General features: G+C 42.5%; 55 protein-coding genes and 2 pseudogenes (1 of these 57 only partly in view). 37 read left to right on the top strand and 20 right to left on the bottom strand.

The features are described 5' to 3' along the window. Positions 1-533: 533 nt before the first annotated feature. From BCU34_RS21785 to BCU34_RS21775, 3 genes are all read right to left on the bottom strand, one after another. The gene (locus BCU34_RS21785) at positions 534-869 is read right to left on the bottom strand and encodes a hypothetical protein (protein WP_017063134.1); all 336 of its coding nucleotides are present in this window, start codon (positions 867-869) and stop codon (positions 534-536) included. Between the two features lie 339 nt (positions 870-1,208). Then, positions 1,209-1,754: an N-acetylmuramoyl-L-alanine amidase gene (locus tag BCU34_RS21780; RefSeq protein ID WP_102478637.1), complete on the bottom strand. Its 546-nt coding sequence runs from the start codon at positions 1,752-1,754 to the stop codon at positions 1,209-1,211. 11 nt (positions 1,755-1,765) lie between these two features. Further along, positions 1,766-2,239, bottom strand: a complete 474-nt coding sequence (locus BCU34_RS21775; protein ID WP_102478638.1) for a hypothetical protein — start codon at positions 2,237-2,239, stop codon at positions 1,766-1,768. 285 nt (positions 2,240-2,524) lie between these two features. Here BCU34_RS21775 and BCU34_RS21770 point away from each other — a divergent pair, with 285 nt between their 5' ends. The 14 genes from BCU34_RS21770 to BCU34_RS21705 all read left to right on the top strand — a co-directional run bounded on the left by BCU34_RS21770 (position 2,525) and on the right by BCU34_RS21705 (position 18,960). Beyond that, positions 2,525-3,535, top strand: coding sequence for a helix-turn-helix domain-containing protein (locus tag BCU34_RS21770; protein WP_102478639.1), 1,011 nt, complete (start codon positions 2,525-2,527; stop codon positions 3,533-3,535). A gap of 150 nt (positions 3,536-3,685) precedes the next feature. Beyond that, positions 3,686-4,006, top strand: a complete 321-nt coding sequence (locus BCU34_RS21765; protein WP_102478640.1) for a hypothetical protein — start codon at positions 3,686-3,688, stop codon at positions 4,004-4,006. Positions 4,007-4,394: 388 nt separating this feature from the next. Next, entirely contained in the window at positions 4,395-5,516 is a 1,122-nt protein-coding gene (gene wecB / locus BCU34_RS21760; RefSeq protein ID WP_102478641.1) for a non-hydrolyzing UDP-N-acetylglucosamine 2-epimerase, read from the top strand. 20 nt (positions 5,517-5,536) lie between these two features. Then, complete coding sequence (gene wecC / locus BCU34_RS21755; RefSeq protein ID WP_108145156.1) at positions 5,537-6,802, top strand: UDP-N-acetyl-D-mannosamine dehydrogenase; 1,266 nt, start codon at positions 5,537-5,539, stop codon at positions 6,800-6,802. Between the two features lies 1 nt (position 6,803). After that, positions 6,804-8,336: an asparagine synthetase B family protein gene (locus BCU34_RS21750; protein ID WP_108145157.1), complete on the top strand. Its 1,533-nt coding sequence runs from the start codon at positions 6,804-6,806 to the stop codon at positions 8,334-8,336. After that, positions 8,333-8,755, top strand: a complete 423-nt coding sequence (locus tag BCU34_RS21745; RefSeq protein ID WP_108145158.1) for an adenylyltransferase/cytidyltransferase family protein — start codon at positions 8,333-8,335, stop codon at positions 8,753-8,755. Before BCU34_RS21750 ends, BCU34_RS21745 begins: the two co-directional genes overlap by 4 nt. Then, positions 8,748-9,923, top strand: a complete 1,176-nt coding sequence (locus BCU34_RS21740) for a CDP-glycerol glycerophosphotransferase family protein (protein ID WP_181360372.1) — start codon at positions 8,748-8,750, stop codon at positions 9,921-9,923. The genes BCU34_RS21745 and BCU34_RS21740 overlap by 8 nt, the downstream gene beginning before the upstream one ends. Then, positions 9,910-11,187, top strand: coding sequence for an MATE family efflux transporter (locus BCU34_RS21735; protein ID WP_108145160.1), 1,278 nt, complete (start codon positions 9,910-9,912; stop codon positions 11,185-11,187). The genes BCU34_RS21740 and BCU34_RS21735 overlap by 14 nt, the downstream gene beginning before the upstream one ends. Further along, a complete protein-coding gene (locus BCU34_RS21730) occupies positions 11,188-11,769 on the top strand; it encodes an acyltransferase (RefSeq protein ID WP_108145161.1) in 582 nt (193 codons plus the stop codon). 283 nt (positions 11,770-12,052) lie between these two features. Next, positions 12,053-12,910, top strand: coding sequence for a hypothetical protein (locus BCU34_RS21725; protein WP_146163866.1), 858 nt, complete (start codon positions 12,053-12,055; stop codon positions 12,908-12,910). A gap of 304 nt (positions 12,911-13,214) precedes the next feature. After that, complete coding sequence (locus tag BCU34_RS21720) at positions 13,215-13,937, top strand: glycosyltransferase (protein WP_413286282.1); 723 nt, start codon at positions 13,215-13,217, stop codon at positions 13,935-13,937. Next, positions 13,934-16,054, top strand: coding sequence for a bi-domain-containing oxidoreductase (locus tag BCU34_RS21715; protein ID WP_102479598.1), 2,121 nt, complete (start codon positions 13,934-13,936; stop codon positions 16,052-16,054). The genes BCU34_RS21720 and BCU34_RS21715 overlap by 4 nt, the downstream gene beginning before the upstream one ends. A 45-nt stretch (positions 16,055-16,099) precedes the next feature. Further along, complete coding sequence (locus BCU34_RS21710) at positions 16,100-17,728, top strand: heparinase II/III domain-containing protein (protein WP_102479596.1); 1,629 nt, start codon at positions 16,100-16,102, stop codon at positions 17,726-17,728. Positions 17,729-17,730: 2 nt separating this feature from the next. Further along, positions 17,731-18,960, top strand: a complete 1,230-nt coding sequence (locus BCU34_RS21705) for a glycosyltransferase family 4 protein (RefSeq protein ID WP_102479595.1) — start codon at positions 17,731-17,733, stop codon at positions 18,958-18,960. Positions 18,961-19,390: 430 nt separating this feature from the next. Here BCU34_RS21705 and BCU34_RS21700 read toward each other — a convergent pair whose 3' ends face one another. Next, on the bottom strand, positions 19,391-20,752 hold the full coding sequence (locus tag BCU34_RS21700; protein WP_102479594.1) for an ATP-binding protein: 1,362 nt from the start codon (positions 20,750-20,752) through the stop codon (positions 19,391-19,393). A 419-nt stretch (positions 20,753-21,171) separates the two neighbouring features. Further along, a complete protein-coding gene (locus tag BCU34_RS21695) occupies positions 21,172-21,378 on the bottom strand; it encodes a hypothetical protein (RefSeq protein WP_241905483.1) in 207 nt (68 codons plus the stop codon). Positions 21,379-21,841: 463 nt separating this feature from the next. On the opposite strand from BCU34_RS21695, the gene BCU34_RS21690 reads away from it, so the two are divergent. The 3 genes from BCU34_RS21690 (at position 21,842) to BCU34_RS21680 (ending at position 24,315) form a co-directional block, all read left to right on the top strand. Next, entirely contained in the window at positions 21,842-22,354 is a 513-nt protein-coding gene (locus BCU34_RS21690) for a mobile mystery protein A (RefSeq protein WP_102479593.1), read from the top strand. Continuing rightward, a complete protein-coding gene (locus BCU34_RS21685; RefSeq protein WP_198592787.1) occupies positions 22,351-22,956 on the top strand; it encodes a mobile mystery protein B in 606 nt (201 codons plus the stop codon). The genes BCU34_RS21690 and BCU34_RS21685 overlap by 4 nt, the downstream gene beginning before the upstream one ends. 381 nt (positions 22,957-23,337) lie before the next feature. Further along, the gene (locus BCU34_RS21680; protein ID WP_102479592.1) at positions 23,338-24,315 is read left to right on the top strand and encodes an IS481 family transposase; all 978 of its coding nucleotides are present in this window, start codon (positions 23,338-23,340) and stop codon (positions 24,313-24,315) included. A gap of 15 nt (positions 24,316-24,330) precedes the next feature. Here BCU34_RS21680 and BCU34_RS21675 read toward each other — a convergent pair whose 3' ends face one another. Continuing rightward, on the bottom strand, positions 24,331-25,221 hold the full coding sequence (locus tag BCU34_RS21675) for a nucleotidyl transferase AbiEii/AbiGii toxin family protein (RefSeq protein WP_102479591.1): 891 nt from the start codon (positions 25,219-25,221) through the stop codon (positions 24,331-24,333). 14 nt (positions 25,222-25,235) lie between these two features. Then, positions 25,236-25,760 (bottom strand): type IV toxin-antitoxin system AbiEi family antitoxin, encoded by a 525-nt coding sequence (gene abiEi, locus BCU34_RS21670; protein ID WP_102479590.1) that lies wholly within the window; start codon positions 25,758-25,760, stop codon positions 25,236-25,238. 244 nt (positions 25,761-26,004) lie between these two features. Between abiEi and BCU34_RS21665 the strand changes: the two are divergent. The 3 genes and pseudogenes from BCU34_RS21665 to BCU34_RS21655 form a co-directional block, all read left to right on the top strand. Next, positions 26,005-26,199 (top strand): annotated as a pseudogene (locus BCU34_RS21665) (DUF4160 domain-containing protein); the annotation flags it as partial. Between the two features lie 6 nt (positions 26,200-26,205). After that, on the top strand, positions 26,206-26,448 hold the full coding sequence (locus BCU34_RS21660; protein ID WP_198592785.1) for a DUF2442 domain-containing protein: 243 nt from the start codon (positions 26,206-26,208) through the stop codon (positions 26,446-26,448). 205 nt (positions 26,449-26,653) lie between these two features. Next, the gene (locus BCU34_RS21655; protein WP_198592786.1) at positions 26,654-27,538 is read left to right on the top strand and encodes a transposase; all 885 of its coding nucleotides are present in this window, start codon (positions 26,654-26,656) and stop codon (positions 27,536-27,538) included. Between the two features lie 32 nt (positions 27,539-27,570). Here the strand turns inward: BCU34_RS21655 and BCU34_RS21650 are convergent. Both BCU34_RS21650 and BCU34_RS21645 read right to left on the bottom strand, forming a co-directional pair. Continuing rightward, positions 27,571-27,714, bottom strand: a pseudogene (locus BCU34_RS21650) (type II toxin-antitoxin system YafQ family toxin); the annotation flags it as partial. After that, positions 27,707-27,985 (bottom strand): type II toxin-antitoxin system RelB/DinJ family antitoxin, encoded by a 279-nt coding sequence (locus BCU34_RS21645; RefSeq protein WP_102479542.1) that lies wholly within the window; start codon positions 27,983-27,985, stop codon positions 27,707-27,709. The gene BCU34_RS21645 and the pseudogene BCU34_RS21650, both read right to left, overlap by 8 nt. 305 nt (positions 27,986-28,290) lie before the next feature. Here BCU34_RS21645 and wecA (BCU34_RS21640) point away from each other — a divergent pair, with 305 nt between their 5' ends. The 3 genes from wecA (BCU34_RS21640) to BCU34_RS21630 all read left to right on the top strand — a co-directional run bounded on the left by wecA (BCU34_RS21640) (position 28,291) and on the right by BCU34_RS21630 (position 30,127). Continuing rightward, positions 28,291-29,394, top strand: coding sequence for a UDP-N-acetylglucosamine--undecaprenyl-phosphate N-acetylglucosaminephosphotransferase (gene wecA / locus BCU34_RS21640; RefSeq protein WP_102479544.1), 1,104 nt, complete (start codon positions 28,291-28,293; stop codon positions 29,392-29,394). Positions 29,395-29,567: 173 nt separating this feature from the next. Continuing rightward, positions 29,568-29,852 carry a type II toxin-antitoxin system RelB/DinJ family antitoxin gene (locus BCU34_RS21635; protein ID WP_181360373.1) on the top strand — a complete coding sequence of 95 codons (285 nt, stop codon included), beginning with the start codon at positions 29,568-29,570 and terminating at the stop codon, positions 29,850-29,852. Continuing rightward, positions 29,849-30,127 (top strand): type II toxin-antitoxin system RelE/ParE family toxin, encoded by a 279-nt coding sequence (locus tag BCU34_RS21630; protein WP_102479548.1) that lies wholly within the window; start codon positions 29,849-29,851, stop codon positions 30,125-30,127. Before BCU34_RS21635 ends, BCU34_RS21630 begins: the two co-directional genes overlap by 4 nt. A 261-nt stretch (positions 30,128-30,388) precedes the next feature. On the opposite strand, the gene BCU34_RS21625 is transcribed toward BCU34_RS21630, so the two are convergent. Both BCU34_RS21625 and BCU34_RS21620 read right to left on the bottom strand, forming a co-directional pair. Continuing rightward, positions 30,389-30,976: a hypothetical protein gene (locus tag BCU34_RS21625; protein ID WP_102479550.1), complete on the bottom strand. Its 588-nt coding sequence runs from the start codon at positions 30,974-30,976 to the stop codon at positions 30,389-30,391. Next, entirely contained in the window at positions 30,973-32,136 is a 1,164-nt protein-coding gene (locus tag BCU34_RS21620) for a tyrosine-type recombinase/integrase (protein WP_102479552.1), read from the bottom strand. The genes BCU34_RS21625 and BCU34_RS21620 overlap by 4 nt, the downstream gene beginning before the upstream one ends. Before the next feature lie 578 nt (positions 32,137-32,714). On the opposite strand from BCU34_RS21620, the gene BCU34_RS21615 reads away from it, so the two are divergent. After that, complete coding sequence (locus BCU34_RS21615) at positions 32,715-32,981, top strand: DUF1778 domain-containing protein (RefSeq protein ID WP_017067984.1); 267 nt, start codon at positions 32,715-32,717, stop codon at positions 32,979-32,981. Further along, positions 32,972-33,502: a GNAT family N-acetyltransferase gene (locus tag BCU34_RS21610; RefSeq protein ID WP_102479554.1), complete on the top strand. Its 531-nt coding sequence runs from the start codon at positions 32,972-32,974 to the stop codon at positions 33,500-33,502. Before BCU34_RS21615 ends, BCU34_RS21610 begins: the two co-directional genes overlap by 10 nt. 245 nt (positions 33,503-33,747) lie before the next feature. Here BCU34_RS21610 and BCU34_RS21605 read toward each other — a convergent pair whose 3' ends face one another. The 3 genes from BCU34_RS21605 to BCU34_RS21595 are packed head-to-tail and all read right to left on the bottom strand — an operon-like array spanning position 33,748 to position 39,526. Further along, positions 33,748-34,977 (bottom strand): hypothetical protein, encoded by a 1,230-nt coding sequence (locus tag BCU34_RS21605; protein WP_108145166.1) that lies wholly within the window; start codon positions 34,975-34,977, stop codon positions 33,748-33,750. Beyond that, positions 34,974-37,898, bottom strand: coding sequence for a tyrosine-type recombinase/integrase (locus BCU34_RS21600; RefSeq protein ID WP_102478703.1), 2,925 nt, complete (start codon positions 37,896-37,898; stop codon positions 34,974-34,976). Before BCU34_RS21600 ends, BCU34_RS21605 begins: the two co-directional genes overlap by 4 nt. Further along, a complete protein-coding gene (locus BCU34_RS21595; RefSeq protein ID WP_102478704.1) occupies positions 37,895-39,526 on the bottom strand; it encodes a site-specific integrase in 1,632 nt (543 codons plus the stop codon). The genes BCU34_RS21600 and BCU34_RS21595 overlap by 4 nt, the downstream gene beginning before the upstream one ends. Positions 39,527-40,464: 938 nt before the next feature. Between BCU34_RS21595 and BCU34_RS21590 the strand changes: the two genes are divergently transcribed. Beyond that, positions 40,465-40,689, top strand: a complete 225-nt coding sequence (locus BCU34_RS21590; protein WP_102478705.1) for a hypothetical protein — start codon at positions 40,465-40,467, stop codon at positions 40,687-40,689. Positions 40,690-40,755: 66 nt separating this feature from the next. Here BCU34_RS21590 and BCU34_RS21585 read toward each other — a convergent pair whose 3' ends face one another. Both BCU34_RS21585 and wecA (BCU34_RS21580) read right to left on the bottom strand, forming a co-directional pair. After that, the gene (locus tag BCU34_RS21585; protein WP_102478706.1) at positions 40,756-40,953 is read right to left on the bottom strand and encodes a hypothetical protein; all 198 of its coding nucleotides are present in this window, start codon (positions 40,951-40,953) and stop codon (positions 40,756-40,758) included. 411 nt (positions 40,954-41,364) lie between these two features. After that, the gene (wecA, locus tag BCU34_RS21580; protein WP_102478707.1) at positions 41,365-42,429 is read right to left on the bottom strand and encodes a UDP-N-acetylglucosamine--undecaprenyl-phosphate N-acetylglucosaminephosphotransferase; all 1,065 of its coding nucleotides are present in this window, start codon (positions 42,427-42,429) and stop codon (positions 41,365-41,367) included. A 351-nt stretch (positions 42,430-42,780) separates the two neighbouring features. On the opposite strand from wecA (BCU34_RS21580), the gene gpmM reads away from it, so the two are divergent. From gpmM to BCU34_RS21565, 3 genes are all read left to right on the top strand, one after another. Next, the gene (gene gpmM / locus BCU34_RS21575) at positions 42,781-44,313 is read left to right on the top strand and encodes a 2,3-bisphosphoglycerate-independent phosphoglycerate mutase (RefSeq protein ID WP_102478708.1); all 1,533 of its coding nucleotides are present in this window, start codon (positions 42,781-42,783) and stop codon (positions 44,311-44,313) included. A 328-nt stretch (positions 44,314-44,641) separates the two neighbouring features. Next, positions 44,642-45,088: an HI0074 family nucleotidyltransferase substrate-binding subunit gene (locus BCU34_RS21570; RefSeq protein WP_048661393.1), complete on the top strand. Its 447-nt coding sequence runs from the start codon at positions 44,642-44,644 to the stop codon at positions 45,086-45,088. Beyond that, the gene (locus tag BCU34_RS21565) at positions 45,078-45,401 is read left to right on the top strand and encodes a nucleotidyltransferase family protein (RefSeq protein ID WP_102478709.1); all 324 of its coding nucleotides are present in this window, start codon (positions 45,078-45,080) and stop codon (positions 45,399-45,401) included. The genes BCU34_RS21570 and BCU34_RS21565 overlap by 11 nt, the downstream gene beginning before the upstream one ends. 311 nt (positions 45,402-45,712) lie before the next feature. Here the strand turns inward: BCU34_RS21565 and BCU34_RS21560 are convergent, their stop codons facing one another. Next, positions 45,713-46,195, bottom strand: coding sequence for a methylated-DNA--[protein]-cysteine S-methyltransferase (locus BCU34_RS21560; protein ID WP_102478711.1), 483 nt, complete (start codon positions 46,193-46,195; stop codon positions 45,713-45,715). 155 nt (positions 46,196-46,350) lie between these two features. Between BCU34_RS21560 and BCU34_RS21555 the strand changes: the two genes are divergently transcribed. Together BCU34_RS21555 and BCU34_RS21550 are read left to right on the top strand one after the other, a co-directional pair. Continuing rightward, positions 46,351-46,629, top strand: coding sequence for a type II toxin-antitoxin system RelE/ParE family toxin (locus BCU34_RS21555; RefSeq protein WP_017067997.1), 279 nt, complete (start codon positions 46,351-46,353; stop codon positions 46,627-46,629). Further along, the gene (locus BCU34_RS21550; RefSeq protein WP_017067998.1) at positions 46,629-46,925 is read left to right on the top strand and encodes a HigA family addiction module antitoxin; all 297 of its coding nucleotides are present in this window, start codon (positions 46,629-46,631) and stop codon (positions 46,923-46,925) included. Before BCU34_RS21555 ends, BCU34_RS21550 begins: the two co-directional genes overlap by 1 nt. 83 nt (positions 46,926-47,008) lie before the next feature. Here BCU34_RS21550 and BCU34_RS21545 read toward each other — a convergent pair whose 3' ends face one another. After that, positions 47,009-48,352 (bottom strand): MATE family efflux transporter, encoded by a 1,344-nt coding sequence (locus BCU34_RS21545; RefSeq protein ID WP_102478712.1) that lies wholly within the window; start codon positions 48,350-48,352, stop codon positions 47,009-47,011. A gap of 156 nt (positions 48,353-48,508) precedes the next feature. Between BCU34_RS21545 and BCU34_RS21540 the strand changes: the two genes are divergently transcribed. The 6 genes from BCU34_RS21540 to BCU34_RS21515 all read left to right on the top strand — a co-directional run bounded on the left by BCU34_RS21540 (position 48,509) and on the right by BCU34_RS21515 (position 56,301). Further along, positions 48,509-49,627 (top strand): LPS O-antigen chain length determinant protein WzzB, encoded by a 1,119-nt coding sequence (locus BCU34_RS21540; protein ID WP_102478713.1) that lies wholly within the window; start codon positions 48,509-48,511, stop codon positions 49,625-49,627. Between the two features lie 182 nt (positions 49,628-49,809). Beyond that, positions 49,810-50,100, top strand: a complete 291-nt coding sequence (locus BCU34_RS21535) for a co-chaperone GroES (protein WP_004741353.1) — start codon at positions 49,810-49,812, stop codon at positions 50,098-50,100. A 51-nt stretch (positions 50,101-50,151) separates the two neighbouring features. Beyond that, positions 50,152-51,798, top strand: coding sequence for a chaperonin GroEL (groL, locus tag BCU34_RS21530; protein WP_102530484.1), 1,647 nt, complete (start codon positions 50,152-50,154; stop codon positions 51,796-51,798). A gap of 629 nt (positions 51,799-52,427) precedes the next feature. Continuing rightward, positions 52,428-53,492: an acyltransferase family protein gene (locus tag BCU34_RS21525; protein WP_157937345.1), complete on the top strand. Its 1,065-nt coding sequence runs from the start codon at positions 52,428-52,430 to the stop codon at positions 53,490-53,492. A 516-nt stretch (positions 53,493-54,008) separates the two neighbouring features. Next, complete coding sequence (locus tag BCU34_RS21520; RefSeq protein ID WP_017068001.1) at positions 54,009-54,566, top strand: VC2662 family protein; 558 nt, start codon at positions 54,009-54,011, stop codon at positions 54,564-54,566. A 256-nt stretch (positions 54,567-54,822) separates the two neighbouring features. Continuing rightward, the gene (locus BCU34_RS21515; RefSeq protein ID WP_102479622.1) at positions 54,823-56,301 is read left to right on the top strand and encodes a diguanylate cyclase; all 1,479 of its coding nucleotides are present in this window, start codon (positions 54,823-54,825) and stop codon (positions 56,299-56,301) included. 93 nt (positions 56,302-56,394) lie between these two features. Here the strand turns inward: BCU34_RS21515 and BCU34_RS21510 are convergent, their stop codons facing one another. Both BCU34_RS21510 and epmB read right to left on the bottom strand, forming a co-directional pair. Continuing rightward, positions 56,395-56,883, bottom strand: coding sequence for an MgtC/SapB family protein (locus BCU34_RS21510; RefSeq protein ID WP_055320086.1), 489 nt, complete (start codon positions 56,881-56,883; stop codon positions 56,395-56,397). A 195-nt stretch (positions 56,884-57,078) separates the two neighbouring features. Continuing rightward, positions 57,079-57,671 carry the 3' portion of an EF-P beta-lysylation protein EpmB gene (epmB, locus tag BCU34_RS21505; RefSeq protein WP_102479621.1) on the bottom strand. It continues 430 nt past the right edge of the window, so only the last 593 of its 1,023 coding nucleotides appear in the window; its start codon lies off the right edge, out of view; the stop codon is at positions 57,079-57,081.

Raw genomic sequence — 57,671 nt, 5'->3', positions numbered from 1 at the left:
ACTCGCATCCGCTTTTAGTCTCTTCGCATCTCGATACCCGTCACCCGCATCTGCTCTTTGGCTCTTCGTATCTCGTTTACTCGCCACCCTCATCTGCTCCTCTAGCTTTTCGCATCCCGTTTACCCGTCACTCGAATCTGCTCTTTAGCTCTTCGCATCTCGTTTACCTGCCACCCTCATCTGCTCCTCTAGCTTTTCGCATCCCGTTTACCCGCTACCCGCATCCGCTCTTAATCTTTTCGCATCTCGATACCCGTCACCCGCATCTGCTCTTAGTCTCTTCGCATCCCGCTTACCCGCTACTCGCATCCGCTCTTAGTCTCTCCGCATCTCGCTTACCCGTCACTCGCACCCGCTCTTAATCTCCTCGCTATTCGTTTACTCGCCACCCTCATCTGCTCCTCTAGCTTTTCGCATCCCGTTTACCCGTCACTCGAATCTGCTCTTTAGCTCTTCGCATCTCGTTTACCCGCTACCCGCATCTGCTTTTAAGCTCTTCGCATCTCGATTACTCGCATCCCGCATCTGCTCTTCTACTTCTTAACCACCCCTCCCGTTAAATACAATCCAATCGCCGCTAGCACAGGATAACCAAACGCTTCATTGGTCATTTCCCCCAACGGTTTCCAATCGTAGCCGTGCATACAACCTAAAATAACCATCACATGCAGCGCCACATAAGGAATGGTGAACAACAACACAATGTAGCGCTGTACCAACTTAAAAGGTTCATACGCTTTAAGCAGTGCCAGCTTGTGCTTCGCTTTTTCTTCATCAGTAAAAAACATCGCATCTCCTGTGTTGGTGATTGCATCTAACCCTTTGTTAATGGAAGACTGGCTCCCAAATATTCTTCCGAACAATGTCATACTGCTCCTTGGTTTATTGATTGGCTTTGACCGCATGTATAGCCTTTGACAGTCTAACCTTCTCGCTCTTCATCTCTGCTTTCCCGCTCTTCGAATCTCGCTACCCGTCACTCGCATCCGCTCTCTTAGCTCTTCGCATCTCGCTTACTCGCATCCCGCATCTGCTCTTAAGCCTTTCGAATCTCGCTACCCGTCACTCGCATCCGCTCTCTTAGCTCTTCGCATCTCGATACTCGAATCCCGCTACTGCTCTTCCTGCTCTTCGCATCTCGATACTCGAATCCCGCTACTGCTCTTCCTGCTTTTCGCTACTCGTTTACCCGAATCCCGTATCTGCTCTTAAGCTTTTATCTTCAAAACCGGACACGCTTTATTCACCCTCCAATCTTTATGCCCCTTAACATTCTCATCTGGAATCAAGAACTGCTCTTGCAGTGCAGCAGTCAAACCAAACAGCGCCTTGCGCTGCGCAAGCGTAAAGTTATCTTCTGGTTGCAGGTCGGCATTACAGCCGCCGACCATACAAACCCCAATATTGCCCTTGTTGTGTCCTTTCACATGCGCACCGGTTTGCGACAGTGGCCTGCCAAGTTCGACATCCCCATTGCGACGAATAACAAAGTGATACCCGACATCGCGCCAGCCTCTCTTTTTATGCCATCGACGAATCTCGGCTACGTCTATATATTGCTGTGGCGGCGTGGCGCTGCAATGCACTGTAATAAAGGAATAGGGCGGACAAAAAGGTAAGCGGAGTAAAACTGAAACCAAGCTTAGAGAATAGGAAGCAGGAGATAAGCAAGGCTCTAACGAAGGGATGAGCGCCACTCTGCTAGCCTGCTCTTTCGAGTCAACCAATTCTTGTGAATCAGCAGGCGCTTGCAAGCCAGGTGCTTTTAACGACTGGTGTGGAACTCGATCAGTTGCTGGTGGAGTGTTTGACAAAATAAATCCTCGTGTTGTTGTAAATGGGCGGTTAAAGACGTTGATAACGATTCTTTTAAATTAGGGTGCAGTGCGATGTGTCGTCGCAAACTGGCGGCTACGGTTTTGGCATAACCAGAGTGGTGGTTTACATAGCGTAAATACATCACGTAATAACCCAGTTGCTGCCTGCGCCGCGCTCGGCTGATCATCCAACAAATATCCTCATAGCTGGGGATGTCACCGCATTCATCCTCATTTAAATAACAACCTTCAATTTGGCTTTCTTTGTAGCCGCCGGCTTCATAGCTCAGTACTTGGCCAGCCCCATCATTATCATTAAAAAATAACGGCTGGCGTGATTGAGTGAGGGAGTTAGCACGGCACTCGATGCTCGCCATACCGGGTTGATACGCTGAAATAAAAAGAGAAACTATCGCCTTCATTAAGCACCTTATTGCTGCATGGGAGGGCAATGTACTTCAACATTCTTGATTGGGGTTCGCGGTAATAGCATGAAAAGAGAGGGACTCAGAAAAGTGAGAAGTACTTCGAAAAATCACAGATCAATAAGGCTTGTGTTGCATATATATCCGAGGCGATTAACCAAACATCTTTTCTTACAACTTATCTCATAGGCCTTTCGCCCCTAAAGCGCCAAAAAGTGTTGTTAATGCCCTTTATATCAATGGATTTCTATACGAATGACTAATTAACAAGGAGCGTTAACCATGTGTGTTTCTCTAATTCTTTCTTTTATCCCATTAAAAACCGGTTCGCCTATCAGCAAGTTGGTGCTATTAAAACTTGCTGATAATGCCGACGCGCGCGGCGTGTGTTTTCCTTCCTTCAATTACTTGGCGCAATATTGCGAAGTGTCGGTAAGAACCGTGAAACGACACGTTAACGAGCTCGAAAAACAAGGGTTTGTGAAGCGGATAAAGCGCTTTGATGATTCAGGACGCCAGCGCAGCAATATCTATCAGCTGCGCCTACCCAGCGACAGCCACATTCAGCAGGCCGATTTAGACCAAGCAGATAGAGGTTTAGATCAAACTGACCATTCAGACACCTACCAGGGTGACTCAAGATCCAGCACGGAGAGTGATCGTCCGGCACACATAATCTTTCATAAAGAACATAAAACAGAGCTGAGCTTGAAAAACGGCCTCTTAGATGACGCCGATGTTCTTGATCCCCCAATCTGTTCTGAACAACATGAGAGCTCCCCCTTCACCTCCAAACCCGAAATCAAAACCAAGAGCGAAGCTGTGATTCATCTGCTCACCAAAGAAGGCAGCGCGCCGATTTATCATGAGTTCACCACCATATTAGAGCGCACCTACCCAAAGTTAGATGTGTTGCAAGAACTGCATGCCATGCAAGCGTGGCTGTACATCAACCCCGATAAGCGCAAACCCTTTGAGCACATTGGCCACTTTGTGAATGGCTGGCTAAGAAGAAGCGCCCAAGCCAAAACGGAGCGAGACTCATCGCCAGTCTTTAAGCAAGCTAGAGCAGCTAAGCAAACAAGAACGGCTAAACCAGCAAGGGCTTCTGATTCTACATCGACCAAGGAAGCCAAACCCCAATCGGCAGCCAAACCCATGGATCCCAAACAACCCACACCTGTCTCTCAGGCGCTAGCGGACTACAAAGCCAAAAGCACCACCAACCCGTTCGAAGCACGTATCAAGGCCTTAGTTCAATCCAAATCGCCCGGCACGGATTCTAAGCAATGACCATTCAATTATTCACAGACTAAGCGCTTGTTCACACAGCCCAAAGCTATTGAAAACCAAGGGCTTAGGAAAGTCAAAGGCGAAGGCAGAACAAACGCGAATACAGACAAAAAACGTCAAGATACAAAAGTAGAATTAGGGAGAGGGCAAATGGACGATATCAGCCTAAAAAAACTGACAACAAAAGAAAAAGTCACCATTTTAGAAAAAGAGATAGCGCGAGTGGAAGGGCGCATTGGCGAGTTCTTGAAACTGCTGGTTAACCACTACCCACAAGGGCTAACACGCACAGAAATTAAAGAACTTTTGGCGGTAAACAATAACCCAAGCTTCGTGTCGCTGTACCGAAACGGCAATATTTTCATTGATATAGAAAAGCGCTATTGCAATACAGCGCAAGAAAACCGCTACCACATAGGAACCCAGCTTCTACAAGACGTACAATGTTTTCGTTGGATAAACGGATGGTGAGAGGTCTCTCCAAGTAGGGTAAATTTCAAACTGGTCAATATGCACTTACTTTGCTAGAATGCGCAGCAAATTAGAAACCGTATGAAAACCGCATAATAGCGGTTAAGTCATCAAACTTGCCTGTAGGAGCTAAACCTAAGGGCGGTAGCGTGACCAAATTCGGATGGCGAGCAAGTCAAAAAGGCTACGAGCTGCAAAAAGACTGTTTTTGTGGCCTATTGGGGCGGTTTTAAAAAAGGCAGTAACATCTAGGTTTTACAAGGGATGGTCCAAAACAGACTGTCTCAAAATGAATAAAAAGTGTCTCAGTACGTTTTCATTGCTGAGGTAAAAACTCACAAAAAAATCACTTCTTTAATTTCACCTGTCGGTTGGAAACTTCATTTAAATGACTAAGAAAAAAATTCTTACGGTTTTTGGGACACGTCCAGAAGCTATCAAAATGGCACCTCTTGTTCATGCTCTAGCAGCTGATGATCGCTTTGAAGCAAAGTGCTGTGTTACCGCGCAGCACCGTGAAATGCTTGACCAAGTATTAGAGCTGTTTGAAATCACGCCAGACTACGATTTGAACTTAATGAAAGCCGGTCAAACGCTGAACGAAGTGACGGCGCGTATTTTGTTAGAGATTAAACCAGTCCTAGAAGAATTCAAACCTGATGTGGTTTTAGTGCATGGCGATACGGCAACAACATTTGCTGCAAGCCTAGCGGCTTACTATGAGCAAATCGCTGTAGGTCACGTAGAAGCAGGCCTTCGTACGGGCAATATTTACTCGCCGTGGCCTGAAGAAGGTAACCGTCGCTTAACGGGCGCGTTAACCAAGTATCACTTTGCACCGACAACTACCTCACAAGAGAATCTTCTAAGAGAAAACTTCAACCCTGATGATATCAGTGTTACCGGCAACACAGTGATTGATGCGCTATTGATGGTAAAAGATAAAATTGATTCTGATAGTGATTTGAACGCAACGCTGTCTGCTCAGTTCCCGTTTTTAGACGAGAGTAAAAAACTTATTTTGGTTACTGGCCATCGTCGTGAAAGTTTTGGTGGCGGTTTTGAACGTATTTGTGAATCGCTTGCTATTACGGCTAAAGCGCATCCTGATACACAAATTCTGTACCCAATGCACCTTAATCCAAATGTACGTGAACCCGTTAATCGCATACTTGCCGACATTGATAATATCCACCTTATTGAGCCTCAGCAATACCTACCATTTATCTACTTAATGAGCCGCGCGCACATCATTTTAACTGACTCGGGTGGCATTCAAGAAGAGGCTCCTTCACTAGGTAAGCCGATTTTGGTTATGCGCGATACGACTGAACGCCCTGAAGCAGTTAGCGCTGGTACAGTAAAACTTGTTGGTACTGATGTAGAAATAATGGTTAGCAACTTGAACGAATTACTGACGGACACAGAGGCGTACGAAAAAATGAGCTTTGCCCATAACCCTTACGGTGATGGAAAAGCATGTGAAAGAATTTTGAACGAATTAGCATAATAAAAATTTAGGAAATAAGAATGTCTTTTGAAACCATCTCAGTAGTGGGTTTAGGCTATATTGGTCTACCAACAGCGGCTATGTTTGCATCTCGTAAGAAAAAAGTGATTGGTGTTGATGTCAACCAACATGCGGTTGATACCATTAACCGTGGTGAAATTCATATTGTAGAACCTGATCTCGATATGCTGGTAAGCGCCGCTGTACAGCAAGGTTACTTAAAAGCCGTTACGACTCCAGAAGCTGCGGATGCCTTTTTGATTGCAGTTCCTACCCCATTTCTTCCTACTGAAAATGAAGGTGATATTCCAAAGCCTGATTTGCGCTATATCGAAGCTGCTTCAAAAGCAATTGCGCCAGTACTTAAAAAAGGTGACTTAGTTATACTAGAGTCTACATCACCAGTCGGTGCAACTGAGCAAATGGCGGAGTGGTTGAGTGAAGCGCGTTCAGACTTAACATTCCCACAAACGCACGGTGAAAGTGCAGATGTTAATGTTGCACATTGTCCTGAGCGTGTATTACCCGGTCATGTAGTAACTGAGCTTGTGCAAAATGACCGCGTAATTGGTGGTATGAGTAAGCGCTGTTCAGAGCGCAGTGTAGAATTGTATAAAACCTTTGTGATGGGTGAATGTGTAATTACAAATGCTCGAACAGCAGAAATGGCTAAGCTGACTGAAAATAGTTGTCGTGACGTGCAGATCGCTTTTGCTAACGAGCTGTCGATGATTTGTGATGATCTCGATATTGATGTGTGGGAATTGATTGCTCTAGCAAATCGCCATCCTCGAATCAACATTCTACAACCTGGACCTGGAGTTGGTGGGCATTGTATCGCAGTTGATCCTTGGTTTATTGTTTCAAAAACACCAGAGTTAGCTAAGTTAATTAAGACTGCGCGTGATGTTAACGATAAAAAACCTGAATGGGTAATTGATAAAGTAAAAATTGCATTAGCTGAATTTTTACAAGCGAACCCATCTAAAACCGCAAAAGATGTGACTATTGCTTGTTATGGTTTAGCATTTAAACCTGATATTGATGACTTGCGTGAAAGCCCGGCATTAGATATTACAAAGGCAATAGCGGATTTTCATGCAGGACAAGTGTTAGCCATTGAGCCTAATATTGAAGAAATTAAGCATGATAGTATTAAACTAGTGACAATTGATGAGTCTCTAACAAAGACTGATATTCATGTGATGCTTGTAGATCATAAGCAGTTTAAGAAGATTAGATTAAATGACTTATTTGTAATTGATACTAAAGGTATATGGAATTAATATGTGCGGATTTTTTATTACTAATGATATAAATGTAGGTATCGAATTTTCTGGGCTAATTGAAAGTAAATTAAGATTTCGAGGTCCTGATAGTTCTTCTGGTTTTATTGACTGTCGTAATGGTTGGCGCGCCTATCATTCTAGATTAGCCATTATTGATTTAGATGCTGGTGTTAACCAACCGATCTTTGATGAAGATAATGGAGTTCTAGTTTTTAATGGGGAAATTCTAAATTATAAAGAACTCGGATATAAATATTTCGATAAAGAATACATTAGCGATACTGTATTATTGAGTGATTTAATTAAAAATGACCTTGTTGATAATAATGAGCTCGATGGTTTTTTTGCTTATGTTTATATCAATGGAAGTGGAAAGCTACGCAGTGCCACTAGGGATCATTTCGGTGTTAAACCATTATTCTACCATGAATCGGAAGAGGGGTATTTAAGTTTTTCTTCTGAACCATCATTATTGAAAGAAATCTTTTCACTAGATGTTAATGTCAATGCAATCGAAGAGTACAAAGCATTAAGAAGCCCTGTGTTTTCTGGGTCATTTTTTAATGAAGTGTCGATTGTGAATCCGGGAACTTGCTTAATCAATGGAGAATACTTTAACGTAAAAGATAAGTTATCTAAGATAAAAGATAAGAATAAACTTAATATAGACGACTTAAAGTATGCTTTAGATACCGGTTTAAAAACTCGTTTAGTGTCAGATGCCCCTGTAGGTTTGTTATTAAGTCGAGGCGTTGATAGCCATCTTCTAAAAAATATGGGTAAATTCAATAAACTTTATACTATTGGTTTTAGTTCTGATGAAGATATTTTATATCTAAAAAATAAAAATTATGAGAATTTAACAATAGTAGAAGCAAATTCGGAGCAATATAAGAAAGATTTAACTCACCTTTTATACACAAGAGGTGAACCAATGTCCGTACCCAATGAAGTTTTATTATATCGAGTCGCAAAAACAGCAGCAAAAGATGGTGTTAAGGTACTATTATCGGGAGAAGGTGCTGATGAGTTTTTCGGTGGTTATGATCGAATTTTCCAATGGGCAAAGAAAACAAACATATTTAACGTTTCTGATTTCTTGAGATTATATTGTTACGGAGATGTTGTTGAAGGTTCCTATTTATTCCGTCGATTTGAAAATGTTTTTTCTGAAGTTTGTGAACTTTCTGTTTTTGAGCAAGTAAGGTGGTTTTTTATTCGTTATCATATGCCAGTTCTCTTCCGAAGATTGGACTTTTCACTCATGGCTGCTGGGGTTGAAGGGCGAGAGCCTATAGCGAATATGCATACATTCATGCAGGCAGTTGAATACTCTAGTGAAGACTTAATGTCAGATCAATTGGGTAAAGTTCCATTAAGGGAATTGATCAGTATGTATATGGGAAAAGAATTTGGGTATGAACAAAAAGTAGGTTTCCCCGTCGACCTGAGAGAGATATTTAATCACAAAGGCTGTAAAACGTCATATGAAATATGGTTTGAAGAAAATTTAAAGGTGTTAGGCTTATGATTATTGGATATACGAGTGGCGTGTTTGATCTTTTTCATGTCGGTCATGTGAATATTCTACGAAATGCAAAATCGATGTGTGACAAATTGATTGTCGGTGTTACTGTAGATGAATTAGTTTTATATAAGGGCAAGCGTTCTGTTATCCCTTTTAATGATCGAATTGAAGTTGTTAGATCTTGTAAATATGTTGATGTAGCAATCCCTCAAAATAATATGGACAAAGCAGCAGCAGCTAAAAAAAGCAGAGCAAGTATACTTTTTGTAGGCGATGATTGGTACGATACAGATAAATGGAAACAACATGAAAGTGAGTTAAATGATGTTGGTTGTTCTGTTATATATTTCCCTTATACTAAGGGTACATCGAGCACTCTAATAAATAATACAATTACTGATTTGAGAAATAGTAGTGAATAAATTTATAGATAAATTAAAATCATTGCTTGAGCTTGTGTGTAGTTTCTTTCTACCAACAATTTTAACTATTATACCGAAGAGTAAAAAAATATGGTTACTTACATCTTGGTCTGGACTTCGATTTGAAGATAACTCTAAAGCATTTTATTGTTATTTATCTAAAGAGCAACGAACTATTCGGCCTATATACATAGTAAAATGTAAAAAACTTAACATACAGTTAAGAAAAGAAAATATTGATTGTTACTATTATTTGAGTGCATATGGTATTTTTTATCAAATAATCGCATCTCACATTTTTTTTACTCATAACATTGGTGCCGATTTTTGTCGGCCATTAATATCAAAATCAACATGTAGAGTTAATCTTTGGCACGGAATGCCAATCAAAAAAATAAGATTCGATGACCTCGTAACATATTCAAGTTTAAACATTAAAATCAAGTCGAGTGAAATTTACAAGTATTTTTCAAATGAAAAATATGATTATATTCTATCATTAGGAAAAAAAAGTACAGAAATATTATCATCGGCATTTGGTCATTCGCCTGAAAGCTTTCTTGAATTCGGTTTTCCTCGCAATGACATATTGTTAAGGGGGGAAACCAGCTCTGAATACCGAAGAATATTATATATGCCTACGTTTAGGAATAGTATTGGATCCTCAATAGATATATTTTCAGAATTTGGTATTTTATTAAAAGAAACTAATAATAAATTAGAAGAAACCAATAGTAAACTTTTTGTAAAGTTGCATCCAGCAAATGTTTTACCAGAATTTATTATCAATGAGGCCAGAAACTATAAAAACATAGTAATTTCTCTTGGTGATGCAAGCTCACTGATTTTGGAATCAGATGTTATAATTACAGATTACTCAAGTGTTGCTTTTGATGTGTCGTCTTCTAACAAATCGTTACTACTCTTTTGTCCAGATCTAGATAATTACTTTAGTTACCAAAGATCTTCATATATTAATATGGACACACTTAAAAGCGAACATTATTTCTCTAATTGGGATGAATGTATTCTAGCCGCCACTTCGACATCAAAAGATAAACAAGTAGCACCGTCATGGTTATTAGATTTCCATGACTATGAGAAAGGGAAATCTTGTAGCAATTTATACCGACATTTAATTAGTGAAAATTTCAATGGAAAAGTCTAATAACATTGTTTATAGAACCGTAATTGCTTTGTTTTTAAAAATTACAGGGGCTGCTATTGGGTTATTTCTTAGTATATACTTAAGCCGGCATCTCGGTGCATCTGAGCTAGGTAAATATTACTTGGCTCTATCACTTTTGACAGTACCGCTGACAGTTTGTATATTTGGATTAAATACATCAACAATGAAAGTACTATCTACTTTCAACTTGAATAACGAAAATAAAGAAATTAATACATATTTTTTTGTTTCTCTTGTTCTTGTTTTATTTGCTAGCATTTTGATGGTTTTTACGATCTTTCACTTTAACGAATATTTTTTTACTAAAGTTTATGGTAATCAAACAATCAAAGATATATTTATTTATTTGTCTTTAAGCTTACTACCACTAGCATTGTTTAATTTGTTTGGCCATGCTCTACTATCTATAAAGTCTACATTTTTTGGAATGATTGTTTTAGGTATTTTACATAATATTTTAATTTTATTGATTTCATTATTTTTTCCTTTAGAACAAGCCCAAGATATAGTTGGTTATTATGTTTTTTCTGCCTATGTAACATTATTTGTGGCTGCTGTTATTTGGATTTTCAAAATTAGGACATTCTGTTGTTATAAATTTAATAAAAAACACTTTTCTAATGTTTTCGAAGGCTCGACTTCCAATTTTCTAGCTCAGTCATTAGGGCAACTTTACACACAGGTCCCTATTTTAATTATTGGGCATTACTATTTAAGTAATGATGTTGCACATTATGGAGTGAGCCTAAAACTTGCGATGTTGATTAGTTTTATCCTTATGGCTGTAAATCGAGTGGTAGCTCCCGATTTTTCATTTTTATATAGTCAAGGTGAAATGGAAAGCTTGAAAATGTTAGTGAGAAAGTCCACTAGATTAATGATCGCTGTTTCACTCCCAGTATTAGTTTTTGTTCTATTTTTTGGAGAGCAGGTACTTTCTTTTTATGGTGATGATTTCATTATTGCAAGTAAATGTCTCACTATATTGGCCTTCTCTCAATTCATCTATGTTTTCTCAGGCAATGTCAATGTTTTACTCCAGATGTCGAATAATGAAAATGTCGTAAGAGATAGTTCATTGGTAAGTGCAATATCTATAGCACTGTTAAGTACTTGGCTTGTTCCGTTATGGGGAATTGAAGGAGCTGCTGTGAGCACTTTAATTTCAATGTCACTGGCTAATGCTTTGTCAGCTATTCGAGCCAAGAATATTTTGGGTATAAATACATTTAGGTTCTGGTAAATGTTTAAGATATATGGAAAGTTAATTAGTTTATTACATACTTTTATTTTTAAATTTGACTTTAATCTTTTTGAAATTAAAGTCAAGATCGCGAGTGTAAAGCGTATAAAAATAGATGGTGACTTTAGCTTGGGAAATGATTTTTTTTCTGGTGAAGACCTCTATATAAGTACTAATAAATACTGTTCTTTAATGATTGGTGAAAAGGTTATGTTTGGCCCCCAGGTTATGATTTTAGGCGGGAACCATAACTTGAAATATTCACAGAGCTTTATGAAAGACTATGTCGATGATGACGCAGACACTAAATCGATTGTCATTGAGAAAGGGGTTTGGGTAGGTGCTAGAAGCTCTATCCTTTCTGGTGCCACTATTTGTGAGGGGGCTGTTGTAGGAGCTAACTCATTAGTGTCCGGCTATATTCCACCTTTTTGTATTGCAACTGGAGTACCTAGTAAGAAGTTTCGGTCTCGCTTTAATCGAACTTCTTTAACTGAATATTTATATAGTACAAATTCTAATTATGAATTTGATGAAGTGATAGAAATATATAATGAATATGGGGTCAAATTGATTGATTGATATTAATAAATCGAGCGCTAGAAGTTATTTTTTTGCTTTTAGTCTTCTAATTACTCTCGCTATGCCAATGGGAATAGGGGGATACACATTATCATATATTTATTCAATATTTATTGTTTTTATTATCACACTGTTTTTTATTGTAAATAATCATATAGTAATTAGCCTAAAGAGATTATCAATTGTTGTATCTTTTGTTGTCTTAGTTTTGGTGTGTGCTTTTTTTTCTTCGTCCGAAATCTATTCGTTCTGGGAGTACAGAGAGTATGCAAGAATACCAATCATGATAGTTTCTTTTTATTACATTAGTAATAATGTCAATTGTACAGTAAAGTCAACATCTTTTCTTCTTTCAATGTTGGTATTATTAGATTTTATGATCTTTTATTTATGGCCTTCTGGTGCACTTTCAAAGCAACTGATGTTATTAGTTGCGATGCCAGGTATGAATGATTATTTAGATTCTTATTGGCGTCATATTGGTATTGGAGGTAACCCTAATGTTTCATCTTTAATTTATGCCATTAATATACTAATTGCTATAAACATATTGAAGTATAATCAATACTATGGAGTCAACCATACTTTTAAATGGTTTTTGATCTTGTCAGTTTCTATATCTATCTTTTTGTGTTTGATGACATTTTCTAGGACCGGGATAATATCTTGTCTTTTAGCAATATACCTAACAATTAATAATAAAATAAAATGGTCTTCATTATTGTTGGCCGTTTTAATCTTATCTTATTTATCTTTCCCTGAATTATGGCAACCAATATTAGAACGCTTTACGTCCTTTTCTTCACTGGAAGCTCGGACTCAACACTGGAGCCTTCTGACTCAAAACTTCTCGATATTTCGACTTATGTTTGGCTCACCATTTGAAGTTGATGTTATAGATAATGATTACTTGTATCTTTTATTTAGGTTTGGTCTTGTTTTTTTGTTGATTACTGTTGGGTTGTTGTTTTACATATGGGGCCGTATTGGTTGCGAAGTTAGGCGAGAGTTGTATTTTAGCTTGATTTTATTTGTTTTAATTTCAGCTATCCCCGGGGGACCGTTAACATCACCGAAAATTTATACATTTATTGTATTGTTCGGCTCACTTATCGCTTATAAAAAGTTGAATAAATTATGAAAAAAAAAGTAACGTTAATTGGTTCTCTACCTAATCCGATAGGCGGGATTTCTAGTTACTGTAAAAGGTTACTTACTAGTGATCTTTCTTTTCACTATGCAGTAATGGTCGATTTATATTCTGGCTTAGATAAATATAATATTCCTATTAAAGTTTTTAGACCAAAATTCTATAATAAAATATATAAAGCAATCTGGATTTTTTTATTATTAGTTTTAAAACAACAAATGTATTACATTTTAATTTTTCAGGAGTAAAAGGTTCATTAATTGCTTTGATTTGTTTGAAAAGAAGAAAATCATGGGTGTTAACGTTACATAATGGAAGCCTTAAATTACCCAGTGGTATTATAGGGTTTTTATGCTCGTATGCATTAGGTCGGTTTGATAAAATTCTCGTGATATCACAAAAACAGTATGATTTTATGCAACGTATGGGACTTTCTCACAAATGTATTTTTGTCGATAGCTACATACCATTAAAAAATGAATTAAATCTTTCAATAAAAAATAAAACGCGTGTTACTAGATTTATCGAAAATTATGACAAATGCTTGTTAGGTAGTGGTTATGGAAAAAAAATATACTGCTTTGACTATTTGGTTGACTTCTCTCGTGATAATCCATCTGTTGGGTTGATTATCGTACTGTATGGCGAATTTGAAAAGGATGTCATTAATTTTTTAAAAGAAAGTGCATTGCAGTTAGATAATTTAATTTTATTAGACTCTCTTGAAGAGAGTGAATTTAATAGCTTGTTGCAGCATATTGATATTTACGTAAGGCCAAATAGTGTTGATAGCTTTGGTATAGCATGTGCTGATGCCATTATGTTTGGCAAGTTAGTTGTCGCGTCAGATGTTTGTAAGAGATTTGAAGGTGTTAACACATTCAAAACCAATGATTATGATGACTTTGTTCGAGTTTTGAATAGTGCACTTTTATCAACACATAGCAAATTAACAGAGCTTGATCCTGAACTATTAATACAAGAGAAAATTTCAGTTTATAATAAGGCATACAAATGAAGCAGGTTTTACAGAATATAAGTAATGGTGAGACAAATTTAGTTGATGTTCCTTGCCCTCAAGTTCGGACCGGAAGTCTTTTGATTTCAACTTCTAAGACATTAGTTTCTGCTGGAACCGAGAGGATGTTAATCGACTTTGGAAAAGCCAATTTTATTGATAAGGCTCGTCAGCAGCCCGATAAAGTTAAAATGGTACTCGGCAAGATCAAAACAGATGGCTTGATGCCTACTGTTGATGCTGTGCGTTCCAAGCTTGATCAGCCTCTTCCTCTTGGTTACTGCAATGTAGGTACTATTCTCGATAGCGGTGGTACTAGTTTTGATGTAGGTACTCGTGTAGTTTCTAACGGCAATCATGCTGAAGTGGTTCGTGTGCCTAAAAACCTATGCGCAAAGGTTCCAGATAATGTTGACGATGAATCCGCAGCGTTTACGGTTTTAGGTGCTATTGGCCTCCAAGGTGTCCGCCTTATTAATCCTACACTGGGTGAGTGTGTGGTTGTCACTGGACTTGGCCTTATCGGTCTTATTACAGTTCAGTTACTTCGTGCTAATGGGTGTCGTGTTTTAGGTATTGATTTTGATTCATCTAAATGTGAATTAGCCCGCCAACTAGGTGCAGAGACAGTGGATTTGTCTAAAGGCGAAGATGCCATTAAAGCGGCTGAAGCATTTTCTCGAGGCCGTGGTGTTGATGGCGTTATCATTACAGCTTCAACAAAAAGTAGCGAGCCATTAAGCCAAGCAGCAGCAATGTGCCGTCAACGTGGGCGTATTGTCCTTGTGGGTGTTATCGGACAAGAGATTTCTCGTGCAGATTTCTTTGCTAAAGAACTTACATTCCAAGTGTCTTGTTCTTATGGTCCAGGTCGTTATGACACTGAATATGAAGACAAAGGGAACGATTATCCTGTTGGTTTCGTTCGCTGGACAGAGCAGAGAAATTTCGAAGCTGTCTTGGATATGATGGCTTCTGGTGCGCTGGATGTTAAACCGCTTATTACCCACCGCTATGCGATTGATGACGCGCTAGAAGCATACAAGTGCCTAGATGACAAATCATCGTTAGGTATTGTTCTCGATTATCCAAATAACGACACTGCAGTGTTAACTGCTCGCTCTGTCACTTTAAATTCTGAAATTGCTTCATCGCCATCTTCCGCGTCTTGCGCATTCATCGGTGCAGGGAATTATGCGTCACGTGTTTTGATGCCCGCTTTTAAAAATGCAGGTGCAAGCTTAAATACTGTTGTAACTAGTGCTGGTATGAGCGCTGTGCACCACGGTAAAAAGCAAGGCTTTGTTAAAGCGTCAACTGACTATGCAGGTGTACTAGCTGATAAAGCTATTGATACAGTAGTTATTGCAACGCAACACAACCTGCACGCTCAACAAACTATTGATGCTATTAACGCTGAAAAGCACTTGTTTGTCGAGAAGCCTTTAGCGCTTGTAGAGTCCGAAATCGACCTTATTGAAAACGCCTTTAATGAAAGCCAAACTAAACCTAAAGTCATGGTTGGCTATAATCGACGTTTCGCGCCACATGTTGTCAAAATGAAAGCGCTCTTGTCTTCTGTTAAAGGCCCTAAAACGTTCATCATGACAATGAACGCTGGTGATATCCCTTCTGATCATTGGACCCAAGATCCTACAGTAGGTGGTGGGCGAATTATCGGTGAAGCATGTCATTATATTGACCTAATGCGTCATTTAGCTGGGTGTAAAATTACAGGCTTTAATGCTATGTGCATGGGTGATGCGCCTGGCGTTGCTATTCGTGAAGACAAAGCTAGTATCACACTGTCATTTGAAGATGGTTCAATCGGTACTATTCATTATTTTGCTAATGGTGGTAAAGACTTTCCGAAAGAGCGTATTGAAGTGTTCGCCAATGACGCAGTCCTACAACTTGATAACTTCAGAAAACTGGTTGGTTTTGGTTGGAAAGGGTTTAGTAAAATGAAATTGTCGAGCCAAGACAAAGGGCAAAATGATTGTTCTAAGGCGTTTGTTGATAGTATCAAACAAGGCTCTGCATCACCGATTAGCTTTGATGAAATCATTGAAGTCGCTAGGGTTTCATGCCAAGTAGCAGAGCAACTTAGAAAGTAAATCACCAGTAAAGGGTAATAAGGGGCTAAGGCCCCTTTTTTAGATATGAATAAAATTTTAAAGCTTTACCACACCCTCAAGTACTTAAAGCCTATTCAATTCAGTAACCGAATATCAAGACGATTCACTAAGGTTAAATTTACAAAACCAGAAGTAACCTTAAACGACGTATCAACAACAAGTTGGCAAACATTTGCGGTATTAAATTCATGCTATGAAGACAATGGTCAGTTTAAGTTTTTGAATGTCGTAGATACGGTTAGCGACTGGAATGACGCAACAAAAGCTAAACTTTGGCTTTATAATTTGCATTACTTCGATGATTTAAATCAGTCTGGATGGCAAGACAGAAGTGAAATTCATAATAGTTTGGTTAATACCTGGATAGAACAAAATCCGAAGATGATGGGGAATGGATGGGAGCCTTATACTATTTCACTCAGAACGGTAAACTGGATCAAATGGTTCTTGTCTGGTAACGAACCCAAACAAGAGTGGTTGGCTAGTTTATCACTGCAGGTTCAAGCTTTAGAGCAGCAATTAGAATATCACTTATTGGGTAATCACTTATTTGCAAACGCTAAAGCGTTGATGTTTGCCGGTTGTTTTTTTAAGGGTGAGTTAGCAGATGTATGGTTAAAGCGTGGTCTGGCTATTTTAAACGAAGAAATCCCAGAGCAAATTCTTGCTGATGGCGGTAATTTTGAACTAACGCCTATGTATCACAACACCATCCTAGCCGATATGCTTGATTTGTATCAGCTAAGTCTTATCTACCCTACTAAGATTCCGAAAGCTACCAGTCAATACTGGCATGAACTCATTGGAAAAATGTTGTCATGGGCTGAAGAAATGCAGCACCCCGATGGTGACGTCTCTTTTTTTAATGACTCTGCTATAGGTATTGCGCCTAAGTTGGCTAGTTTGCAACGCTATGCCGAAGTACTCAATGTTAAGATTCCCGACACTAGTAAAAATCAAGTTACCGCACTAAAAGAAAGTGGTTATGTGGTGATTAAAGACCAAGTTAATAAGCTAATCATTGATGTCGCAAAAGTAGGGCCTGATTACATTCCCGGTCACGCTCATGCCGATACCCTTTCATTTGAATTGAGCATTGATGGACAGCGAGTATTCGTAAACAGTGGCACATCTGTTTATGGCTTAGGCGAAGAAAGACTAAGGCAACGCAAAACCGAAACTCACAATACGGTGGTGGTTGATGGCATGGATTCATCTGAAGTCTGGAGTGGATTTCGCGTAGCAAGACGTGCATATCCTAGCAAGCCAGTCATCATAGAGAATGAAGGTCGCATTGGTGTTGAATGTTCTCATGATGGTTACATGCGTTTGCCTGGAAAGGTGACGCACACTAGAAAGTGGGAGCTAACGGAAGGTGACTTACTTATTATTGATAACCTAACGGGTACGTATAACCACGCAGAAGCCCATTATCACCTCCATCCTGATGTTAGAGTTGAAGGAGTAAATAACTCTAGTCAAGTTAGACTCCACTTGCCGAACGGCACTAAATACACGATTAACGCTGAGGGTGCTGACATTAAGGTACTTGAGACGACATGGCATCCTGAATTTGGCTTATCGATAGCCAATAAAAAGCTGGTACTAAATTTTAAACAGAATGAAGTGAACTTTGTTCTAAAGCGAGCGTAGCAATGCATATTCTTTTTCTTACTGATAACTTTCCGCCAGAAGGCAATGCGCCAGCAACCAGAACTTATGAACATGCTATCCGTTGGGTGAAAGCGGGGCATAAAGTGACGGTGATTACGTGCGCACCAAACTTTCCTGAAGGTAAGGTATTTGATGGGTTTAAAAACAGCTGGTATCAAACTCATGATCTCGATGGCATAAATGTCGTTCGTGTAAAAACGTTCATCACTGCGAATGAAGGTTTTGTAAAACGTATTCTGGATTACATGTCATTCATGGTAACGGGCTTCATCGCAGGGCTGTTTCAGAAAAAACCGGATGCGATCGTAGCGACTTCACCTCAGTTCTTCTGTGCTTGCGCCGGTTGGGCGTTGTCAGCCGTTCGTAGAAAACCGTTTGTGTTTGAGTTACGCGATATATGGCCAGCGTCTATTACAGCGGTTGGTGCTATGAAGGACAGCTTAGTTATTCGTATGTTAGAAAAAATAGAAATGTTTCTTTATAAGCGAGCGGACGCAATTGTGTCAGTGACTCATGCATTCAAAAAGGAGCTCATCGAGCGTGGAGTTGATGGAAGCAAGATTGAAGTCGTTCTTAATGGTGTCGACTTATCTAAATATGAACCACAGGACAAAGATACTGAGCTTGCAAAACAGTATGGGTTAGAAGGTAAGTTTGTCGCAGGTTACATTGGTACTCACGGCATGGCTCATGGGCTCGAGCATATAGTATCTGTGGCGGAGAGATTGCAACATTATGATAATATTCGCATTGTTTTTGCTGGAGGCGGAGCAGCTAGACAAAAAGTCGTTGACCTAGTGAGAGAAAAGAACCTTTCCAACGTGGTGCTTATTGAGCGACAGCCTAAAGAAATGATGCCTAAAGTATGGTCTCTTTGCGACGTTTCACTGGTCCCTTTGGTGAATAGCGACTTGTTTAGGACTGTGATTCCTTCAAAAATATTTGAATGTATGGGTATGGGTATACCTACAGTTATGAGCGTGCCAGAGGGTGAGGCTACTGCGATTATACGTGAAACCAACTCGGGCTTAGTTGTAGAAAGTGAAAATGTCGAACAAATCACTGATGCTGTGCTGAAGTTATATTCGGATAAAGACCTTTATCAGAATATACGTCAATGCAGTATTGAAGCAGCTCCAAGGTTTAGCCGAGATATCATGGCTGGGGATATGGCTTCTATCTTTAAAAAGCAGGCTGATAAACCACAATAGTTAACACTATTGGGGCGATCCTTTTTTTGATCCTTTCTTCTTATTGTAAAAGAGTCGGTTAGTCAACAGGCTGTCTTAGCGTGAGAAAGCTGTGATCCTTTTACTGACACAAAAGCTATCCAAAGCCTCTTATTTTCAGTGTTGAAACGCCACTTATTTTTTTCTTTGAATTATCTTTATCGAAATGGTTTGGGTTGGTCTACTGGTTTGGCTTAGCTACCAGTAGAGACTGGACTTTGTCCCAATCGTCTCACCTATTGGGGCGTGATCCTTGTGATCCTTTTTTCTCACGCTAATACATGACGTTAGACAAGAACTGTCTCAGCGCAGAGACGGTTTTGAGACAGTTTTCATCCTTGTCAACGAGCCCCAATGGTCCGTTCCCGTTGACCTATCGGGGCTCGCTGCCTTTTTTCAGCTTCACGTTATTTCAACAAAACGTGAGCTTCCCATCCATCACATCCTCTAAGTTCTCTAAGGATAACCCTTTGTAATGGATCTCATAGTTGTGCAGCTTCATCTTTTTGATAAGCTCTTGAGATTTTTCAATCAGTGTATTTGGATTGTATTTACGCGGGTTTCTCTTCACCTCAGCGATCAGAACTTTCTTTTCAAGCTCATTGATCGCGACGATATCAATTTCATTTTTTCCCTTGGGATCCCAATAACCACCAATTTGGTTAAATTGCCCCGATTCCGCTAAAACGGCTTTGAATAACCCTTCTAACTCCCACCCGGAATAGGTCTTGAAATCCCTTGCTAAGTGCGCATGCACATACCCATAATTGTCCATTTCTAACGCGCTGTGATTGCGATGTACAAAGTGAAACCAGAACTTCAAGAACGGATCTTCTATCGAGAAGCGTGAATCTCGTGAGGTAGGTTTAGACGAAATTGGCTTTTGCTTGGCGATAACATCATAGTCTTTTTCGAGCTTTTCTAACGCGATGGACACATCCATGTTCATAACGCTTTGAATTTGTGATCGGCTTGTGTAACCACGGGAAATAGCGCTCAATATATCGAAATAAACGGGGTGCTCTGAACCAAAATCTTCCACCAAACGATGCAGCCCTTCTTTTAAAAAAGGCGAAGACGGCGCAATGACCTGCTCAAAAATGCGATTGGATGTTGATTGACTTCCCATCCTTGAGAGCCACTCCAAGTATTTAGGGATCCCCCCACTGAGACACCACCATTGCAGCATCGCTTCAGCATTAAAGCTTTGGGTATCAAGCATGATTGAACGGATGTAAGAGGGCTTAAGTGGTTTTATTTTGAAAAAATAATCATCACGGTTCATCAGAGGCTCATCCGCACCTTTGAAAATTCGGTTCATTAGACTATACATTGAGCCACAACAAATCAGATGCATCATCGCCTGAGTTTTATAGGTATCCCAAAGATTTTGGATATCAGAAAAAAGGCTGGGGTTAACTCTTTGTATGTCTTGAAACTCATCAATAATGAGAGTCAGTGGGGTGGACGTAGAATAGTCGAGTAAGAATTCGATGATCTCTTTAAGAGAGCTTGGGCGGAAAAACTTAGCACCAAGCTGATTAGCGATGAGATCGGTAAACTCTTCGACTAATGCGGGCTCTGTTTTTCGACTCACAAAGAGGTATAAGGTCTTGTTATCATCCGAGTGATTGTAGGCTTCATGCAAGAGCCGAGTTTTCCCTACTCGACGTTTACCGACCACAACGCTGAGTTGTCCTTTCGTCTTAGGTAAATTGAGAGAAATATTTTGTAGTAACTCTCGCTCTTCCTCTCGGTTGTAAAATGTTTGCATCAATAGTCCTTAGGTTACCTTCTATGCATAAAGGGATACTTTAATTTTACATAGTATAGGCGTGATTAAGATAAATTCAATTAAGCTGTATTATAGCAGCTTAATTTTTTGCAACTTAAGTTTAATTCTTGAAAGTGTCTATTTGTCAGTTGCTTCTTTATTTTTTAAAGTTTGCTCATTGGTGGTCATGATGGCTCAAGCTTGCTTAACTCAGATCTCTCTTCAAGAAACGGCGTACTATCACTGCATTTCACGGTGTGTACGCCTTTTTTATGTGGCGAAGATGCTTATTCGGGTCACAGCTTTGAGCATCGCCGAGTATGGATTGTTGAAAGGATGCGGCTTCTGTACACCATTGGATTTCAAAATAGGCAGTTTCTCTAGTTGGTGCTATATACAGAGCTGGTACCGCTTTGTCGTTAGAGTGGGATGGCGACAAAGTGACCAGCGGCGGCCGTGCCATCAGAGTAGATAGCTCTAATATCACTAGTAAACTGAACTTGGAGAAATGGATTAGGGTCTATGGCTGTGCAAGCACGCTCACCATTGTCGTTGTATACCCTATTTAATGCACGGTAAAAATGACGGCCAGGTTCGATTATCAGCAGTGGCGGCGTCTTACTCATAGTCTTGCTCTTTTGAATCAAAGGTTAAGTCACGCAATGTGCTTTGAGCACTTAAACAAACCTGCTAGGTGTAACCAATACTGGTCACTAAGTTAAACAAATTGCTATACCTGCACTAATGGATGGCAAGAGGCAGACTGTCCCCATAGTCTTGCGTTAGCTACGCATCTCAACTAACTTCAAACGTAAAAAGATCGCTACTAAGTGGTATTTTGTATCTTAAATCGACTACGCTAGATGATGTTTTGTATCTGTTTTGCGATACGCTTTATTTCATGGTGTATCTGTAATTGTATACGTATGATTTATTATGCATCTGATTTAAAATGCATAGTAAATGGTTGGGTATTCATAACTAGATACAAGTATCTCGTATGTGTAAGCGAATTAAAATACAATAAATTGTTAAATGTATCTTAACTTAACTACACTTAAGGCGTCATCAATAGAAAGCGAGGCGACTATGTACTCTTTTCAAAGCAACTCGAACAAGCAACAACCCGTTAAGAAAACGGTTTTAAGACAGTACAGAGAACTGGTTGATGCAGTTAAGGAAACACGACTCCCCTCAATACCTAAAGAGGGCTGGATTAGAACAGTAAGAAAGGCTCTTGATATGTCAGGCGCCCAGCTAGCAGATAGAGCCGGCATGACAAGAAATAGAATTTCAGTTCTTGAAAGGCGCGAGGCTGGTGGCGATATCACTCTAAATCAGTTACAGCAACTAGCTGAAGCGCTAGACTGTGACTTCTCATATACTTTAAAACCGAAAAAGTCTGTCTCTGACACAATACAAGAGCGTGCGCTTGAGATTGCGAAAATAGAAGTGAGGAAAGCATCTAAAAATATGTTTCTAGAGGCGCAATCAATTAACAAAGAGAAAGAAAACATATTAATAAGTGAACTAGCCGAAGAAATTATGCGTGCTGGTGGACGTAAGCTATGGGGTAAAAATAAGGAAGAGAAAGTATTTTGATCATCAGCAATGAGCCAGAAGGTGCTACATCTCTTGATCCAGATGATATGGAAGGGTTGAAACACCCACACGTAACAACAAGAGAGCAACTAAACGAACTTGAACAGTCCAATATACTAGCAGGCCAACAGTGGGTTACTGGTATCTCTGGCCTAACGCTGGATTCTATTTTCTCAGCTGAATTCGTTCTTGCCCTCCATAAAAACCTATTTGGCGATGTCTGGACCTGGGCTGGAACCACTAGAAACAAAGAGTTAAGCATTGGTTACGATCCTTTCCAAATCAGGCCCAAGCTCCACAACTTTCTAGAAGACGCCAAGTGCTGGGTAGAATTTAATCACTTCTCAAGCCTAGAGCTCAGTGTTCGTATACAACACAAGCTTGTTGAGATTCACCCTTTCCCAAATGGGAACGGTAGGCACTCGCGTATATTTACCGACGTAGTTCGTATCGTTCTACTAAAAGAGCCACCGCTTAACTGGGCGGAGGGCAACTTAGAGAAAGTGAGCGAAGAGCGCAAAGCTTATATCTCTTGCCTTAAGGAAGCGGACAAAGGTGATTTTTCTTCGTTCGTTAAGTACCTAGAGAACCTTGGTAACTAACTTAAACAACTAACGAGCCGTGTTGATTTTCCTACCTGGATGCTAGAGTCACCAGTCAACTCGGCTTTAGTGAGCAAAAATGGTTAGCTATGGCGTCGCGTATTGGGGGGCGAGATCACTGCGCTGTGGGGACGTTATCTGAATTAGTGTAATATGCCCATAATATAGGGCGTTGCTGGGTTTCTGACCAAAAGAGCATTAGCCTTTAAGCGTTAACATAGTGATCACAGCAACGGTGCTAAATCTTGAAATTAACAGTGCCATCTATAATATTTAAGACTTTACGGGGTATGCTCATTGCTAAATGAGACAGCAACCTAAGATAAAGATAAAGATAAAGTGTGTGATTCATAGACATCCTTTCAACTATACTGGGTGTCTATGGATAGAGAAATTCAACAAAGATTACAGTGGGTAAAAATGTATGAGGAATGTGGTGATGCAGGCCTCGTATGTCGACGCTGTGGTATTTCTAGACCAACATTACGCAAGTGGGCTAAGCGATATAAGCAGTGTGGAGTCGCTGGTCTGAAAAGCCAGAGCAGACGCCCTCATTCATCTCCAGGTAACAAGGTCACTGATGAACTAAGAGCATTGATCCTTACGATGCGTGAGAAACGCAATTTAGGGGCGCGGCGTTTACAAACGGAATTAATCCGACTTCACCAAATACATCTAAGCACCGCGACACTCCATAAAGTTTTATCCGAAGCATCAGTCAACCCCATCGTAACTTACCGACGCAAAAAAGATTTCCAAAGATATGAGCGCCCAATTCCTGGTGATAGAGTCCAGATGGACACCTCTAAAATAGCGCCTGGAATTTATCAGTATACAGCTATTGATGACTGCTCTCGCTATCGGGTTCTAAGGTGTTACTCTCGGCGCACAGCAGCAAATACAGTCGACTTTATTGATTGTGTAGTTGAAGAGATGCCATTTCCTATCCAGCGTATTCAGACGGACAGAGGGCGTGAGTTCTTTGCTGAGAAAGTCCAGAAACAACTCATGATTTATGGAATCAAGTTTCGCCCAAATAAGCCTGGCTCACCTCACTTGAATGGCAAAGTGGAACGCTCACAGAAAACAGATAAAAGTGAGTTCTATCCGACTATAGATGTCTCTGTGGGGCTGGAAGAACTGGATCGGCTACTAGCTGAATGGCAACACTACTACAACTGGGAACGGCCCCACAGCTCGTTAAATGGGCTAACCCCGATAGACAGGATTACTGAGATATCTGATCAAACCCCTTTGTCTGAAGAGGTATCTCAGCACTACCAAATCAAGAAAGAGCGGTTTCAAGAGCAGAATTACAAGCTCGATCTTCAGCTAAGAAAATTGAAACCATCTCTATGAATCACACAGATAAAGCTAAAGGCTCATATCAAATTTATTTGTGGGTGAGCTTGGTTGTGAAATTCTCTTACCCATGCTACTCATTGTTTCTCTCACATAGTCCCAATACTCAGGTACATCAAGCGTTTTTGCTTGCAATGTTTTAGGTACAAATCGACTCATCTCGCTGTTGAAGTCTGCTTTAACTGCATCATTTTCAGTTAGGTTTTTCATTTGCCTGCCCAGCGCAATCAAAAAGTCATCACGCTCTTTGTCGCGGGCCTCTAGTTTGTTGTTGATTAACTGGTTATTGACCTCAATACCTCTTTGATTTAGCCACACAATATCCCACACATCACGGGGCTTAATTCGCCTTGCCCTGTATGCTAAAGCAATGAATTTATCAGCTAAAATCTCGTCCATAGTTTGGCAACGGATCAGCATACCTTCTGTTGGTGTGTCGATTCCGTAGTGATTTATAGGCACTCGATTTGTCAAATCGAAAGAGGGTAAAGCACAAACATCAATGTGCATTTTCTGTCTGGGTAGATCAGCACGGTTTGGTTCTTTCTCGATGCTGATTTTCCACGATGATGTATTCCCTTGCTTGTCTGGGCTAGGTTTATTGACGTATACAGGTATTTCATATTTCTTTTGCAAAAAGCTCTGTATTTCATCCTCAAGCCCATCAAACATCGATGGCTTAAAATCATGACCACCATTAAAGTCTAAGTCTTCAGATAACCGAGAGCTGTTGTAGCAAAGGCGTAGTGAGGTACCGCCAATGAAGGTGAGTCTTTGTAGTGCCCCGTGTTCTGTCATGACATGCAAAATATCATGATGAAGTATCTCTTTTTCGATCACTTCAACAACAGGTGCTAACTCAGGGTTACGCTTTAGAATTTCGTCTATTTTTTGTTTTAGCATAGTAGAGAGCCCAGTTAGTGATTTATCATTTGTAGGTTTCGTTTACAGCTTTTTAAATCGGCTAATGCTCGATGAGGCATAGCTCGATACATTTTCACCTCTTCGTCGAAGAATAGGTCATTTTCAAGCTGTGATACTTTGTGCTTAGTATGTGTAAACTCAACCACTCCGTAGCGAGTTTTAAATGTCCCACTTCGCCCCCGAGTCATTAGAGTCAGGCGATCCATAATGATTTGAGATATCTCTCCAGTACGTGATAATTCACTCTCTAAACTTATATAGCTTAGGTAGCCAGGCCTTAATTTACGGGCGACTTCATATATTGCAGTTCGGGGATTTGGAGGGGTGATTGTGCTTTCAAAAAGACCATTAGCGATTCGATTAATGGTGCCCTTTTTAACACAGTCGTGCAGAAATTTGTTAAAACGGGGTGTTTGTTCGACATTGAGAAGGTAGGCAAGTTCAGCCTTGCTGAATACGCCTTTGCCAAATTTACTTGATTCAGCCATAGCTGAAATTAGTTTTTCTGCCTTAGTCACAGGTCTACACTAAGTTACTTAATAAGTAACTTAGTGTAGACCATTTTGTGAGTAAAAGAAACGATGGTATCCATCAGATGGCGAAAATACGGGACACCCATGTATTTACTTAATTCTTAAATACTAACTACGCTTAAATTATCAGTCACGATTACAATAAGGGTATGCTATGCCAACTATTTCAATGTTCTATGGCATCATAGTTCGAATGTATTACTTTGATAACCAGTAGCATAGCGCACCACATATACATGTTCACTACCAAGGGGATTCTGTTATTGTTGAAATACCGAGTGGGCGTATTCTTGAGGGCAGTATTCCTTCGAACAAGCAAAAGCTTGTTGACGCGTGGGGTAAAATCCACAAAGATGAATTAATGGCCGATTGGGAGTTAGCTATCAATGGTGAATCGGTGTTTAAAATCGATCCTTTGAAATAGAAGGCAATGATGAACCCTAGTGTAGTTTCAGTGCAACCAACGGATGATTACAAGCTTATTGTCAGCTTTGACAATAGTAATACTAAACTCTTTGATGTTTCACCTTATCTAGATAAAGGCATCTTTCAAGAACTAAAAGATGTGAGTTACTTCAAACGGGTTTCGGTCGCATTTGGCTCGGTCGAATGGCCGAACGAGCAAGATTTTAGTTACGATACACTCTATTTGTTGGGAAAAAGCTTAACTTAAGTTCTTCAATATAATCAGAAGGCTGATAGATGACTCAAGCACGTTCAACTCAAGTTTCCCTTCAAGATACGGCTTACTATCACTGCATTTCACGATGTGTGCGTCGCGCGTTTTTGTGTGGAGAGGATAAGTATTCTGGGCAAAATTTTGAGCATCGCCGTGTTTGGTTGGTCGAACGCATGCGTTTACTTAGCCAATTAGCCAAGTGTTTGCGATTGATGTGTGTGCCTATGCCATTATGTTGAACCACTACCACTACCACTACCACTACCACTACCACTACCACTTAGCACTGCATGTTAATATGGCATCGGCGGGATCTTGGAGTGATGAAGAGGTCGTTCAGCGTTGGACTACCTTATACAAAGCGCCTTTGCTTGTGAGTCGTTGGCTTGGTGGTGAGTTAAAATCTAAAGCTGAAATCAATAAAACGCTTGAGCTTATTAATGAATGGCGTGAGCGTTTGCAGGACATCTCTTGGTTCATGCGTAACCTTAATGAGTATGTCGCTCGTGAAGCGAATAAAGAAGAAGGTTGTAAAGGCCGCTTCTGGGAAGGGCGGTTTAAGTCTCAAGCTTTGTTGGATGAAAAAGCGCTGCTAAGTTGTATGGCGTATGTCGATTTGAATTCGGTTCGGGCTGGCATGGCGCAATCATTAGAGGAATCTGAATTTACTTCCGTCTATGAACGCATTCATTCAATGGCTTGCAAAGGCGATGAAGGTAAAGGCGAGGTCGCCTCTTTACCCGCTAAAGACTTGGCTGGCTTTTTAGGGAATGAGCGACAAATGCAGCCTTCGGTGATTTCTAAGATAGGGGGCATTGAGTTCTCTTTGTTGGATTATTTAGCCCTAGTGGAAGCATTAGGCCAAGTGGTTCGGCCAAACAAGCGTGGTTATATTCCGCCATGTGATAATACGATTCTTGAACGGCTTAATATGGGGGCTGAGGAATGGCTTAAACTCTCAGAAAGCTTTGGGGGCAAATTTCGCTGTGCTGTTGGAGCTGCTCAAGAGCTTGAAAGCTATGCATTGCACACCAACCGAGCGTGGGTATCAGGGCAAAGTTTGATGACGGCTTGTGACGCCTAGAGGGAGTAGATGTGGTACTCAGTTTCGTATGAGTGATCGACATTTTTAGCATCGAGCGTTTCACCACGTTGCAGCTTGGATATTATGTTCCCGACTTCAACAATGTCAGGAATCGACATCTTGTTTACTTTTTTGAAGTCTTTCTTAAATTGAGTTGAGTATTTTAACTCATACATTGTTAACTTTACCTTCAGTGAGTTCAGACAGCAGCGAATCAACTGAATCCGTTTTGTGCCCCTTACCTTCAATAAGCTCCACGATGGCAGCAGCAGTCACATCGTTTGGTTGTGGTACCCTTAAATCAAAAGGGATTCCACCGTGGTTGATGACAGCTTTCGCGAAGAGTTTAATTGCCTGGGAAGTACTTAAACCAACCTCATCACAAATATTTGTAAAAGCGACTTTAGTATCGTGGTCAATACGTGTACTCAGCATTTCATTTTTCATGTTTATACCTTTATGTAGTGCAATGTAATACAAAGTATAACAGTGTTTGAAAGCGTGCAATAATAAGCAATTCAGGGTTAAGCGTTGTATGGCCTATGTTAGTTTGAAACCAGTTGAGACCTATGTGGTTCAGTATCACGAAGCGGTGGTTGATATTGTGGTTGAAAAATCGGCAATGCTTAACAGCAAGTAATTCCCAATTGTGGATACAGAAATTACCGATTTTCCTAACCGATTAAGAGCTAAAAAATTCATCGCTAAGATATTAGCTAGAGACAAACAATAACCAAAAAAGGCTTAAACCTATGTCACTGTTTGATTACCTTATCGAACTCTCTATGTTCTTCTTTCTCTCCTTTTCGGTGTTGTACTGCATGCGTAAAGTAGGCTATGCCATTGGCTTAGTCGATAAACCGAATGCCAGAAAACACCATGAAGGTGTGGTTCCTTTGGTGGGCGGGATCTCTCTCTGCATCACCGTGTTGTACTTCCTTTACGTGAATGCAGCTGAGTTCAAGAATGTAGAGATAGCGGCAGCGTGCTTAACGGTACTGGTATTGATTGGGGTAGCCGACGACCGCTTTGATATCAGTTTTAAGCTCAGAATGGGCGTGCAAGCCATCTTAGCTCTGATCATCATGAACTATACGGGGTTAACCCTCTCTCATGTCGGTAATGTGTTCGGATTGGGTGTGTTGGATTTCCCTATCGTGGTTGATAGCATCGTTACTGTCATCGCTGTGCTCGGTGCCATTAACGCCTTTAACATGGTCGATGGTATTGATGGGCTACTGGGTGGTTTAAGCATGGTGGTATTTGCATCGTTAGGTGTGGTGTTCTTCGCTTATGAACTCGAGTTTTACGCCTTTTTTATGGTCGTGATGGTGGTGATCTTATTCCCCTTTGTTCTGTTTAATTTAGGGTATTTTGGCAAACTGCGTAAAGTGTTTATGGGCGATGCCGGTAGCATGATGATCGGCTTCATTGTCATCTGGGTTTTAATTGGCGGAACGCAATCTGAAGAGGGGCCTTATGTCATCCGCCCTGTGACCGCCTTGTGGTTAATCGCAGTGCCTTTGATTGATATGATGGCCATTATGATCCGCCGGGTTTGTAAAGGGCATTCTCCGTTTAAACCCGATCGTGAGCATTTCCACCACATTATGCAGCGTATCGGCTTTACCCCTCGTGAGTCTTTAGTGGTGATTTGCTTGGTGCAATTAGTGTACTCAACGCTGGGGCTATTAGGCGAATACTTCCAAGTACCAGAATACATTATGTTCTACATCATTGTGGCGTGTTTCTTATTCCACACTTACGCGATGACGCACTCATTTAAAATGGCCAAGATAGTAAGAAAGTGGAAGAAACTAGAAGAAAAACAACCTGATGAGACGGCAGTGTTGTGATTTAAAGGAAAATCAGCTCCGGGAAAACCTTGGATGCAGACAATAAATTCTGTAGTAGGCTCTCATTGAACGGGTACAGTAAAAGCATCGTGAAATCCTAAAGGCTAGTTAGTTGCCCATTTAGCACGCTGGTGCTAACATTTGTGTGTACAGTGCTTTTTAAGGAACTACTCATGGATGCTAGAATCCAATTTCGTGTTGATGACGAAACAAAACGCCTAGCTCAGCAATTGGCTGAGAGCCAAGGCCGCACTCTGAGTGATGCTTGCCGTGAACTGACAGAACAAATGGCAGAGCATCAAAGAAAAACATTATCTCATGATGCTTGGTTAACAAAACAAGTAGAACTTGCTTTTGAAAAGTACGACTCTGGTAAAGCGGTGTTTATTGACAATGATTCAGCCAAATCTCGAATGGAAGCCCGTAAAGCGAGGGTTCGTAGCCGAGGTCAGCAATGATTTTATGGGAAGAAGAATCTCTTAATGATCGAGAGAAGATCTTTGAATTTCTCTACGACTTTAATCCAGATGTAGCTGAAAGAACCGATAATATTATTGAAGCCAAAGTCGAAAACTTGCTTGAGCAACCTTTAATAGGAGTACAACGTGAAGGCGTTCAAGGGAGACTGCTCATTATTTCTGAAGTTTCGATGATTGTTTCATATTGGGTTGAAGGTTCAATTATCCGTATTATGCGAGTTCTACATCAGAAGCAAAAATTCCCTACAGACTAATGTGGTGCACGATTAAAATACAGGACCAACGTTCTCTCATTCAACACATCGATTTTATTCCACACTTACGTGATGACGCTTTCGTTTAAGATGGCGAAGGTTGTAAGAAAGTGGAAGAAGCCCGCTGCAAAATAACTTAATAGCCAGCACCTAATCACTTAAATAACTCGGTGAAACGACGATGATTCGCCTGCTATTTGATCTCGGGTGAATCAGGGCTAGAAAGCACTAGCCCTTGTTATCGCTATCCTATCGGTATCGTTAGTCTTGCCACTGCCAAGGCTGCTGCCTGTACTGATATCGGTTGAGCTGAAACGACACCGGTTTCTTAATGGTCGTGTAGCTGTAACACTGCCTGTTATGCGGCTTATCGATAATGACGGTCTTCTCGCCATAACAAATATCACTGCGTGGATCTTGGCAATGTTCATACAAAGCAAAAGATAACGCTTGGCACCATTGAAGGTGTTTTTCCCACACTATTGACCTATTCAAATGCCCATCTGTTTGTTTAAGTGCGTAATAGTACTTCGCTAAAGTCAGCCCAGGGGACTGAGCGTGTAATCGAACATCGTGAAACATAACCATGCCTGAGGTCATCATACTGTCGGCGTACTTATCGAGTACCGATTGCAACGCTGGATCTTCCATAAAACGCTCATAACATTGCTTGGCTATCGCTTCTAAGCGGTGTTGTTCGCTCAATGAACTTAACGCCATTTCTTGTTTGTTGCCGATGAGTGTATAAACCGAAGGCAGTTCAGAGCCTAATGCAAAGGCGCACAGTTGATCATTATCGGTTAGGTTTTGATGGAAGTATTGAGCGCGGTTAAAGGTCAGTATCATCATGCCGCACCTCCTAACATCATGTCATTGAACGCCAGTCCATCTTGGCCAGAAGCGTTCGCCACGTACGGGGCGTAGACCTCAAACAGCAATTTGGTGTCGCTGTGCCCGAGTTTGTGTGAGATATAGATCGGATTTTCATGCGCGGCAATGTGCAGTACCGCAGCCGTATGGCGCGTCTCGTAGGCGCGGCGAGGTTTAAGACCGGCCTTTTTCAATGTGGGGTGCCATATCTTTCGGCTAACGTAATGGGTATCAAGTCCACGCCCACTTTTTGAGGCAAACACAAATGAGCTGCACTCATCTCTCTTTTCCCACTGACGTTTTAACGCCGCGAACAAGGTGTCGCACATCTGCAAATCACGACGTGACTTCGGCGTCTTCACATCACAAATCTCTCCATTCACATAATTTTGTCTCACGCGAATCAAGCGATGGTCAAAATCAATGTGCTCCCAATACAGGCCATGCACTTCACAACTTCGCATGCCCGTCCAAAATCGCAGTAAAAAATAATCATGCCATTGCTCATCACAGCATTCTAAGAAAGTACGGACTTCATCCATGGTCAGCGGTTTCGAATCCGCTTTTTCCTCTTTCAGGGATTTGTAGCGTCGAAATGGGTAATCAAAATGATGCTCTTCGGCGGCGAGGCTCAGAATGGCAATCAGCGGCCATAAAATATTATTGATGCGCTTGTTGGTGAGTTGTCGCTCGCCATTGGCCTTACGAGCTTCTTGCAGGGTCTGACGAAAAAATTCCACTTGAGAGAGCGACACTTCAGAGACTAAGGTATTGCCAAAGTGCGGAATGAGGTAGTGTTCAAGGGTGTTCTTCACCACGCCTTTATAACTGGCTTTCCAGTTGCCTTTCTGACGCTCATACCACTGATTCGCAAAGTCATTGAAAAAAGGATACAGGTGGTCGGGGTACTTCTCGCGCTGTAAGCGTTCAAACAAGGCCACTTTTTTACTGTGTGGAAAGTAATCACGGTATTGAAAGGTGCCAAGGTCAATCTCGGCGTTCATTTGTTTGAGCGTGGCTTGAGCAAGCCTGACATTTTTTGGGGTGGCCATTTGCTGGGTACCTTCGCGAAAGCGTTGGCCGTACAAATGAAGATCGAACTGAATGCGCCCATTAGGACGGATGCGAAGATGAGCCATAGCGGCCTCCATTGATATCAGATCTTAAATAGATCTGTCCCTCACCAATGGAATTCGCTAGAATCGAGCCATCGGCTGGGTCTGCTTAAACGTGTCGCAGCCGGTACGGGGTAGGGAGGTTGCCGCCTTCCTATCCCAACTGCATATTGTGTGTGGCGGTGTGACGCAAGGTCATCATCTGCCAACGTATTTCACGGTATCTTCCAAATCCTAAAGCGTGTCTTCACGCCTATTTCTTCCGATAGCCTATAAAACGTTCAATATTGACTCTAGTCTTTTACTGGATCGATGTCCAGTGCTTTTGGTTGTTTTTTCATCAGAAATGACGGTTCATTGGTGCGCCGCTGATGTGCCATCAAACCCAAACATGTCAGCCTGTTCTCCGTCTATTTTCTCTTGACGTTTTTTGGGTCCTGAGTACGGTTTGGTGGCAAATTTCGCTGTGCGGTGGGCTCGGCTAAAAAGCTTGATGTTCAAGAACGGTAAAAGTATGCATAGTTGATAGGTCGTGTATCTATTGACTATACAGTTTGTGGTGATATGCTTGTATACGTGATAGATATACACAGGTAATTATTATGGCTACCAAATCAGCCCCGATCAATATGCGAGTATTTCCTTCCGTCCGTGATGTTATTGATGCAGCGGCAAGCCTACAGAAAGTGGATAGAACCGTATTCATTCAGCAAGCCGCTTTGAATGAAGCTCAAAAAGTACTGGCAGATCAGAAAGATTTTAGATTAGAACAAGCGGCATTTGATGCTTTTGAAAAAGCGTTTGATGAACCACCTAAAATTCTTGAGGGTGTTCAAGATTTATTCCAAAGGAAGTCGCCTTGGGATTGATTAAACCTCGCTTACTTACAGGCAGTGATCACATCAATTCCTTTTGTTGTGGTGTTGAATCTCTCGATCTGTGGCTTAAGAAACAAGCGCTAAAAAGTCAAAACCGTGGTAGTGCGAAAACTTATGTCGTCATTGATTCAGAAAGAAACGTGGTAGTGGGTTACTACGCTATCGCAATGGGGTCGGTATCAAGAGATATCGCTTTTAGTGCTTTAAAACGCAATAGCCCCGATCCAATACCAATGGTTGTATTGGCGAGACTTGCCGTTGATTTGAAATATCAAGGTAAACATATCGCTGTTGGTTTGCTCAAAGATTGTATTTTGCGCTCTATGGCTGCGATGGAAGTGGTCGGTGGGGCAGGTATATTAGTTCATGCTTTAGACGATGAAGCTCAGTCCTTCTATACAAAATTTGGCTTTAAAGAATCGAGTATAGATAGGTTGGTGCTGATGGCAAGAATCAGCGATTTAACCCAATCACTCCAGGCCCCCCTGAGTATAAACGTGAAAGCCGAGTAGCGCTATCGAGGACAGCGTTGAGGCGCTCTCTAGCGCCCCGGAAAAGGCTTGCTGGTTTATTGAACCGTAAAACGCTCATCCAAATCCCAATTGCAGTAAATAATGCCCACAAATAGCGGGTAAAACACTTGATAACTTCGTTGGCATGTTGATTGTAGAATCATTACTTATCGACGCCCCTGATCTTGTTATCAAGCCTTTTCCCTGCGCGACGTCTGAGCACTTACTGACTATCATTAATGGCCTTACACGTCATCAAATCCAAACAGATCGTTTTGTTCAGGCTTATCACTTGAGAGCTGTGAGATATCGATGATCCGTTTTAGCTCAGGCAAGAGTGGCAAAGCACGCTCCAAAGGCACACTGTAATAAGGGTGCTTCCCATCTTCGTCATTGTGAAACCCCAATTTGAGTTCACCTTGCGCGCTGCGCAGCACCGTCATCTTGACTTGATCAGCCGATGTGATGTCTTTGATACGTACATTTGATAAGGCGTTGAGGTTGACGCTATACAGTTGTTCTTGTGAAGTAATGATACTCTTGGTCGTGAGTGCCATTAAGGCGCCCACTTTGGGTGCTAAGCTCGCGAAATACATACTTTCAGGGGTGAGGTAAAGTAAGGCTTGGTTGGTTTTTTTAATCTCTTCGATTTTTTGAAAATTGTCCCTTTCGGCTTTAAATTCAAGAATATCAATCACCACTTTGGCTTCTAACTCAAAATGTTGCTGCTGTCTTTCTCGGTAGGCGCGCAATGGCGCCAGGGAGTGGCAATACACCTGCTCTCCATCGCTAAACATCGCTTGCTCATCATCGATATAGACAGACAAGGTCTCGCTTTGTGTTGTTTGCGCGATCGATTCCAGTGAGTGCTTGGCCTCTGGAGTCAGGGCCATATCGATGTCGATGTTCATACCCTTAGGGAGCGCGAAAGGAATGATGTCGTTGTCTCGCTCTATTTGAACGCGGTTGCTGTCTTTGTTGACCTCAAACACTGAGAAAGGGGTGCAGGTATTGGCCAGTTGACATATCGCCAGCGCTTGTTTGGCCTCAATAATTTGCTTGGGGTGCGTCATGACGCTATCAAAGAAGGCCAGATGATGTTCACAAGCGGGCTGCGCGAGGGCGTAGCGAAAGGAGTTCAGTTCGGTTCGCCCTTCCAGCACGACGCCGTCTTGTTGGTTGTCATGACGGAGCTGCAATGAAATCGTTTCTTTTTGGTCGATATGATTGGTTTGGCACAGCCATAGGTTGGCAAAAGCGGTGGCGCTAAACGAGAAAGCGGCGTTGTCCAATGTGCAATCCGACGCTCTGTCCAACGTGGTCATGATGAGCTTCTCCGTCGCGCCGCCAATGAGGTGAAGCGATTTATCAGTGACAATGAAGGTGACAAAGGGGTGCTCGCTGCCTTTTTTGATGCCGCTAACCAGCTCGGTAATGCGTGCGTGTACTTCTGGTTGAAAGTTCAGTGTGTTCATAATGTGTGTCCTTTTGGCTGTGAGGCGTTAAGTATCATGGTGTTCCACCATGTTTGAAATTGCTCTAGAAGAAGTGGATCGGTGACCTCTAACCCCAACGCTATCTTGAGTTGAGTGCGACCGGTGGGGATGATGATTTTATTCGCGGTGTCTTTTGCTGTGAGTAAAGCCGCCTGTATAAAGTCCCATTTTTTACTGTCGAGACGTTTTCGGTTTTGATGCAGCGTGATATGACAATGGTATTTGAGCGGTGATTGCTTGAGGGTGTGGAGCGCTTTTTCCACCTTTTGGTTGCATGGGCTAAGAAAATACAATTGCTTGCCGTTGATCACTCCCTCGTCATCGCTTTGCGGCGGTTTTTCTTCGAGGTGAAGCTCGCCAAGGGGACGTAGGGCGGTTCGTGCGGCTTTATTCCATTCAATGCCTTGGTATTGCCCAAAGGCGCGCCATGCGTCACTCACCATGGAAAAAGCCAAAGGCGTTTCTTTTAAGCGTTTGATTTGCTCTCGAGTTTCCCACTGAAAACGATAAGGGCGGGTTTGGGCTACACTTGAGACGCCTTTTGTCCAAAGTCCAATCCACTCGTTATCGTTTGACTCCGCCTTTTGAAGTCGTTCTTGATCACCACTTGGTTTGCGCTTGCTGCCCAAACGTTGGCTCAGAGCCTCCGCCAGCTGTGCATGAGTAAAGCTCGGCAGGTGGCGCTGCTTTTCAGAGGGTGAAAGCTGGGCATATTGAGGGCTGAGTCTCATCAGAAGACGAGTGATGTCATTGGAACCGGGTTTCATTCCCCAGAGGTATCTTAGCTCGGCATGTGTGTATTCTCGCTGTTGAGGGAGAAAGGCAGGCGCGACCCATTCCATGCCATGCAGGTAATGCAGTCGGGTTGTCGCATAGTGTTGATGGCCCAGCATTCGACCGATTTCATCAAACAGCAGCATATTGTTTAACTCTGAAAATGAACGCCCTTGCAACCAGTATTGAAATCGTTGCTCTACAACGGATGTTGAGAAGAGAGACGCGGTGACGGGTTGATGCGTTTTATGCCAAGCCTTTGGCGCCGCACCGTTAGCAAGGCAAAGTGCTTGTTGATAGAGCAGCTTGGCGCCACTGTGGCGAAGGTGATGAAAGCGCGCTTTTTTACCGTGTAATTGTTTGAGCACTTTCGTGATAGGCAAAAGGTAGTGGCGCGCTCGTAAATGGATGGACTCGTCTTCAAAGCCAATGAATGGCTCGCGAGGAGGGCGGTTGGCTTTGAACGCCAGTAACAACCGTATTAATTTGGCGCCGATTTCGGGCATCACAACCTGAACCGTGCGCGCGTCTCCGCTTTTTGTTTTGCCTTCCTCGGTATTGGTAATGTAGATCGCAAATAACTGACCTTTTTCATGGGTGCATCGAATATCTTGAAGGCGCAGGCGTAAGAGTTCCCCGCGTCGAAGGGCGCCGTAATAACTCAATAACGCGCTGACACTCGCAAATAACGCCTGCATCGGGGACAGGCTGTGCGTTAATAACTGAGTGACCAGGTGGTGCACCTCTTCAGCGCTAAGAGAAAGGGCATCAATTTTTAGGCTTTGGGTCGGTTTGATGAAGGTTGAGAGATCTAAGTGCTCAGTGATGGATTGCTGAGTGAGAAAACGGAAGAATTGATACAGAGTCCATTTTTCCATTGTCTCGTCTTGGATGAGGCGGTATCGGTCTTTGGCCCATTGTTGCAGGGCTTCCCTGTCATTGGCGATCGAGAGAGGGAGTGGGGTCGTCGACAGTTCATTTTTAAAACTGGTGTAGCGCAGCAAGGTGGCGGGGCTGAGGGTGTTTTTTTTCACGCCGCCAAATTGCTTCAGCTCTTGCACATAATCAAACAATAAGCGGGGCAACAGGTTGTCGGCTTGCCACTCGGGCTGAGTGGGCGCAGCTTGTTGGGGCGTATTGAGCGACTTGATGAGCATGGCGTGAGGCCAGCGATGAAACGGAGTCTCTTGGTTCGTATCTTTGGGTTTTATCTTTGCAAATGATGGTGGCTGATAAATATCTTGCGCTTTGGCTACGCGCGATGAGGCCGTCTCTTGTGGTAACGCACTTACATGGCGCATGGGATCAGAGAAATCTTTTAATATTTCAGGGGGGATGGCGAAGCGATGAAGCCATAAGGTTTGGACAGATTGTTGCCATTGATGAGGGGTAAGCGCTTTGCGCAGCGCAGAGGGGTAAAAATCATCGAGTGAGTTGAGCAATCGGTTAAGTGTCACTCTTGGGTTGCCCGGCTCTTGCCGGCACTGCCAGTCATAGAAGGCGCGGGCAGCAAGCGGTGATACGGCGTAGCGCGTAAAACTGACGGGTTCGGTATCATCAAAATACGATAGGTTAACAGGGTGCGTGATAGTTAGGGTGAGTTGATCGCCAATGCGCTCCAGCGGGGTGGGATCATTGAGTCTTTCACACCAAGCGTTGAGCGGCAGAGGCGCCACTTCTCTCATCAAGGTCAACACGGTCCACGCCAAGTTTGGGCGACCTCTGTGCTTGATACGATGCAGGCTCTCTTGTTGGTAGTGCAAAGAGATAGCATGGGCCCTTGCACTTTGTTGATACAGCGAGACCAACCACAAGTGTTCATGATCGTTAAATTGTTGCACCTTTACCGGTGGTAAGTCCCAGCCGCACACCTGGTTTAGGTAGTAAAGGGTCTCATCACGCGCCCGTTTTAAAGCTCTTTGTCGGCCTGTTGGGATGCCTGAAATGGCTCGGTTTATCGAGGCCATTTGTGACTCGGTCAATTGGCGTTCATGCTCACTTTCTTGGCCCTTCTCTTGGGAAAGCAGCGTTAAGAAGGCCTCGAAGGCGTCAACTTCAGCGCACGCTAGCGACTGCTGTTGATAGAAGTGATGGATGTGTTTTGCGGTGTGGCTTTGACGGTTCATAAGGCACGGTCCTTTTTTGAAGGGCAGGGCGTAATGGCAGAGAGCTGCAGCCGCGATGGCCAATGGTTCAAATGCGCAATCAATGTTTGGTTGCAAGCTTGAAAAGCATAAGCGCTGCCAAGGTGTTCACCCAGTTCGCTGTGGCCCATCAGGACATCAATTTGTTGGGTGGTTAAGCGGGGGTGAGTGGCCATCAAGGCGTGTTGGGCAAAGCTGTGACGAAGCTGGTAAGGGACGACTTTTTCTTCGGGGGCCCCCAGCCTTTGTTGAAAGCAATGCTGCCACTGTGCATGCATAAACAACCTCAAGGTTTTTGCGGTGAGGGGGACGGCGACGTTGTTCTCATCAATCAAGTACCATAAGGGCCCCATGGCAGAGGCGCCATTGGGCGCTAACGTTTGGAGCACGAGCGCTTGAAGTTTAAGGTAAGACTCAATCGCTTGTCGTAAGTAGTTCGGAATATCAATAAGGCGATAGCGTCCCTTGTCTTTGATAAGGGCGCGTTGTAAATCAAAGCAGGCTTCCCGTTCTATCGAGATGTGGTGAGTAGGGCGAGTGCCGGTAAGAAGGACAAATAACAACGCCAGTTCGTAGGTGCGCGCGTTGTAATACTCACGAAGCGCGTCTTGGGAGGCGTTTTTTTCTGGCGCCGTTGCCAGTTGTTGGCGAAGGTGACCAAAGAAGAGACTCAGCTTGGGAATCGGGATCGCGCGCGTAGAGCCAATGGAAATGGGCGGTATTGGAATATAGGTTCGAGCGCCCTCGGTCAGTTCGAGAGTGAACGCCACGATCGCGCCTGATTTTTTGAGGTAAGGGGGACGCTCGTTAAGCGTTGTAAAGACGGGAATAAGTGCGCCAGTGGTGGGAAGCCTGACATCACAAAAGGGTTTAATATGACGCTGGTTTATTTGGGGAATGAGTCTCTGCAAATAGCGGTTGTGCGCACAAAAAATCTCATAGCGAATTTGATCGCAGTTCAACATTTGGTAACTCAGTGCACTGTGATGGTGGACTTTCTTGGCGGTGATGAGTTTTTGGGCTGGAAGTGAGAGATAAGGATCGCAATGTGCCATTCGCTCGATGTAGGAATACAAGAGGTCTTTTCGCAGCACAAGTTGGCTTCTCAGCGCCTCCGGCGTGCGTAGCTTTCTCTTTTTTAATCGCCAAAAGAGCTGTTTCTTTTGCATTTTAGTGAGGCGAAGCTCCGTGTCATGATGAGTGAGCCAATAGCTAAAGACGGCATTGAGCGCGTCTGGCATGGGTTGCCATAAATACACGGTTTCCTTTACCAAGGCGCAAGTTATGGCATATTCGACCCATGAAACGCCACCTTCACGCACTCGGCGAAGGTGATGAAGCGCACAATCGACTCGCCCTGAGACTAACACCAGATCGGGAATATCCTGTTCTCTTTCGATGCCAGACAGGTGGCCTGCGATCCATAAATACAGAAAGTAAATGTGATAAAGGTTGAGGGGTGTCGTGGGTTCAGTCAGCACGCCCGACGTCTTGGGTCTGAGTTCATGCAATACATTGGCGATGGCAAGGCCGACGTTATACGCATCGACGGGTACGCCGCCAGCATTGTTGGCTCGGTTGCGCTTTTTTTCATTTGATTGTCTACCCATAAGTAAAATCCTTTAGGCATGATAAAAGTAAGCCGAACGTACGTGATTCGATAATCCGAATGTTGTACGTTTCAGTAAGAAAGTAGAGAGTTAAGTGTGATCAGGATGGAGCACGATCGAGTCTGCGTGTGAGGTTATCAGGTCCTTGATGGGCAATCCCATCTCAGCGCTGAGTAACAATCAGCAGTACTGCAACACAGCAATAAAAGCGGTGTCGCCAGTTAGTGAGCGAGAGTATGAAAGTCTCGCGAGTGACACTGCATGACGCACAAAGAGGTGCGGTCATGGTGCAGTTGAGTGTAAAGGGGACGGCCATTTCCCGTTATTTATAAGGCAGTACCTTAATGGCGAGGTTGAAGCGAGACCGCAATACTTATCTCGCTTAGTGCCAGAACATGGCAATATTGAGTTTAAAGACAACCGTGTACGGCTGTCTTTATAAAGTTAGCCAATGTTCAGTGGTGACGTCAAGCCGTTATCTGTGTTTTATGTGTGATATCACATTGCATCATGTTACACATTATCACGTAGCAAGTTGGGTGTGTCCGTTTTCACCCCTGTGTCGCGTCAATGCTTAGGGGGCATGTTCCAAAAAAGCATGTCATGGTTGGGTATGCTGCGGTATGAATTTATTCTTAGACGCAAAAAAAAATGATCTTAGCGACCTCTAGTCCCGCAGGGTGAAAAAATAAAGTCTTTATTATCAATGTGTTGAAATTTTTTACCTGACCGCTGTAGAAGGGTATCAATAGGTACATGAATTAAATCGTTCATGCGTTTTATGACTTTAATTGTTATTATTATCAATGGGTTAAGCGATTGTATCGATGAGTGTTTTCTATGTTTTACATCGGCGGATTCAAAGCGACCCTAACGTTGCAAAGCGCCGTCAAGCGATGATTCACTTTGCCAGTTGCGACTGATCTTATGAGTTCGTTTTGGCATCGTTTCTGTTAAGCTCAGAGGACAAAAGTAAAGGTTGTGAGCATCAAAGTGAGGATGAGATGAGCGATGTATTGAAGACAGTGAGTGAGACCGTCAATGATTTACACCAATCAGGCGCGATCGATGAAACGACGTTAAATCAATTTGAAGAGGTGTGTTCAAGACGCCCCGATGCCGCTGAAGAGAAGAAAATACAAGACGTGAAAGACAAGCCCTAGCGAAAATGCGCCGTTTTAAGGCGGCGGCTTTCGATACGTTAATGTGAGTAAAGGTAAGCCTTCGTGTTAACGAGTCGGGCGGTCGTTATCCCGTTGCTTTTCACACCAAGCGATGATGTTATCGGCTTTTAATGTTGCCCAGCCTAGCAACAGCATCAATACGATCAACGCCCAGCCGGTGACATTGAGCCAAGAAGGAACGTTATCACTGACCGCGATAAAGGGAATCGTCATTAACAACGCACTGAGAATTGGGGCTAACATGATGTTGTCCTCTTGATGTAAGCGCCTATCACCAACGCTCGATTTTCACTGAAGGTCACCTGAGGGCCGAGTAACCACCTAACAAAATGAGATTAGCATAGCGGCTTAACGGCGCAAGTTTTACTCCACGCGGGTCTTTAGTTTTGATTTGCTTGTTGCTATTAGTTTATTCAACGTTGGGCCTATTAGACGAATACTTCCAAGTGCCAGAGCTTAGTGTGTTCTTCGTCATCGTGACGTGCTTCAGAGTTAAATCACAATCGCTTAAACCAAAATAAACACAGAAAAAGGGCCTAATCTCAATGTGAGGTTGGGCCCTTTTTACGTTTAACTTGAGAAGTTTTAGACTTGAGCGCTTTTGCTCTTAATTATTTTCATTTGAAACCTAAACCATTAATACACTTCTAATCACTAGTACACTTTTTCTGGAAGGTTACGCCAACTTCTAATCCAACTTGTGATGCGCCAAATATAGCTCATCACTATGGTGTAAGACGCAAAACAGATCATAAACAGGATGAACATGGTCGATTCAGCGATCGCTAGGAATTCACCGTAGATACCGAAGCCTGCAAAGGCACTTGCGATAGCGCAAATGATGGCGAGCGTTTGACGTGATGTAAAACCAAGGCGCTGGAATATGTGGTGTAGGTGCTCTCTGTCGGGCTTGAAAGGAGAGTCACCGCGGCGCACACGTCTGAACATGATCGCGGCCATATCCATGAGCGGCACAGCAATCAACCACAGTGCAGTAATCGGTCGCATCATAGCTTCTGATGGATCTTGGCTTGCGCCCAGCAGTAACCAAATCACAGTAAATCCAATCATCATGCTGCCAGCATCACCCATGAAAACTCTACGTTCACGCCCAAGAATACCCAGATTCATTAAGATATAGGGAATCGTCGCGGCAATGAATACAGCACATAAGTAAGCTAAGCCGTGTTGACTGTCGATTTTAAGCAAAATTGCGATACCCGCAAAGGTTACAATAGCAAGCCCGCCTAATAAGCCATCAATGCCATCCACCATATTGAACGCATTGATAGCACCAATCACCGCGAGTACCGTGACTACAGGGCGAAGAAACCCTAAGTGTAGCTCTCCGGTTCCAAAGAGGTTACCAATGTTCTCTAGTCGGATATCGGCGAAATACATCATGCAAATAGAGAGTATCGTTTGAACCACAAGTCGAATCTTGAAGCTGATATCGAATTTGTCATCAAGCGCGCCGATAAAAATCAGTGCGGCGATAGAGGCTAAAAATAGCTGGCTATGGGGGATCACATCGGGGTGCGTGACGATAAACTGGCCTATCGATAAACTGATAGCAATACCACCGACAAGTGGGATTGCGCCCTTGTGCAGCTTTCTTTCATTGGGTTTATCTACTAAGCCGACGACTTTCGCTACTTTTCGCATCAAAAAGAGTGAGGAAAAGGAGAAAAAGCCAACAAATGATAGCTCTAATAACATGATGAACTCTAGCCAGTTTTTTGTAGGAATTTTAATTGCGTGTAGCTTACGCTAAAACCACCTGTATGTACACTTGGTTGAGTATGTTTTATTCGGTGGATTTTGAGTGTGACATTCGGTTTTAGTATGTAATTCAGTGTTAATACAGAATGACGACAGCGGTATTTCCCTCAATACTATTGCTCAAGGTTTATACGATGCTTAAACACAAAATGACGCTTTTTTTCACATTCGATCATCCTACCTACGCCCTTTCTTGATCTTCCACTACAGTTTTGACTGTAAACTGTAGTAAAATTACGCTAATTTGTTTTTATACCGATTTATTTTGAATTGAACGAGGTCAGTCCTATGTCAGCTAAGAAGCCAATGGCTCTAGTGATCCTTGACGGTTACGGTTACCGTGAAGACAACCAAGACAACGCTATCGCGAACGCTAAGACACCAGTATTAGACGGTCTTATTGCTAACCAACCTAACACGCTAATCTCGGCTTCTGGCTTAGATGTAGGCCTACCAGATGGCCAAATGGGTAACTCTGAAGTGGGTCACACCAACATTGGTGCGGGTCGCGTGGTATACCAAGATTTAACGCGCATTACTAAATCAATCGCAGACGGCGAATTCGCTCAAACTGAAGCGCTAGTGAATGCTGTTGATAAAGCGGTTAAAGCAGACAAAGCGGTTCACATCATGGGCCTTATGTCTCCAGGTGGCGTTCACTCTCATGAAGATCACATCTACGCGGCTGTTGAAATGGCAGCAGAGCGTGGCGCAGAGAAAATCTACCTACACGCTTTCCTAGACGGCCGTGATACGCCGCCACGTAGCGCAGAAAACACATTAGCTCGCTTCCAAGCGTTGTTCGCTAAGCTAGGTAAAGGCCGTGTGGCTTCGCTGATTGGTCGTTACTACGCAATGGACCGTGATAACAACTGGGATCGCGTTCAAGAGTCTTACGACCTTCTGACTCAAGCAAAAGCTGAGTTCACATTCGATACGGCGGTTGCTGGCCTAGAAGCGGCTTACGATCGTGACGAAAACGATGAGTTCGTTAAAGCGACTGAAATCAAAGCGGAAGGCGAAGAGTCTGCCGCTATCGTGGATGGCGATGCGGTTATCTTCATGAACTACCGTGCCGACCGTGCTCGTGAAATCACACGTGCGTTCGTGCCTGATTTCGATGGTTTTGCTCGTAAAGTATTCCCTGCGATCGATTTCGTGATGCTGACTCAATACGCAGCAGACATTCCACTGCTATGTGCATTCCCACCAGCTTCTCTAGAGAACACTTACGGTGAATGGCTATCGAAAGAAGGCAAAACGCAGCTACGTATCTCTGAAACAGAGAAATACGCGCACGTGACGTTCTTCTTTAATGGCGGTATCGAAGACGAGTTCGAAGGCGAAGAGCGTCAACTTGTTGCTTCTCCAAAAGTAGCAACTTACGACCTACAGCCAGAAATGAGTGCACCAGAGCTAACTGAAAAGCTAGTTGCAGCAATCAAAGGCGGCAAATACGACGCTATCGTTTGTAACTTCCCTAACTGTGACATGGTTGGCCACACTGGCGTTTACGATGCAGCAGTTAAAGCCGTAGAGTCGCTAGATGAATGTCTTGGCAAAGTGGTTGAAGCAATCAAAGAAGCCGATGGTCAACTGCTTATCACTGCTGACCACGGTAACGCGGAAATGATGGTAAACCCAGAAACGGGCGGCATCCACACAGCGCACACTAACCTACCAGTACCACTTATCTACGTAGGTAACAAAGACGTTGAGTTCAAAAAAGGCGGTAAACTGTCTGACTTAGCACCAACAATGCTTTCTCTATCTGGTATCGCAATCCCTGCTGAGATGTCAGGTGATGTGATCGTTAAGTAATCACTTAACTTTCATCGAATACTAGAACGGCTGCGCGCGAGTGTAGCCGTTTTTTTGTATCTAGAATTTGTATAGATGCGAGATACGAGTAAGCGGGATTCGAAGAGCTTTAAGAGCAGGTTCGGGATGCGGGTAATCGAGATGCGAAGAGCTTAAGGGCAGGAATTGGGTGAGAAAAATATGCAGGGGAGAACATAAGGGCACGACCTTAAACAAAAGACGAAAAGAACGGTCTTGATGAATATCGAAAGAGTGACATTTCTTGAATGATTAGGTAGCTTAAGGCTCATACTATACTTGTCTTTTACCTTACCTCTAGGTTGTTTATATGAGCTCAAATCCATACCGTTGGAAGCAACGACTGCAAAACTTAATGAAAGCGCAGCAAAGGCTTGAGAGAGCGTGCTCACAAGATAGCTACAATGAGTTAGAGCTCGCTGGGTTAGTACAAACTTTTGAATTTTCTTTCGAACTTACATGGAAGACCCTTAAAGACTTACTTGAGTTTGAAGGGTTTGATGTGGCTTCGCCGAGGAGCGTTTTTCGTACGGCCTTAGAAGCTAAGCACCTATCTTCGGAGCAGTGTGAGATTATGCTTGAAGCACTCATAAAACGAAATTTATTGTCTCACACCTATGATGAGGAAAATGTCCTTGAAGCTCAGTCACTGATCTTAGAGTCATTTTCACCAGTGATAGGACAAGTCACACTCTATTTAAAGCTTAAATGTGATCAAGAGGGTCAATGCGAACAAGAGGTTAAATGTGATCGGTAGTTATTTGGTTAAACCAGACTCTGTCGGCCTTAAGCCTCATCAGTATCAGCTGATTGAGGATATTGTTTTGAACCATGTCTCAGTCATTCATGCCTGGGTATTCGGTTCTAGAGCCCTTGGAACTTATAAAGATAACTCCGACATCGATATTGTTATCGAGGGGCACGGTATTTCGTTAAGTGTCGTCGCAGGCTTGCAAGATCGTTTAGAACAGTCGTCGCTTCCATTTAAGGTTGACTTGCTCGTTAAGCATAGAATTACATCAAGTGAGTTACTTGCCCATATTGACACTTATGGGATTAAACTAAAGTAACCGAACGTATTATTATCAGCGTAACGGTGATGTTGATTCTTGAACCGATTGTTTACGTTTTGCCAGTTTATCTCGAATCTGAGAGCCGGAGTTTACTCGGCCATGTTTTTTATCATCAATAGAAAACGATAATAGTTTCATTAGCGCTATAGCTCCACCTCTACGCTTTCGATCTTCATAAGATTCAATCGCATCAGTGGACATTACCATCACCTCTTTGTATGAAATTTTAAATATAGACGATATGTTGTCTGGTGATAATGGCGCTTCTTGATGGCGAAACGTTTATATTTTTGCTCTAGTGAGACAAATTATTGCGTTTTATCTATAACCGAACGTTCAAAATCCAACAACCACTCTTTGCGGTTCATGCCGCCGGTGTAGCCGGTTAATGTGCCATTCGCCCCAATCACTCGATGGCAAGGCACAACAATGCTAAACGGGTTTTTACCGTTCGCACCACCGACCGCTCTTACGGCTTTCGGGTTGTCCATTCTTTTTGCTTGTTCACCGTAGCTGATGGTTTCGCCATAAGGGATACTGGTCAAGGCGACCCAGGCTTTGCGTTGGAAATCGGTACCTTTGGGTTCTAAAGGTAAGTCAAAGCTGGTGCGTTGGCCTGCAAAGTATTCGTCTAGTTGGCGAGCGGTTTCAAGGCATAACGAGTCGGGGTTTTCTGTTAGCTCTGGTTCGGTATTGAGATGGTCAATTTCAATAAGCGACACACCATTACTCACAATGATCATCTTGCCAATTGGTGCGTCATAAAGCATTTTGTAAGTGGTGTCTTCCATGTCATCTTCCTTCTTTTAGTCTTCTTCTGCTCTCAAGCTCTTCGAATCTCGTATCTGTTTTTGAGGCTCTTCGCATCCCGTTTACCCGAATCTCGCATCTGCTCTTAAGCTGCTTGAAATTTGATTCATGATGCGCAACGCGCTACACTCTCTGTATGATTAAAACATTCAAGCATAAAGGCCTCAAAAAGTTTTTTGAGACTGGCAGTAAAGCCGGTATTCAAGCTAAGCATGAGCGTAAGCTTAGGATGCAGTTGGCAGCTATAGATACTGCAACCATTATTGATGATGTTGATCTACCTGGCTTTAAGCTTCACCCATTAAAAGGGGATAGAGATGGTATTTGGTCAATCACAGTAAATGGTAATTGGCGTATTACTTTCGAATTTATTGATGGTAATGCCTATATTTTAAATTATGAGGATTATCACTAATGAGTATGCACAACCCTCCTCACCCAGGTGAGTTTATTTATGACCTATATATGGAACCGTTTGGTTATAGCTGTCGTTTTGTTGCAAAGCAGCTTGATGTATCACCTTCTACGCTGAATCGTGTTCTTAAAGGCCAAAGTGCAGTTTCTCCTGAAATGGCTTTACGCCTTTCTAAGTCACTGGGTAGAACCCCGGAGAGTTGGTTAACAATGCAGGATCACTATGATCTGTGGCAAGCAAAACAGAACGTTAATCTAGCGAAGGTAAATACGATCAACTTTGCTTTAGCGACATAAATATAACGAAGATGGACTAAGCGCTGCGCAGTCAGCGTTTGTCTTCCAGTTTTTGGTTTGTACTATCCCTCTTAGTATCCCGGTTACTCGCATCCCGTATCTGCTTTAGTCCTTACACGAAGTGCAAAGCAATACCCTGAAACACCGCCGACAATGTTCCCCAAGGCTAAGCCTATAAACAGTCCTTCGACACCATCAATTTGGCTGCCTATCCAAGCGAATGGCAAGGTAAACACAAACAAACGCATGAAGCTCCATTGAAAGGCTTTGAGTGGTTGATGCATAGCATTCATGCCGCTGATCAGCATCATCACAATACCTTGGAACCCATAGCTAAAGGGAACGACCAACAAGTAATGCCACAAAATGCCTCGTACGGATTCTTCTTGAGAGAACAGGGCGGCCAAAGGAATGCTTAGCGGCACCATCATTAAGAAAATCAAACCCTGAAATAGCACAGCAAAACGCATGCTTAAGAACAGAGCCTTGAAACTACGTTGTGGATTCTCAGCGCCAAAGTTTTGCGCCATGAAAGGCGTGAGAGCAGAGGTTAAAGACATCAGTACGATGATCAAAATCGATTCAATTCGCTGAGCTGCGCCATAAGCTGCAACAGCTTCAGTCCCTTGCTTGGCTAACATCATCATAATGATGGCACTAGCTAGTGGGTTTAGCGCATTGGAGAGTGCAGCTGGAGTGCCGATAGTGAGAATTTGTTTCCAGTCATCGATGATGCTTTTCAGTTTGGGCGGAGCAAGTAGCTTTTCTCGTATGGTTAATACATACAGTGAGCCACATAAAGCACCAAACCAACTGAATCCGCTAGCAATGGCTGCGCCTTGAATTCCTAATTCAGGGAAGGGGCCGTATCCAAAGATCAGCAGCGGGTCGAGTATGCCGTTAATTAGGCCAGCTAACATCATGACCTTGGCCGGTGTTTTGGTATCGCCACTCGCTCGTATCGCGCTGTTACCTGCCATTGGAATAACAAGTAGTGGAATGGCTAAATACCAGACTGTCATATATTCGGATATCAGTGGCAGTAGCTCAGGTTCAGCGCCTAACAAAGTAAACATAGGCTCTAGCGTTACGAGCCCCAGTGTTGATGTAAAACCAACAAGCAACACCGCAAGCAGTAAACCGTGGCAAGTAAAACGAGCCGCATTTTGTGCGCAACCTTGACCAAGTAACCTTCCAATACACGTCGAAAGGCCGATGCCAATCCCCATGGTGATGCAGTTGATGGCAAAGGTGACAGGGAAGGTGAAGCTCACCGCAGCAAGGGCTTGGGTACCCAGTAATGAGATAAAGAAGGTATCGACTAAGTTAAACATCAAGATCGCCACCATACCGAATATGGTCGGTATGGTCATGGTACGCAATGTACTCTCAATAGGAGCAGTTAATAGCCCGTGCTTATCTTGCATGTAAAACGCCGATTGAACTAGAATATGGCTAGGATACAGTGAATTGTGAGTAGTCTGAAGATCGCTTTCATAAAGTTTACAAATCACACAATACTAACAGCATACGGTGTGATAGCATTCTGCCGTTATTAATTCAGATGTTTTGAGAGATTTATAGTGAAGCAGCATACACAGCCACACTCCCTGCAAGACCCATCGTTGGATACAACGGGCGATAAGATTGATTTGTTAGAGCTTTTTAAGGCCTTGTGGGACGGCAAGTTAATGGTCATATTGGTTACTGCTTTATTTACTGCTAGTAGTATTGGTTTTGCTTTGTTCGCTCAAGAGTTGTGGTCTTCCAATGCAAAGATCACCAAGGGTCAACCCCAAAACCTAGCTGCATATCAACAACAAGTGAAGCAGTTTCAACCTATTTTCGATATCTATCAAGAAGATGGCACCGTCCTTGTCAGTAGAGAACTGGATGGTTTGGTTGATCCTAAGGTATTGTTTCAGCGCTTTATGAATACCTTTAATTCAGCGGATAATAAGAGAGATTTCTTAGGTAATAGTGCTGCGTTTCAAGAGTTTAAAAACTCTATGCTTGTTGACAGTTCTGATATGACACCGGATGAGGTTAGAATCTTATATGCAAAATGGTTTGATAGTATTTCCGCTTCTAAAGTCGATAAAAAGGATCTTAATTCACCATATACTATTAGTTTTCAAACAACGACTAAGGAAAGTAGTTTCGACTTGTTAACAGCTTACATTTTGACTACAGAGTTAAAAGCTCGTGAAGATGCATTTAATAACTTACGCGCTATAGTGAATAGCAAGCATAATGAGCTGATCCAACAAAAAAGAATTTTAGAAAGCCAGGCAAGTACTAAGTTGTTAGTTGAAACTGAGCGAACAAAATATGCAGCCCAAATTGCCAAGTCTGCAGGAGTCGATAGACCAATTCAAACAGGCAATGAGAGTGAATTATTTAGCATCGATTTAGGTGCTAAGGGCTTAGATGCAAAAGTTAAAGCCCTAGAGTCAGTTAAAAATTTAAGTGTTATTGAGCCTCGTCTTCAACAAATAAATGCAAAACTGGATATGTTGAAGAATCTTGAAATTGATCGAAATGCTGAGTTTCAAACGTTCCGTTACTTAGATAATGTTGAAAAACCGATAACTCGTGATAAACCTAAACGTGCTTTGATAGTTATATTTGGAACATTGTTAGGTGGTATGTTTGGGGTTGCGATCGTTCTAATACGTTTTGTGTTTAGAAAAGAAGACTAAGTTTCTAATGGCTAGTGTTATCACTGGCCATTTTTCTTTTCTCACTCCTTGTTGTTTGAGTTTCCTCACAAAAAGTCCACCTCCCCCCTTGGGTTCTTCCACATCGCCCCAACATACTCTTTAACCCCATGCCAATCGTGGCAACTATCAAATTAAATGGAAATTATCAGGAGATCTGACCGATGAATATCCGTCCTCTACACGACCGAGTTATCGTTGAGCGCCAAGAAGTTGAATCTAAATCTGCTGGTGGCATCGTTCTAACTGGTTCTGCCGCTGAAAAATCAACTCGCGGTGTAATTCTAGCTGTTGGCAAAGGCCGCATTCTAGAAAACGGTTCAGTACAACCATTGGACGTTAAAGTTGGCGACACTGTTATCTTCGCTGAAGGCTACGGCACTAAATCTGAAAAAATCGACGGCAAAGAAGTTCTGATCATGTCTGAAAACGACATCATGGCGATCGTTGAGTAATCCGACCCATAAAACTGAACTGACTGAATAAAGAATTTAAAGGAAATAAAGATGGCTGCTAAAGACGTTAAATTTGGTAACGACGCACGTATTAAAATGCTAGAAGGTGTAAACGTTCTGGCTGACGCGGTAAAAGTAACGCTAGGTCCTAAAGGCCGTAACGTTGTTTTAGACAAATCATTTGGCGCACCAACGATCACTAAAGATGGTGTTTCTGTTGCACGTGAAATCGAACTTGAAGACAAGTTCCAAAACATGGGCGCACAAATGGTGAAAGAAGTGGCTTCGCAAGCGAATGACGCAGCGGGCGACGGTACAACAACGGCGACAGTTCTTGCACAAGCAATCATCACTGAAGGCCTAAAGGCCGTTGCTGCTGGCATGAACCCAATGGATCTTAAGCGCGGTATCGACAAAGCGGTTATCGCAGCAGTTGAAGAGCTTAAAGGCCTTTCTGTTCCATGTTCTGATACTAAAGCTATCGCTCAAGTAGGTACTATCTCTGCGAACTCGGATTCGACAGTAGGTAACATCATTGCTGAAGCGATGGAAAAAGTAGGCCGTGATGGCGTAATCACAGTTGAAGAAGGCCAGGCTCTACAAGACGAGCTAGACGTAGTTGAAGGTATGCAGTTCGATCGCGGTTACCTATCTCCTTACTTCATCAATAACCAAGAAGCGGGTTCTGTTGATCTAGAAAGCCCATTCATCCTGCTTATCGACAAGAAAGTTTCGAACATCCGTGAACTTCTTCCGACTCTAGAAGCAGTAGCTAAGGCATCTCGTCCACTTCTTATCATCGCTGAAGATGTAGAAGGCGAAGCGCTTGCAACTCTCGTTGTGAACAACATGCGTGGCATCGTTAAAGTGGCTGCTGTTAAAGCACCTGGTTTCGGTGACCGTCGTAAGTCTATGCTTCAAGACATCGCTATCCTAACGGGCGGCACGGTTATCTCTGAAGAGATCGGTCTAGACCTTGAGAAAGTAACGCTAGAAGATCTAGGTCAAGCTAAGCGTATTACTATCACTAAAGAAAACTCAACCATCATTGATGGCGCGGGTGATGAAGTGATGATCCAAGGTCGCGTTTCTCAAATCCGTCAACAAATCGAAGATGCAACGTCAGATTACGACAAAGAGAAGCTTCAAGAGCGCGTAGCGAAACTAGCTGGCGGTGTTGCAGTAATCAAAGTTGGCGCTGCGACTGAAGTTGAGATGAAAGAGAAGAAAGACCGCGTAGAAGATGCACTTCACGCAACTCGCGCTGCAGTTGAAGAAGGTGTGGTTGCTGGTGGTGGTGTTGCACTTATCCGCGCTGCATCTAAAGTTGCTAACCTTGAAGGTGACAACGAAGAGCAAAACGTAGGCATCCGTGTTGCACTACGTGCAATGGAAGCGCCTATCCGTCAAATCACTAAGAACGCAGGCGACGAAGAGTCTGTGGTTGCTAACAATGTTCGTGCTGGCGAAGGTAACTACGGTTACAACGCGGCGACTGGCGAATACGGCGACATGATTGCAATGGGTATCCTAGATCCAACTAAGGTGACTCGTTCTGCATTACAATTCGCAGCATCAGTTGCTGGTCTTATGATCACAACCGAAGCGATGATTACTGACAAACCTCAAGATGCGTCTGCTGCAATGCCTGATATGGGTGGCATGGGCGGTATGGGTGGCATGGGCGGTATGATGTAAACCACTAAAGATAATTAAGTTATTAATAAACAATGACTTAATTTCACGTGGGCGCGAATGTAGACGTTGAGGGATGCCGGTTTGAAGATTCTGGCATCCCTTTTTTAATGGCAACTCTATTCTTTTTATTTTAAAAGGTTTCCGGAGTTATGTTTTGTCTTTAAAGTATGTGACAAGGTGTTCATATAAAAGAGTTAAGAGCAAAGGCAAAGGGGCTACAGTTTATTATAAGGCTGGATTGTGTTGGGAGGGGTAATAGTAGCAACCAAGCGTTGTCTGTTGGGAAGAAGCACAAAACATCTGTTGGAAGGTGTTGATTATTTGGAATAAAAAAGGATTATCACCGGCGGTATTAAGCCTTAGTACCCATAAATAATCATCGACAGGTCAATTGATGTTTATCATGGCTGGTGCGGTTGCTAGTTTTGATTTCTAGGTGTTACTTGAAGGTAAGAAGAAGGAATTGTTATTGTAAATTCAAAGGGCGAGAGTCGTGTTTGTTTTTCAAGTATTTATCGATCAGGAAAAGATGAGGGGCAAAACGAAGTATAGATTTAATTTACAGCTTCTTAGTTTAGGGTATGATTAACCTTTTTACTTCCCATAGTAATGTGTCAGGGGGATCGGCTTTGGATAAGAAAAACCAACAAATATTATCACTTCAGATCTTAAGGGGGGTAGCAGCTTGGCTTGTTGTTTATCATCACTATAGTCAAGTGTTTTTTTCTTGGGATATGTCGAAAAGTATATTTGGAGAAAGTGTAGGCTATTTCCTTATGCATTATGGAAAGCTTGGAGTTGATATATTCTTTGTTATCAGTGGTTTTATTATATTTCTAAGCGCACAGCGAATGCTAAATGCGAAAAAGTTTATAATAAATAGGTTATTACGAGTGGTTCCACCCTACTGGTTCTATACATTAGTAATGGTTATTCTTTCATTTTTTATACCAGATGCTATAACTTCAGAATGGACTGTGTCATCGCTGATAAAGTCATTACTGTTCATACACCATGAAAACCCATCCCCCTCTCTAGGAGCTTATCCATATTTAACAGTTGGTTGGACTTTGTTATTTGAAGTGTCATTCTACATAATATGCATGTCTAGTATACTAATTTTTAAGAAGTATTGGTTTATGCCTGTCGTTCTTTTGTTGTTGTTTCCTCGTCAATTATGGCCATTCGACAGCTTTAGTTTCTTCTTTGAGTCAAAGTACATTGGAGAGTTTGCTTGGGGGATTGTTATTGGGCTAGGGTATACCAAAGGGTTATTCAAGACTAATAATCTTATCTCATTGCTTTTGTTATCTTTCTCTTGTGGTTTCTTTATCTATGGTGGTGCTCAACCATATAAAATAACTGCTATTGTTTTATTGGTTATGGCGCTTCTCATGTGTAACGAGAAAGTGTTTGATAGCTATGCTTTTTTTCCGCTTAAGAAGTTAGGTGATTATTCCTACTCTACATATTTAATCCATGCAGCAATATCTGTTCCAATTTGCAGTTATATTTTTGATATTAAAGACTACCATAACAATGATCTAATATTGTTTTTTACTTATACAGTATTGACCTTGCTTCTTTCATACTTGAGTTATAGGTATATTGAAGGGCGTTTAGTTTCACTCTGTAAAAAAGTAAGCTGTGTATTTAGCGTCTTTAAAGACAAAAAGATTGAGATTAGTGGTTAAAATGTAGTCGTTCATGAACGAGGCTATATCTATATAAAAAATCGAAAACCCATCTCAGAGTATGTATTTAGATGGGTTTTTTTATAAATTTTCTCTAGTAGCTCTTTTCTAGTTTGCTTGAAATGTTAGTGACTTTGATTCGAAAAAATCATCGGTTTACATTAGAGGCACTTCATATATTAAGCGCCTTAATTAAATAGCTAGAACAATGAAAAAAAGAAGGCGATTATTCTCTTTCTCTATTCTTATCTCTTCGAAACCCATTTATCAGCACCTCGCATTCGCATCTCGTCACCCGTATCCCGCATCTGCTCTTATCTCTGCTCTTTGCTTTTCGAATCTCGTTTACTCGTATCCCGTATCTGTTTTTCCATTGCTCTTTCTGATTTACCGTCTTATATTCAACAGTACAGTTATGACATTGGTCTAACATGGATAGCTGTTGAATAAAGGATAATAAATGCTTGATTGAAAATGGATTAATCAAGTCAACAATAAGTCAGTGGAGACTCCCCAATGAAAAAACTACTTTCAGTACTTGCTGTGTCGGCAGCAGTAATGGCACCAGCGGCATTCGCTTCTTCGCCTGTTATGTTTTCAACGATCAACGGCTTCAACGCACCTGATTCAGATGCGGTTGGCGGTGTACGTTTAGCTCTGCTTCACGGACAAGTAAACGACCTTAAAGGTGTTGATCTTGCGGTCGTTGGTATGTCTGAGACGCAAACAACAACAGGTGTGAACCTGGGTATCTTCGGTGCATCAAAAGTGAATCAAGAAATGACTGGTGCTTCACTTGGTTTCTTCAACTGGAACACAGGTAAAACAACGGGTGTTAACCTTGGTGCAGTGAACATTACCAATGATGTAAAAGGCGCGAACGTGAGTTTCGTCAACTACTCAGAAGGTAACACTATGGTTGATGTTGGCGCAGCGAACCTTTCAGAAGTGTCGACGGTTCAGGTTGGTATCTTCAACAAAACCAACAAAATCGAAGGTGTACAAGTTGGCCTGATCAACTGTGCTGATAACGGTTTCTTCCCGTGCTTCCCGATTGTCAACTTTGCTAAATAAAGCGGTCGTTTAGCCTTTAGTTCTACTATTGGCGAGCGATGTTTAGTTGGCGTATTAGCTTTTATTTAGCGCATTAGCGTTTAAAAGCTAAGCCTATCAACGCCTAAACCCTTGTTTAGGCGTTATTACATTCAATTCCACAACCAAGATAAACTTCTCAAACCACCTGATAAGCATATTGTTTTATATTTCCTGTTGCAGTATTTTTACTTATAAGTACAATGTGCGATAAATTCCCAATGATGATTTATATGCTTTGATTAACCACCATACCATCGATTTTAAAAAGGCTTTTTTAAGTCTGACCGCCAGTTTTTTAGTAGTTTTGAGCTTGTTGCTCGTTGATTCAGCGGAAGAATCAGATAAACAGTATGGAATCGAAAACCAAGGCGTGACACGCTCTTTAGCGGAGCTCACACAGATCATAAATGCGCTTGAGTACAACATCACTGCGCTTTATCCACTACATGGGGATACCTACGTATTCTCGCATGACAAAAAGATTGAAGGTGAGACGTGCTACTTCACTAGTGAGGAGCAACATGCCCCTCGTTTTGATTTTATGTTCTCTGGCCCTCGCGAGATGTGTAACCCGAAATCGGACCTTTATACCGAAGCGGGTAAGCGTTTGTTTATTGCGCCTACCATGGCCTATTTCGCCAATACCATTGATACCATCTCAGCGATCTACTTCATCTCGAAAGAGAAGTTTATTATCTCTTCCCCCTCTGATATTGCCCAATATATGAAAGGTGATACGTTCGACTCTGTCGTAAATAGCCGACCATATTGGATCAATACGGTTCGCTTTGGCCTATCGCAAGGCAAAGACCAAGTGGTGTATACCGGCCAATACGATGATTATCTGACAGGTCAAAAAGTGGTGACCTTAACCAAAGGGATCTACGTTAATGGTGAGTTTAAAGGGGTATTGGGTGTCGATGGCTATGTCTCTAACCTAGTATCAAACCCTACCCATGGCTATAAAGTCACAAGTACGCGAGGCGCAAACAAATACGGCTTTATGGACTTTACCTATTCTAAGCCTCTGTATGTTGATGACATTAACACCCAGCTATATCTGAGTATTGAAGAAGATAAGAGCGAGCACTTTCTGCATGTATTGGAGATGGAGAAGATTCAGCTTTCGATACTGTTGGTTTTGTATCTGCTCTCGGTTTTATGGCTATGGCGTTTCTATACAAGACAAGAGCACCAGCGTTTAAATGCCCTAGCAATGTGCGACCCATTAACGGGCTTGCTGAATCGACGTGGCTTTGAAACCCGATTACTGGCGCAAGATGAAGAGCCGATTATTGGTGTTGGCGTGTTTGATATCGATGATTTCAAAGTCGTTAATGATCAATATGGTCATAAAGTGGGGGACGAGGTGATTTGTCATGTTGCTCAGTTGATGCTGAACAGCGTTAGACAGCAAGATATCGTGGCTCGATTTGGTGGTGAAGAGTTTGTTGTTGCGATTACGGGTGAATCATCAGAGTTGCTTTCATCGATCTTTGAGCGAATCAAAAACGACATTAGCCTACAGAGTTATCGATGCCCAACGGGTGACAAGATAAATATCTCTGTCTCTGGTGGCGCGACGCTCTACTCTTTGTACAAATTCGACAGTGTTGGGCACTTGTGGGAAAACCAGAGTATTCGCGCTTGCGACGAACAGCTCTATAAGGCAAAGGCTGCGGGCAAGAACCAGGTGTGTATTCAGGTGTATTAAGCGCTTTCGTAATAGCTTAAAGCCTAGTCGTTTGACTAGGCTTCTTTTTTGTCTAAGGAATTGTGTCTAGTAAATCTCATTCAAGAAGAGAGGTTACTTTTTCGCGCGACCTTTTCTCATCCACTTTTGGTGAACACCACGACGCAGGCTCTGGAAGCTATTTTCCACCTTGTCGACACCAAGCAGAATCACTAGCGCCATTAGCGTGATAATGACTGATTGAGAAAGGTGGCCAAGTGCGATCATCATACCTAATGCAGCGAGCACCCAGATAATCGCGGCTGACGTGACTCCATGAATCTTGCCATCCAGTGTCATCATTACCCCTGCGCCAAGGAAACCCACCCCAGTAATTATCTGCCCAAGCACACGAGCTTGATCGAGCGTATTAGGGGAAAGGCTAATCGCCATGGTGAGGAAGAAGTAGGTGCCGCTGATGATCAGAATCGATGTCCTGATCCCTACCGGTTTACCGCGTGTTTGTCGCTCTATGCCGATTAACGAACCACACAGCATGCATACTGCAAGACCTGCCCAGCTAAAGGGGGCAAGGTTGAGAGTTTGTTCTATAAATTGTGTCATATCACCCCTCCTAAAAATTTAGAATAGAGCCGAGTATGCTAATAATAGACCGGACGATCGAACAAAAACTTTTTGTCTTAACGATTGATAAAGATGACTTAAAGTCTAGCAGCCGATGTTGTTAAGGTGAAGCTAGGGGAGTTTTTCTTTTGTCGCTTCTTGATACTCAAGAAGCGACCATTGCTCGAGATAGAGTTATTCAATGTGTAGGTCGAGTGGTGTCTTGCTGCTGCGTCCGCCAATCTCTCGGGTTAACTTAGGTACTAGGTAGCCAGAAACCTCAGAGATCAAACCCTTGAAGTGGTGCTTGGCTTCTTCATCTGAAATATAGAAATGAGCAGCGCCCTGAACCTTATCAAGCACATGCATATAGTAAGGTAAAACACCGGCATCGAATAGTTTTTCGCTTAATTCTTTCAATGAGTTAGTGCTGTTGTTCACACCTTTAAGCATCACGCCTTGGTTGAGCAGAGTCGCACCAGTTAGCTTAAGCTTATGGAAGGCTTGCTTGAGCTCCAAGTTGATTTCATTGGCATGGTTAATATGGCTGACCATGACCACATTGAGATGAGTTTGCGCTAGCAATTGGCACAGTTCATCCGTTACTCGAGCGGGAATCACAACCGGTAATCGGCTATGAATTCGAACGGTTTTTACATGTGGGATCTGTTCGATAGCATTGATAAGCCACTCTAGTTCGCTGTCTTTGGCCATCAGTGGATCGCCACCCGACAAGATAACCTCGTTGATCTCTGGGTGAGCCGTCACATAGTCGAGGCTGGTTTGCC

The organism is Vibrio sp. 10N.286.45.E10 (assembly GCF_002874195.2).
GTDB classification, from domain to species: domain Bacteria; phylum Pseudomonadota; class Gammaproteobacteria; order Enterobacterales; family Vibrionaceae; genus Vibrio; species Vibrio crassostreae.
This window is presented reverse-complemented; position numbering and strand designations above follow the sequence as displayed.

Bases quoted from the DNA above. Each gene is read 5' to 3' on its own strand.
- BCU34_RS21725 (WP_146163866.1), top strand. From the start codon at position 12,053: ATGATAGTTTCTTTTTATTACATTAGTAATAATGTCAATTGTACAGTA.
- BCU34_RS21630 (WP_102479548.1), top strand. From the start codon at position 29,849: ATGATTTTATGGGAAGAAGAATCTCTTAATGATCGAGAGAAGATCTTT.
- BCU34_RS21710 (WP_102479596.1), top strand. From the start codon at position 16,100: ATGAATAAAATTTTAAAGCTTTACCACACCCTCAAGTACTTAAAGCCT.
- BCU34_RS21595 (WP_102478704.1), bottom strand. From the start codon at position 39,526: ATGGGTAGACAATCAAATGAAAAAAAGCGCAACCGAGCCAACAATGCT.
- BCU34_RS21645 (WP_102479542.1), bottom strand. From the start codon at position 27,985: ATGAAAAATGAAATGCTGAGTACACGTATTGACCACGATACTAAAGTC.
- BCU34_RS21550 (WP_017067998.1), top strand. From the start codon at position 46,629: ATGAGTATGCACAACCCTCCTCACCCAGGTGAGTTTATTTATGACCTA.
- BCU34_RS21520 (WP_017068001.1), top strand. From the start codon at position 54,009: ATGAAAAAACTACTTTCAGTACTTGCTGTGTCGGCAGCAGTAATGGCA.
- BCU34_RS21510 (WP_055320086.1), bottom strand. From the start codon at position 56,883: ATGACACAATTTATAGAACAAACTCTCAACCTTGCCCCCTTTAGCTGG.
- groL (WP_102530484.1), top strand. From the start codon at position 50,152: ATGGCTGCTAAAGACGTTAAATTTGGTAACGACGCACGTATTAAAATG.
- BCU34_RS21560 (WP_102478711.1), bottom strand. From the start codon at position 46,195: ATGGAAGACACCACTTACAAAATGCTTTATGACGCACCAATTGGCAAG.
- BCU34_RS21620 (WP_102479552.1), bottom strand. From the start codon at position 32,136: ATGGCTCATCTTCGCATCCGTCCTAATGGGCGCATTCAGTTCGATCTT.
- BCU34_RS21750 (WP_108145157.1), top strand. From the start codon at position 6,804: ATGTGCGGATTTTTTATTACTAATGATATAAATGTAGGTATCGAATTT.
- wecA (WP_102478707.1), bottom strand. From the start codon at position 42,429: ATGTTATTAGAGCTATCATTTGTTGGCTTTTTCTCCTTTTCCTCACTC.
- BCU34_RS21545 (WP_102478712.1), bottom strand. From the start codon at position 48,352: ATGCAAGATAAGCACGGGCTATTAACTGCTCCTATTGAGAGTACATTG.
- BCU34_RS21680 (WP_102479592.1), top strand. From the start codon at position 23,338: ATGGATAGAGAAATTCAACAAAGATTACAGTGGGTAAAAATGTATGAG.
- BCU34_RS21635 (WP_181360373.1), top strand. From the start codon at position 29,568: ATGGATGCTAGAATCCAATTTCGTGTTGATGACGAAACAAAACGCCTA.
- gpmM (WP_102478708.1), top strand. From the start codon at position 42,781: ATGTCAGCTAAGAAGCCAATGGCTCTAGTGATCCTTGACGGTTACGGT.
- BCU34_RS21700 (WP_102479594.1), bottom strand. From the start codon at position 20,752: ATGCAAACATTTTACAACCGAGAGGAAGAGCGAGAGTTACTACAAAAT.
- BCU34_RS21675 (WP_102479591.1), bottom strand. From the start codon at position 25,221: ATGCTAAAACAAAAAATAGACGAAATTCTAAAGCGTAACCCTGAGTTA.
- BCU34_RS21535 (WP_004741353.1), top strand. From the start codon at position 49,810: ATGAATATCCGTCCTCTACACGACCGAGTTATCGTTGAGCGCCAAGAA.
- BCU34_RS21690 (WP_102479593.1), top strand. From the start codon at position 21,842: ATGTACTCTTTTCAAAGCAACTCGAACAAGCAACAACCCGTTAAGAAA.
- BCU34_RS21660 (WP_198592785.1), top strand. From the start codon at position 26,206: ATGATGAACCCTAGTGTAGTTTCAGTGCAACCAACGGATGATTACAAG.
- BCU34_RS21785 (WP_017063134.1), bottom strand. From the start codon at position 869: ATGACATTGTTCGGAAGAATATTTGGGAGCCAGTCTTCCATTAACAAA.
- wecA (WP_102479544.1), top strand. From the start codon at position 28,291: ATGTCACTGTTTGATTACCTTATCGAACTCTCTATGTTCTTCTTTCTC.
- BCU34_RS21585 (WP_102478706.1), bottom strand. From the start codon at position 40,953: ATGTTAGCCCCAATTCTCAGTGCGTTGTTAATGACGATTCCCTTTATC.
- BCU34_RS21605 (WP_108145166.1), bottom strand. From the start codon at position 34,977: ATGAACACACTGAACTTTCAACCAGAAGTACACGCACGCATTACCGAG.
- BCU34_RS21570 (WP_048661393.1), top strand. From the start codon at position 44,642: ATGAGCTCAAATCCATACCGTTGGAAGCAACGACTGCAAAACTTAATG.
- BCU34_RS21615 (WP_017067984.1), top strand. From the start codon at position 32,715: ATGGCTACCAAATCAGCCCCGATCAATATGCGAGTATTTCCTTCCGTC.
- BCU34_RS21555 (WP_017067997.1), top strand. From the start codon at position 46,351: ATGATTAAAACATTCAAGCATAAAGGCCTCAAAAAGTTTTTTGAGACT.
- wecB (WP_102478641.1), top strand. From the start codon at position 4,395: ATGACTAAGAAAAAAATTCTTACGGTTTTTGGGACACGTCCAGAAGCT.
- BCU34_RS21600 (WP_102478703.1), bottom strand. From the start codon at position 37,898: ATGAACCGTCAAAGCCACACCGCAAAACACATCCATCACTTCTATCAA.
- BCU34_RS21745 (WP_108145158.1), top strand. From the start codon at position 8,333: ATGATTATTGGATATACGAGTGGCGTGTTTGATCTTTTTCATGTCGGT.
- BCU34_RS21715 (WP_102479598.1), top strand. From the start codon at position 13,934: ATGAAGCAGGTTTTACAGAATATAAGTAATGGTGAGACAAATTTAGTT.
- BCU34_RS21775 (WP_102478638.1), bottom strand. From the start codon at position 2,239: ATGAAGGCGATAGTTTCTCTTTTTATTTCAGCGTATCAACCCGGTATG.
- BCU34_RS21625 (WP_102479550.1), bottom strand. From the start codon at position 30,976: ATGATGATACTGACCTTTAACCGCGCTCAATACTTCCATCAAAACCTA.
- BCU34_RS21695 (WP_241905483.1), bottom strand. From the start codon at position 21,378: ATGAGTAAGACGCCGCCACTGCTGATAATCGAACCTGGCCGTCATTTT.
- BCU34_RS21730 (WP_108145161.1), top strand. From the start codon at position 11,188: ATGTTTAAGATATATGGAAAGTTAATTAGTTTATTACATACTTTTATT.
- BCU34_RS21770 (WP_102478639.1), top strand. From the start codon at position 2,525: ATGTGTGTTTCTCTAATTCTTTCTTTTATCCCATTAAAAACCGGTTCG.
- BCU34_RS21705 (WP_102479595.1), top strand. From the start codon at position 17,731: ATGCATATTCTTTTTCTTACTGATAACTTTCCGCCAGAAGGCAATGCG.
- BCU34_RS21765 (WP_102478640.1), top strand. From the start codon at position 3,686: ATGGACGATATCAGCCTAAAAAAACTGACAACAAAAGAAAAAGTCACC.
- wecC (WP_108145156.1), top strand. From the start codon at position 5,537: ATGTCTTTTGAAACCATCTCAGTAGTGGGTTTAGGCTATATTGGTCTA.
- BCU34_RS21735 (WP_108145160.1), top strand. From the start codon at position 9,910: ATGGAAAAGTCTAATAACATTGTTTATAGAACCGTAATTGCTTTGTTT.